40 protein-coding genes are annotated in these 48,786 nt (G+C 39.5%); 35 read left to right on the top strand and 5 right to left on the bottom strand.

Annotated features, from left to right (window positions below; all coding sequences use genetic code 11):
• Nucleotides 1-157 precede the first annotated feature (157 nt).
• The 16 genes from PLH43_RS02775 to htpG all read left to right on the top strand — a co-directional run bounded on the left by PLH43_RS02775 (nt 158) and on the right by htpG (nt 18,556).
• A complete protein-coding gene (locus PLH43_RS02775; RefSeq protein WP_324359845.1) occupies nt 158-1,852 on the top strand; it encodes a cellulase family glycosylhydrolase in 1,695 nt (564 codons plus the stop codon).
• A gap of 81 nt (nt 1,853-1,933) precedes the next feature.
• A complete protein-coding gene (locus PLH43_RS02770) occupies nt 1,934-2,605 on the top strand; it encodes a response regulator transcription factor (protein WP_324359843.1) in 672 nt (223 codons plus the stop codon).
• Nucleotides 2,598-3,614, top strand: coding sequence for a HAMP domain-containing sensor histidine kinase (locus PLH43_RS02765; RefSeq protein ID WP_324359841.1), 1,017 nt, complete (start codon nt 2,598-2,600; stop codon nt 3,612-3,614). Before PLH43_RS02770 ends, PLH43_RS02765 begins: the two co-directional genes overlap by 8 nt.
• A 108-nt stretch (nt 3,615-3,722) precedes the next feature.
• Nucleotides 3,723-4,406, top strand: a complete 684-nt coding sequence (locus tag PLH43_RS02760; RefSeq protein WP_324359839.1) for an ABC transporter ATP-binding protein — start codon at nt 3,723-3,725, stop codon at nt 4,404-4,406.
• Nucleotides 4,403-7,006, top strand: coding sequence for an FtsX-like permease family protein (locus PLH43_RS02755; RefSeq protein WP_324359837.1), 2,604 nt, complete (start codon nt 4,403-4,405; stop codon nt 7,004-7,006). The genes PLH43_RS02760 and PLH43_RS02755 overlap by 4 nt, the downstream gene beginning before the upstream one ends.
• A 201-nt stretch (nt 7,007-7,207) precedes the next feature.
• Nucleotides 7,208-8,401 carry a Xaa-Pro peptidase family protein gene (locus PLH43_RS02750; protein ID WP_324359835.1) on the top strand — a complete coding sequence of 398 codons (1,194 nt, stop codon included), beginning with the start codon at nt 7,208-7,210 and terminating at the stop codon, nt 8,399-8,401.
• A gap of 32 nt (nt 8,402-8,433) precedes the next feature.
• Nucleotides 8,434-9,165, top strand: a complete 732-nt coding sequence (locus PLH43_RS02745) for a SprT family zinc-dependent metalloprotease (RefSeq protein WP_324359833.1) — start codon at nt 8,434-8,436, stop codon at nt 9,163-9,165.
• A 219-nt stretch (nt 9,166-9,384) separates the two neighbouring features.
• Nucleotides 9,385-11,598, top strand: coding sequence for a glycoside hydrolase family 9 protein (locus PLH43_RS02740; protein ID WP_324359832.1), 2,214 nt, complete (start codon nt 9,385-9,387; stop codon nt 11,596-11,598).
• Nucleotides 11,599-11,851: 253 nt separating this feature from the next.
• Nucleotides 11,852-12,031 (top strand): hypothetical protein, encoded by a 180-nt coding sequence (locus PLH43_RS02735; protein ID WP_324359830.1) that lies wholly within the window; start codon nt 11,852-11,854, stop codon nt 12,029-12,031.
• Entirely contained in the window at nt 11,986-12,708 is a 723-nt protein-coding gene (locus tag PLH43_RS02730; RefSeq protein WP_324359828.1) for a serine/threonine-protein phosphatase, read from the top strand. The genes PLH43_RS02735 and PLH43_RS02730 overlap by 46 nt, the downstream gene beginning before the upstream one ends.
• Nucleotides 12,709-12,735: 27 nt before the next feature.
• On the top strand, nt 12,736-13,242 hold the full coding sequence (locus PLH43_RS02725) for a prepilin peptidase (RefSeq protein ID WP_324359826.1): 507 nt from the start codon (nt 12,736-12,738) through the stop codon (nt 13,240-13,242).
• A gap of 44 nt (nt 13,243-13,286) precedes the next feature.
• Complete coding sequence (locus tag PLH43_RS02720; protein WP_324359825.1) at nt 13,287-13,706, top strand: transcriptional repressor; 420 nt, start codon at nt 13,287-13,289, stop codon at nt 13,704-13,706.
• A 164-nt stretch (nt 13,707-13,870) separates the two neighbouring features.
• Entirely contained in the window at nt 13,871-14,839 is a 969-nt protein-coding gene (locus PLH43_RS02715) for a metal ABC transporter substrate-binding protein (protein WP_324359823.1), read from the top strand.
• Between the two features lie 25 nt (nt 14,840-14,864).
• The gene (locus PLH43_RS02710) at nt 14,865-15,644 is read left to right on the top strand and encodes a metal ABC transporter ATP-binding protein (protein ID WP_324359821.1); all 780 of its coding nucleotides are present in this window, start codon (nt 14,865-14,867) and stop codon (nt 15,642-15,644) included.
• Nucleotides 15,645-16,499, top strand: a complete 855-nt coding sequence (locus tag PLH43_RS02705; protein WP_324359819.1) for a metal ABC transporter permease — start codon at nt 15,645-15,647, stop codon at nt 16,497-16,499.
• A 152-nt stretch (nt 16,500-16,651) separates the two neighbouring features.
• The gene (gene htpG / locus PLH43_RS02700) at nt 16,652-18,556 is read left to right on the top strand and encodes a molecular chaperone HtpG (RefSeq protein ID WP_324359817.1); all 1,905 of its coding nucleotides are present in this window, start codon (nt 16,652-16,654) and stop codon (nt 18,554-18,556) included.
• A 90-nt stretch (nt 18,557-18,646) separates the two neighbouring features.
• Here htpG and PLH43_RS02695 read toward each other — a convergent pair whose 3' ends face one another.
• The 3 genes from PLH43_RS02695 to PLH43_RS02685 form a co-directional block, all read right to left on the bottom strand.
• A complete protein-coding gene (locus PLH43_RS02695) occupies nt 18,647-20,305 on the bottom strand; it encodes an AMP-binding protein (protein ID WP_324359847.1) in 1,659 nt (552 codons plus the stop codon).
• A 20-nt stretch (nt 20,306-20,325) separates the two neighbouring features.
• Nucleotides 20,326-20,877 carry an XRE family transcriptional regulator gene (locus PLH43_RS02690; protein WP_324359814.1) on the bottom strand — a complete coding sequence of 184 codons (552 nt, stop codon included), beginning with the start codon at nt 20,875-20,877 and terminating at the stop codon, nt 20,326-20,328.
• Between the two features lie 168 nt (nt 20,878-21,045).
• Entirely contained in the window at nt 21,046-21,927 is an 882-nt protein-coding gene (locus tag PLH43_RS02685; protein ID WP_324359812.1) for a LysR family transcriptional regulator, read from the bottom strand.
• Between the two features lie 116 nt (nt 21,928-22,043).
• Between PLH43_RS02685 and PLH43_RS02680 the strand changes: the two genes are divergently transcribed.
• A complete protein-coding gene (locus tag PLH43_RS02680; protein ID WP_324359810.1) occupies nt 22,044-25,823 on the top strand; it encodes a phosphoribosylformylglycinamidine synthase in 3,780 nt (1,259 codons plus the stop codon).
• A gap of 260 nt (nt 25,824-26,083) precedes the next feature.
• Nucleotides 26,084-27,328, top strand: a complete 1,245-nt coding sequence (locus tag PLH43_RS02675; RefSeq protein WP_324359808.1) for a peptidylprolyl isomerase — start codon at nt 26,084-26,086, stop codon at nt 27,326-27,328.
• Between the two features lie 54 nt (nt 27,329-27,382).
• Here the strand turns inward: PLH43_RS02675 and asnB are convergent, their stop codons facing one another.
• The gene (gene asnB, locus PLH43_RS02670) at nt 27,383-29,224 is read right to left on the bottom strand and encodes an asparagine synthase (glutamine-hydrolyzing) (RefSeq protein WP_324359806.1); all 1,842 of its coding nucleotides are present in this window, start codon (nt 29,222-29,224) and stop codon (nt 27,383-27,385) included.
• A 235-nt stretch (nt 29,225-29,459) separates the two neighbouring features.
• On the opposite strand from asnB, the gene PLH43_RS02665 reads away from it, so the two are divergent.
• From PLH43_RS02665 to PLH43_RS02655, 3 genes are all read left to right on the top strand, one after another.
• Entirely contained in the window at nt 29,460-30,230 is a 771-nt protein-coding gene (locus PLH43_RS02665) for a polysaccharide deacetylase family protein (RefSeq protein WP_324359804.1), read from the top strand.
• 109 nt (nt 30,231-30,339) lie between these two features.
• A complete protein-coding gene (locus PLH43_RS02660) occupies nt 30,340-30,990 on the top strand; it encodes a Mur ligase family protein (RefSeq protein WP_324359802.1) in 651 nt (216 codons plus the stop codon).
• A gap of 353 nt (nt 30,991-31,343) precedes the next feature.
• Complete coding sequence (locus PLH43_RS02655) at nt 31,344-32,060, top strand: single-stranded DNA-binding protein (protein WP_324359800.1); 717 nt, start codon at nt 31,344-31,346, stop codon at nt 32,058-32,060.
• Between the two features lie 123 nt (nt 32,061-32,183).
• On the opposite strand, the gene PLH43_RS02650 is transcribed toward PLH43_RS02655, so the two are convergent.
• Complete coding sequence (locus PLH43_RS02650; protein WP_324359798.1) at nt 32,184-33,959, bottom strand: FAD-dependent oxidoreductase; 1,776 nt, start codon at nt 33,957-33,959, stop codon at nt 32,184-32,186.
• Between the two features lie 362 nt (nt 33,960-34,321).
• Between PLH43_RS02650 and PLH43_RS02645 the strand changes: the two genes are divergently transcribed.
• From PLH43_RS02645 to pknB, 14 genes are all read left to right on the top strand, one after another.
• Nucleotides 34,322-35,368 (top strand): FAD:protein FMN transferase, encoded by a 1,047-nt coding sequence (locus tag PLH43_RS02645; RefSeq protein WP_324359796.1) that lies wholly within the window; start codon nt 34,322-34,324, stop codon nt 35,366-35,368.
• Nucleotides 35,352-35,732, top strand: coding sequence for a NusG domain II-containing protein (locus tag PLH43_RS02640; RefSeq protein ID WP_324359794.1), 381 nt, complete (start codon nt 35,352-35,354; stop codon nt 35,730-35,732). The genes PLH43_RS02645 and PLH43_RS02640 overlap by 17 nt, the downstream gene beginning before the upstream one ends.
• Nucleotides 35,733-35,773: 41 nt before the next feature.
• On the top strand, nt 35,774-36,286 hold the full coding sequence (locus tag PLH43_RS02635) for a Gx transporter family protein (RefSeq protein ID WP_324359792.1): 513 nt from the start codon (nt 35,774-35,776) through the stop codon (nt 36,284-36,286).
• Between the two features lie 29 nt (nt 36,287-36,315).
• Nucleotides 36,316-37,272 (top strand): polyprenyl synthetase family protein, encoded by a 957-nt coding sequence (locus PLH43_RS02630; RefSeq protein WP_324359790.1) that lies wholly within the window; start codon nt 36,316-36,318, stop codon nt 37,270-37,272.
• A 76-nt stretch (nt 37,273-37,348) separates the two neighbouring features.
• A complete protein-coding gene (locus tag PLH43_RS02625) occupies nt 37,349-37,768 on the top strand; it encodes a hypothetical protein (protein ID WP_324359788.1) in 420 nt (139 codons plus the stop codon).
• Between the two features lie 221 nt (nt 37,769-37,989).
• Nucleotides 37,990-40,437 carry a primosomal protein N' gene (priA, locus tag PLH43_RS02620; RefSeq protein WP_324359786.1) on the top strand — a complete coding sequence of 816 codons (2,448 nt, stop codon included), beginning with the start codon at nt 37,990-37,992 and terminating at the stop codon, nt 40,435-40,437.
• A gap of 45 nt (nt 40,438-40,482) precedes the next feature.
• On the top strand, nt 40,483-40,980 hold the full coding sequence (def, locus tag PLH43_RS02615; RefSeq protein WP_324359784.1) for a peptide deformylase: 498 nt from the start codon (nt 40,483-40,485) through the stop codon (nt 40,978-40,980).
• A 46-nt stretch (nt 40,981-41,026) separates the two neighbouring features.
• Nucleotides 41,027-41,962 carry a methionyl-tRNA formyltransferase gene (fmt, locus tag PLH43_RS02610; protein ID WP_324359782.1) on the top strand — a complete coding sequence of 312 codons (936 nt, stop codon included), beginning with the start codon at nt 41,027-41,029 and terminating at the stop codon, nt 41,960-41,962.
• Nucleotides 41,943-42,701, top strand: a complete 759-nt coding sequence (locus PLH43_RS02605; RefSeq protein WP_324359780.1) for a DUF116 domain-containing protein — start codon at nt 41,943-41,945, stop codon at nt 42,699-42,701. Before fmt ends, PLH43_RS02605 begins: the two co-directional genes overlap by 20 nt.
• A gap of 17 nt (nt 42,702-42,718) precedes the next feature.
• Nucleotides 42,719-43,402: a zinc metallopeptidase gene (locus PLH43_RS02600; RefSeq protein ID WP_324359778.1), complete on the top strand. Its 684-nt coding sequence runs from the start codon at nt 42,719-42,721 to the stop codon at nt 43,400-43,402.
• 5 nt (nt 43,403-43,407) lie between these two features.
• Nucleotides 43,408-44,769 carry a 16S rRNA (cytosine(967)-C(5))-methyltransferase RsmB gene (gene rsmB, locus PLH43_RS02595; protein ID WP_324359777.1) on the top strand — a complete coding sequence of 454 codons (1,362 nt, stop codon included), beginning with the start codon at nt 43,408-43,410 and terminating at the stop codon, nt 44,767-44,769.
• Nucleotide 44,770: 1 nt separating this feature from the next.
• Entirely contained in the window at nt 44,771-45,820 is a 1,050-nt protein-coding gene (rlmN, locus tag PLH43_RS02590) for a 23S rRNA (adenine(2503)-C(2))-methyltransferase RlmN (RefSeq protein WP_324359775.1), read from the top strand.
• Nucleotides 45,821-45,883: 63 nt separating this feature from the next.
• Nucleotides 45,884-46,621 (top strand): Stp1/IreP family PP2C-type Ser/Thr phosphatase, encoded by a 738-nt coding sequence (locus PLH43_RS02585; RefSeq protein WP_324359773.1) that lies wholly within the window; start codon nt 45,884-45,886, stop codon nt 46,619-46,621.
• Nucleotides 46,622-46,688: 67 nt separating this feature from the next.
• Nucleotides 46,689-48,782, top strand: coding sequence for a Stk1 family PASTA domain-containing Ser/Thr kinase (gene pknB / locus PLH43_RS02580; protein ID WP_324359771.1), 2,094 nt, complete (start codon nt 46,689-46,691; stop codon nt 48,780-48,782).
• The last annotated feature ends 4 nt before the right edge of the window (nt 48,783-48,786 follow it).

The following is a 48,786-nucleotide window of genomic DNA, read 5'->3' as shown; positions in this document are numbered from 1 at the left end:
AATCTAAGAATGAGTGAGAAAATGAAAGAAAAGCGAAGATTTATTAAGGAGGTGACCGGTTTTATTTCTTTATTGAAAAGATACTGGCTCAATATCTTAATTTAAATTTATCATTTTTATTTTAAATTTATCAGTTTTATTGTAGGAGGAAAAGGTAATGAAAAGATTTGTTGTGTTATCAATTGCATTAATAATGATATCAACATTATTAATGGTGCCCGGCGTTAAGTCATCTGCAGAAGTGTCATACGTTGATTTGGCGGAACCGGATGACGACTGGTTGCATGTAGAGGGCACAAATATAGTTGACAAGTACGGCAATAAAGTTTGGATAACTGGAGCCAACTGGTTTGGATTTAATTGTAGAGAGAGAATGCTTTTGGATTCATACCATAGTGATATTATTGCAGATATTGAGATGGTTGCGGATAAGGGTATAAATGTAGTTAGAATGCCGATTGCAACAGATTTGCTCTATGCATGGAGTCAGGGCATATATCCGCCTTCAACCGATACAAGCTACAACAATCCTGCATTGGCGGGTTTAAACAGCTATGAATTGTTTAATTTTATGCTGGAAAACTTCAAAAGAGTCGGAATCAAAGTTATACTTGATGTTCACAGTGCTGAGACGGACAACCAGGGACATAATTATCCTCTTTGGTACAAGGGTACTATAACGGAGGAAATATTCAAAAAAGCCTGGGTATGGGTGGCTGAGCGTTACAAAAATGATGATACGATAATAGGCTTTGACCTTAAAAATGAGCCCCATACCAATACCGGTACTATGAAAATGAAGTCCGAAAGTGCCATATGGGATGATTCGAATCATCCGAACAACTGGAAAAGAGTAGCTCAGGAAACTGCCTTGGCAATTTTGGATGTACATCCGAATGTATTGATATTTGTTGAAGGTGTGGAGATGTATCCCAAAGACGGTATATGGGATGATGAAGCCTTCGACACAAGCCCTTGGACAGGAAAAAATGACTACTACGGCAACTGGTGGGGCGGTAATTTAAGAGGTGTAAAGGATTATCCGATTAATCTTGGAAAATACCAGTCCCAGCTTGTTTACTCGCCTCATGATTACGGTCCGTTGGTTTATGAGCAGGAATGGTTTAAAGGTCCTTTTGTTACCGCCGATGATAAAGAGGCAAAAAGAATTCTGTATGAAGAATGCTGGAGAGACAACTGGGCATTTATAATGGAAGATGGAATATCTCCATTATTGCTTGGCGAATGGGGAGGTCTGACCGAAGGCGGCGATAAACTTCTTGACCTCAACTTAAAGTATCTGAGGTCCATTAGGGATTATATATTGGAGAACAAATTCAAATTGCATCATACCTTCTGGTGCATAAACATTGACTCGGCAGACACCGGCGGACTCTTTACCCGTGATGAAGGAACACCGTTCCCGGGTGGAAGAGACCTTAAGTGGAATGACAACAAGTATGACAATTACTTGTATCCTGTTTTGTGGAAAACCGATGACGGTAAGTTTATAGGTTTGGACCACAAGATTCCTCTTGGCAAAAACGGTATTTCAATTAGCCAGCTTTCGGACAATCCGACAATAAAACCTACTTCAAATCCTCCTGTCACAACTACTCCAACAGCGTCATCTCCGACACCGACGGATGATATAGTGTATGGAGACGTGAACAGTGACGGAAAAGTTAACTCAAGTGATGTGGCATTGTTAAGGAGATATTTGATAGGCTCGGTTAAAGACATTAACGAGCAAGCGGCAGATGTAAACTTAAGCGGAAATGTAAACTCAACAGATTTAACAATTCTCAGAAGATATATTTTGCGTAGCATAAATAAGCTTCCGTATAAATAGGACAGTATCGGACAAAAAACAAGTAGGATATTCAAGGACTTTGGCTGCCGGCTAAGGTCCTTGACTTTTAAGGGTGAAGACATGACAAAGATATTGATTGTTGAAGATGATAAAAACATTGTAAGCAATTTAACCGAATACTTGCGCGATGAAGGCTTTGATATTGATTCTGCCGGCGGACAGAATGAGGCAATTTGCAAGATGGGTGCAAACAAATATGATCTGATTCTTGTGGACATATCCCTAGAGGATGGCAATGGCTTTGCAGTATGTGCTGCAGCACGGGAAAACGACGATATTCCCGTTATCTTTTTATCGGCTTCGGATGATGAGTACAGCATTGTTACCGGCCTGGACATAGGGGCCGATGATTATATTGTAAAGCCTTTTCGCCCAAGGGAGCTTTTGTCCCGAATCCGAAAAGCCTTAAGATTGAGGGGCAAAACAGGTAATGTAATAGAGCTTGATAATGTTCGTGTTGACACAGTCCGGGGGATTGTAACCAAAAACGGATCGGAAATTTTCCTTTCTGCCCTTGAGTATCGCCTCCTTCTTGTTTTTTTAAATAATAAGGGGGCTGTTCTGTCCAGAAACAGACTTCTGGAAGAAATCTGGAATATTGCCGGTGAATATGTGAACGATAATACCCTGACGGTATATATAAAGCGTTTGAGGGAAAAAATAGAAGATGATCCGCAAAATCCAACCTTTATAAAGACTGTTCGGGGACTGGGATATAAGGTTGGTGATTAGAGTGCATTTTCTAAGAAATCCTGAAATTAAAAAAGGCCTTCTGATTTTTATTGGTTTATCGGTGCTGTCAACAGGCGTAAGTTTTTTATTTGATAAAAGTTTGGGTTTTTTTGCTTTGGGTCTTTGTATAGTGTTTACTTTGACCCATTTTATTTTGACATATCAAAGATACCTGAAAATTGCGCATTTTACCCATGAGATTGACAGGGTTCTTCATGGGGCGGAGTCCATAAACTTCAGCAAGTTTTCGGAAGGAGAGCTTGCAATTTTGGAAAGCGAAATATCAAAGCTCACCATAAGGCTTCGTGAACAGGCTGAAGCTTTAAAAAAGGATAAAGCTTTTCTTGCCGATTCCATTGCCGATATTTCACATCAAATCAGGACACCGCTTACGTCAATCAATATACTGGTTTCGCTGCTGTCAAAGCCAAAGCTTTCCGATGAACGAAGGATAGAAATAGCCAAGGAACTGGAGCTGATGCTTGTGAGGATAGATTGGCTCATTACGGCACTTCTTAAAATGTCCAGAATTGATGCGGGAGTGGTCAGCTTTCAGCAAAAAAAGGTGTCGGTGTCAGAGCTTGTAAAGCGCGCCATAGAGCCGATAGCCATACCTATGGAGCTTAGAGGGCAGCAGATTGATATTTTGATGGAGGGTGGCGAAACCTTTATTGGGGATTTGTCATGGTCCGTTGAAGCTATAGGGAACATTTTGAAAAACTGTATGGAACATACTCCTGACGGCGGGAGGATAGTGGTAAAAGCGTGTGAAAATGCTGTTTATACCGAAATTGAAATTACGGACAATGGACCTGGTATAGACAAGGAAGATTTGCCGCATCTTTTTGAAAGATTTTATAAAGGAAAGAATTCCAGTAAACAGAGTATTGGTATAGGACTTGCCTTGGCCCGAATGATAATAACAAGTCAAAACGGTATAATTAAGGCACAAAACAGCCGTGACGGCGGTGCAAGATTTACGGTGAGGTTTTATAAGGGAGTTGTGTGATGCTTTTTTGTTTTAAGTGACGTTTTTGTTATTTTGAAGTCACCTTCCTGTCACATTGACAGCCTATAATTAAAGCATAAACTAAATTTTTAGGAGATTGATGGAGCTATGGAAATATTGAGGGTTGAAAATTTGACAAAAACCTATGGCACCGGAGAAAACATGGTCAGGGCTTTGGACGGTGTCACATTCTCGGTTGAAAAGGGAGAATTTATTGCAATTATCGGACCGTCCGGTTCGGGCAAGTCAACACTTTTGCACATTTTGGGCGGGGTGGACAAGCCTACGAGCGGCAAAGTTTTTATGGACGGCAAGGATGTTTATGCTCAAAATGACGAGCAGCTTGCAATTTTCCGCCGCCGGCAGGTAGGGCTTATATATCAGTTTTATAACCTTATTCCTGTGCTAAACGTAGTAGAGAATATTACACTTCCGGTACTTATGGACGGAAGGAAAGTGAACAACGAGCGGTTGGAAGAACTGATTAGTACCTTGAATCTAAAGGGAAGGGAGAATCATTTGCCCAATCAGCTGTCCGGAGGACAGCAGCAGCGTGTATCCATTGGCAGGGCATTGATAAATGCTCCTTCGGTGGTGCTTGCGGACGAACCTACAGGAAACTTAGATTCGAAAAACAGCCAGGAAATTGTGGAACTTTTAAAGCTCTCCAATAAAAAATACAATCAAACCTTGATTGTCATAACCCATGATGAAAATATTGCATTGCAGGCAAACCGGATTATTGCCATTGAGGACGGAAAGATTATTCGTGATGAGGTGATACGTAAATGAACATTTTTTACAAGCTGACGCTAAAAATACTTGGCAAAAATAAAGTAAGAACCCTTGTCACAATCATTGGAATTATTCTGTCCGCATCAATGATTACGGCTGTTACCAGCTGTATATCAAGCCTTCAGGACTTTTTGGTGGATATGGTTATTGCGCAGGATGGAGACTGGCATGGCGCAGTATTTGATGTGAGTAGAGAACAGATTAATGACTTGCTGGAAGATAAAGAAGTCAAATCGTTAGTATGGCTCCAAAAAATTGGGTATGCAATGCTGGAGGGCTCTCAGAACGAATATAAGCCATATTTGCTTGTGGGAGCGATGGGAAGAGGATTTAAGGAGTCAATGCCTGTTTATTTGACAGAAGGAAGAATGCCGGAGAGCGGGTCAGAGATTATCCTGCCGAAGCATGTGGAAACCAACGGCGGAGTGAAATTTAAAATTGGAGATACTCTGGTCCTTTCTATTGGAGACAGGATTTCCGACGGTTTTAAGCTCAACCAGAACAATGCCTTTTTGCACGAGAAAGACGGCGGTGATACAGAAGAATTAATAATCAGGGAGCAGCGTACTTTCACTGTAGTAGGTTTTTATGAGCGCCCGGGATTTGAGCCCTATATTGCACCAGGATATACTGCTTTGACAATAGAAAGTGGCTCGGGTGTTGGTGATTATGATTATGATGCCTATATAAAATTAAAGAAAATGGGAAATATTACAGGCTTTCTGGATGAGAGATTTCAAGGCCATGCGCGAAGAATCAACGATGATCTTTTAGAGTTTAGCGGAGTTATAAATAACGGATCCTTTAGGTCAGTGCTATACGGGCTTGCAGGGATATTAATTGCTCTTATAATGTTCGGTTCCATTCTTCTTATATACAATGCTTTTTCCATATCAGTAAGTGAACGTACCAAGCAGTTTGGGCTTTTGGCATCTATCGGTGCAACCAGGCGTCAGATGCTTAAAAGTGTATTGTTTGAGGCTTGCTTCTTAAGTCTTATAGGTATACCATTCGGACTGTTGGCTGGAGTTTTGGGAATAGGGATAACGCTAAAGTTGACAGAAGATTTGTTTGTGTCTTTTTTAAACGTGGGTTACGGTGTTGTGCTTGACCTTGATGTGTCATTGGCAGCTGTTGTTGTTGCTGTGGTGGTTGGCTTTGTTACTGTGTTGATTTCCGCATATCTTCCTGCAAGACGCGCGTTAAAAATATCGCCCATTGATGCCATCAGGCAGACAAACGACATTAAAATTAAAGCCAAAAAGGTCAAAACCTCAAAGCTTACCTATAAGCTCTTTGGATTTGAAGGTATGATTGCAAGCAAGAATTTCAAACGCAACAGGAAAAAGTACCGTACCACAGTGGTTTCGCTTTTTATGAGTGTTGTGCTGTTTATATCGGCAAGCAGCTTCTGTGCATATCTTACCGAAGCTTCCCATTCGGTTGTTGACGATTCCGGATATGATATAATATATACCTTTACAACGGACATGAGAGAAAAATACTCTTTGGATGAATTGTACGAGGAACTTGCGAAAGTAAGTGGTGTTATTGATAGCAGCTATGGATATACAAATTACGGCGTTAATGAATATGCACGAATATCAACTGAATCATTAAACAGGGAGTATGTGGATTTTTGCAACAAAATATTCGGAGAAAACCATATAGACATGGACTCGGGATATTACGTTATTCCTATCGTGATATCCTTTATTGACGACGCAACATATGAAGAGTACCTTAAGCAAAATTCCATTGTCAGTGAAACGAATAGTAATCCCGATATGCCGGGAGCTGTTTTGGTGGACTTTGTAAAAATTTATGCTGAAGGGAAATTTTATACTTTCAATGTGTTTGACAAAAAAGCAGAGGATATTAGGATAGAAAAGTTGGAAGACAGAGAGGCTGTAAATGGCGAAAAGCTTAATATCATTGCTGTTACCGACAATACACCCCTGGGGGTATACCGTAATTCATCCAATATTTTGACTTTAATATATCCCTTTAGCGCAATTTCCGAAGTATCAGGAGAAGAAAAAAGTGATGTAGATGTTGTGATGTATTTTAAGGCAAAAGACCATAGGGCGGTTTTTGACAGAATATACCGTGTTTTGGATGAGAAAAAACTTCCGACAGTCAACTTGTTTGATTATGCAGAAGTAAAAGAGTCAAGCCGGGCATTGGTTACTGTCGTCAATGTCTTTTCCTACGGATTTATCGTTTTAATATCCCTGATAGCCCTGGCCAATGTGTTTAACACCATTTCGACGAATTTTTCGCTTCGCCGCCGCGAGTTTGCAATGTTAAAGTCCATTGGCATGACAGAAAAGGGATTTAACAAGATGATGAATTATGAGTGCCTTCTGTATGGAATAAAAGGGCTCATGTACGGTATTCCCGTATCCATCGGCGTAACTTACCTTATTTATCGAAGTATTATCGAGGGATGGGAAACAAAATTCTTTATTCCGTGGTACAGTATCGTGATTACTGTTGGAAGTGTATTTATAGTGGTGTTTTCAACAATGCTGTATTCCATGAGCAAAATAAAGAAGGATAATCCCATTGATGCCCTGAGAAACGAAAATTTATAGAAGCATTTAGTGCGATGGATATTAAATACGCCTTATTTTTCGAATTTTTCCGGCAACTTAAAGTCCAGTCTTGAAAAAGGCTGGATTTTTTTTATCTTTTGAATCGTCAAATATAGCATATATTATAGTTGTTGTGATATAATCCTTATGAATTTTATTGTCAAGAAAATACTTATTATTAGCTTGAATTGGGGGTTGTTTATGATAAAGCAGGTACCTTTACAAGAGCTTAATATGCGTATGGAACGGTTCCGTACGATGATGAGTCAATATAATCCCGAATGGGAAATGGCAGTGATATTCAGTAAAATTAATATGTATTATTTTACTGGAACAATGCAGGAGGGTATGCTTTTAATTCCCCGGGATGATGAAGCGGTATTGTGGGTTCGCAGAAGTTTTGAAAGAGCGGAGGACGAATCGCTGTTTCCTTTAATTAGGCCTATGAACAGCTATAGGGATGCAGTGGGCTGTTACAAAAATTTGCCGGATGCAATTTATCTTGAAACAGAGTTTGTTCCCCTTGCGATGTTTCAGAGGTTTCAAAAATATTTTCCCTTTAAGAACTTTAAGCCTTTGGATATGATAATTGCTAAATTAAGATCGGTAAAAAGTAATTATGAATTGGAAATGATCAAGAGAGCCGGAGAAGTCCACAGGATAGTGCTGGAGGAACGGGTACCGGAAATTCTTGAAGAAGGAATGAGTGAGGCTGAGCTTGCAACAAGGCTTTTTTCAGTAATGGTTGAGGAAGGGCACCAAGGGATATCCCGTTTTTCAATGCTTGATACCGAAATGGTCATAGGGCATATCTGTTTTGGAGAAAGCTCCATTTATCCGACATACTTCAACGGCCCGGGAGGATGCTACGGACTTAGCCCTGCGGCACCGCTTTTGGGAAGCCGTGAACGCAAGCTCAAAAAGGGTGATCTGGTATTTATTGATATGGGCTGTGGGGTCGATGGTTATCATACCGACAAGACCATGACATATATGTTTGGCTCTCCGCTTACCGAAGAGGCTGTTGAGGAGCATAAAAAGTGTGTCGACATTCAGAATAAAATTGCATCAATGCTAAAGCCCGGTGCAATACCTGCGTGTATTTACAAGGATATAATGGACAGTCTTGATGCAAAGTTTCAAGAAAACTTCATGGGTTTTGGAAGGCGAAAGGTAAAGTTTTTAGGTCACGGAATCGGATTGCAGGTGGATGAAATGCCTGTTATTGCCGAGGGCTTTAATGAACCGCTGAAGGAGGGCATGGTACTGGCTTTAGAGCCGAAGAAAGGTATTGAAAACATTGGAATGGTGGGAATTGAAAATACTTTTATAGTGACTGCAGAAGGTGGAAAATGCATAACAGGAGAAAGCCCGGGATTGATACCGGTGTATTAACCGGATATTGTTAATGAACAAGAGGGAGAATTATGGAGAAAAGTCAAAGTATATCCGATGGAATAAACCGTGTTTCATATACTCTTACCCGAAGCCGTAGGAAGACTGTGGGGATAAGGGTGACTGAAAATGGTGAGGTGAAGGTGTCTGCTCCTTTGAATATTTCAGACAAGCAACTAAAAGATATAATGTTGAAAAAGATGTCATGGATTGTAAAAAAGCAGGAGGAGCTAAAAAAACTATATAAAGAATCTTGTATTGACAAAAAGTTTGTGGACGGAGACACTTTTTTATATCTTGGAAAGGAATACACTTTAAAGATTGTGAAAGGTGTGCTGCCTGAAAGGGTTACTTTTGAGGGAAGTCATATTGTTGTTGCGATAGATGAGAGAAAGATTTCTAGTAATGAAGCCGAATGCGTAAGAAGTGTTTTGAAAAAGTTTTATGTTAATAAATTTATTGAAATTTCAAAGGAACGGATAGATTTTTTTGCACCTCAAATAGGTGTCTGTCCCCGGAAGGTTACCGTCAGAGATCAAAAGACACGGTGGGGAAGCTGCAGCATCAAGGGAAATATCAGTCTTAATTGGAGACTGATTATGGCTCCGATGGAAGTTGTAGATTATGTTATTGTGCATGAGCTCTGTCATATGAAAGAAATGAACCATTCAAAGAATTACTGGAATCTTGTAAAATCCATAATTCCTGACTTTGACTTGAGCCGCAAGTGGCTGAAAGCGAACGGGCATCGTTTGGCAATATAGTTTTTGGGTGATAATGAAGTAAATTAAGCAAATATTCGCATATATGCTTTGAAATTCTAACGTGTGAATGATAAAATAGAAATATAAGATGTATTTTTCAATTTAGTGCAAATCAATATATTTATCGAAGTAATACCGTTTTAGCATCTGTCTTTCCAATACCTACTCAAAATAAAAATTAAATTTTAAATATTTAAATAAAACAAGGGGGAGATTTAATTGAAGAAAATTATCGCATTTTTACTGACATTTGCGGTGCTGCTTGCCGTAGCAATTCCGCAGGGTATGATTACCTTTGCAGCGGATTTCAATTACGGTGAAGCACTACAAAAAGCAATTATGTTTTATGAGTTCCAGCGTTCGGGAAAACTTCCCGAAAACACGAGAAACAACTGGCGTGGAGACTCAGCTCTTAATGACGGCGCAGACAATGGCTTAGACCTTACTGGCGGTTGGTATGATGCCGGTGACCATGTAAAGTTCAACCTTCCGATGGCCTATGCTGTTACCATGCTGGCGTGGAGCGTTTATGAGTCTAGGGATGCATATGTGAAGAGCGGCCAGCTTCCTTACATACTGGACAATATTAAATGGGCTACCGACTACTTTATTAAATGCCATCCAAGTCCGAATGTGTATTATTATCAGGTGGGAGACGGTGCAATAGACCATTCCTGGTGGGGACCTGCCGAAGTAATGCAGATGCAAAGACCGTCCTTCAAAGTGGATTTGTCAAATCCGGGTTCAACTGTTGTTGCTGAGACAGCAGCAGCTATGGCTGCATCATCAATAGTTTTCAAGCCCACTGATCCCCAATATGCAGCCACACTTTTAAAGCATGCGAAAGAGCTCTTTGATTTTGCCGATACTACAAGAAGTGATAAAGGATATAAGGCGGCAGAAGGATACTACTCATCCCACAGCGGTTTTTATGACGAACTCACTTGGGCAAGTATATGGCTGTATCTGGCAACAGGCGATGAGGCTTATATTCAGAAAGCAGAATCTTACGAACCTCATTGGGAAAGAGAAAGAGGTACAACATTTATAACTTATTCCTGGGCTCATTGCTGGGATAACAAGTTGTACGGTTCATTGCTTTTATTGGCAAGAATTACAGGCAATTCTTACTACAAGCAATGTATTGAAAACCACCTTGACTATTGGACTGTAGGCTTTAACGGAAGCAAAATTCAATATACTCCGAAAGGTCTTGCATATCTTGACAGGTGGGGTTCACTGAGGTATGCAACTACTGAGGCGTTCCTCGCCAGTGTGTATGCAGACTGGTCCGGAAGTGACCCGGCAAAGGCTGCTATATACAAGGAATTTGCCAAAAAACAGGTGGATTATGCATTGGGAAGTACAGGAAGAAGCTTTGTGGTGGGCTTTGGAAAAAATCCGCCGAGGAATCCTCATCACAGGACAGCACATAGCTCATGGAGTGCATTGATGACTGAACCGGATGAATGCAGACATATTCTGGTGGGTGCATTGGTTGGCGGACCAAGCAGTGGAGATGAATATGTGGACAGACTGGATGATTTTCAGTGCAATGAGGTAGCCAATGACTATAATGCAGGTTTTGTAGGCGCTCTTGCAAAAATGTATGAAAAGTATGGCGGAGAACCGATTCCGAATTTTGTTGCATTTGAAACACCGGGAGAAGAATTTTATGTTGAAGCTGCGGTAAATGCTGCAGGACCCGGTTTTGTAAATATCAAGACTTCAATAATCAACAAGTCAGGTTGGCCGGCAAGAGGCTCCGACAAGTTGTCTGCCAAGTATTTTGTTGATATTTCCGAATCAGTTGAGAAGGGCATTACTCTAGATCAAATTACCGTGGGCTCGACTACCAATGGCGGAGCTAAGGTTTCACAGCTTCTTCCATGGGATCCCGATAATCATATTTACTATGTAAACATAGACTTTACCGGTATAAATATATTCCCCGGAGGAATAAACGATTATAAGAGGGATGTATATTTCACAATTACAGCACCGTATGGAGAGGGCAACTGGGATAATACCAACGACTTCTCCTTCCAGGGAATCGAGCAGGGCTTTACAAGCAAAAAGACTGAATACATACCGCTTTATGACGGTAATGTGAGAGTTTGGGGTAAAGTGCCGCCCGGAGGCTCGGAGCCTGAACCGACACCGACTGCAACTATCAAGCCTACTCCGTCTCCAACATCTGCACCTGAAGTAATGCTCGGGGATGTGAACTTGGACGGAAAAGTAACTTCTACGGATTATACCTACTTAAAGAGATATGTGGTAAAGAGTATAGTAATATCAGATCCCGAAAAGCAGGCAAAGTTTATGGTGGCAGCGGATTTAAACGGCGACGGAAAGGTAAACTCCACGGATTTGACTATTCTCAACAGGTACATATTGAAAATTATTAAAGAATTTCCGGTTCAAAAATAGCTTGATTTGATATTGAATGAAAATTGTAAAGCTGCTGCGAAGGTATTATTTTGCAGCAGCTTTTATTTGGCCTCTTGGAATGAAATGAAAGAGGCAAAAGCGAAGGGACTCGATGTTCCGAGCTTTTAATATTTATTACCAATATTGCCAAACCACATATATTATTGTTAAAATAAAATAGTAGAACAAGGTAATGTATGGCCCCTATAAAAGGTGTGTCAAACTGTATAAAGAGGAACGATACGGGGGAATTATGCTAAAAAGAAGCTTTGCAATTGGAGCTCTAACTGACATAGGAAACGTTAAGAAGACCAATGAGGATAATATTCTTGTAAAAGTTGGAGATGAAAAAAACGGGAGTTTGGTCTTTTCTTGGTGGCCGACGGAATGGGAGGACTTGCTGCGGGAGATGTGGCAAGCAGTATTATTGTAAATGAATTCAGCTTGTGGTGGGAGCAGCAGCTGCCCAACATTTTTCAACTGGATGAACAGGATGTTTTGACCGCTTTAAGCTATGAGCTTGACAGGCTTATACGGGATATAAACCAAAAAATTATTTCTTTTGGATTGTCAATCAATGCCAAGGTTGGTTCTACTCTGACCATGCTTTTTATCTATCAAGACAAATACATTATAAAGCATGTGGGAGACAGCAGAATATATAGAATTAACAGTTCCATAACCAAGCTTACAGAAGACCATTCATGGGTTGCCCAGCAGGTAAGAGAAAGAAAAATGAAGGAAGAGGAAGCAAAAAATCATCCGAAGAGGAACATACTTACCAGGTGCCTTGGGGTTGTGGAAGATGTGAAGATATTTGATGCCTTTGGTGATATTGCGTCCGATGACGGTTTTTTAGTTTGCAGTGACGGATTTCACAACTATCTTGATGAAGATGAAATATATAATTCCTTGTCTTCTTGCCAAAAAGAAGATGCTGACATTCAAAAGACCCTAGGAAGTCTTCTGGAGAAAGTGAAACTCAGAGGTGCTGCGGACAATATTTCGGCTGTTGCGGTATGTCAGCATTTATATAGAGATTACAGTGACAGTATACTAAGTATTAAAGGAATAATTAACAGGATAACGGGTAATTTTATTGGGTGGTGAGGTACAATAGTAATAAGATGGATTGAAATGGCAGTTCTTGTACTGGCTGCTCTGATAAGTGACATTCGTCACTACAAGATAAAAAACAGACTAACTTTTTCTTTTATGCTCATCGGGCTTGCAACCAATCTGATTTTGGAAGGAATATCGGGACTTATTAAATCTTTACTTGGTATTGCTGTTCCCTTTTTATTGTTATTTGTATTATATGCCTTAAGGATGCTGGGGGCTGGAGATATTAAGCTCTTTAGTGCAATTGGAGCTGTTTTGGGCTTTAAAGCGGCCCTTTGGATAATGGCCTATTCCTTTCTGGCAGGAGGCGTAATTGCCTTAATCATTGTTATTGTCAATCGCAACGGGAAAGAAAGGTTGTTTAATATATTTAATTACTTGAAAAATGTATTTCTTACATTCAATATACAACCGTATACGAATTTTGAGGACAAGGGGAGCAAAGCGGTTTTTAGGATGGCATATGCAATATCATGCGGGGTTATAATATTCTTTGTTGAAGTAATGCTTGGTATGAAGTAGAATAGATAATAAGTATATTATTTTGTGTTAAGGATGAATATTTTATGGGAAAAACAACGGATGATATATTGGCTAAAATAGGATGCAAAAACACAAAATCAAGAAAAGCAGTTGTTGAGATTCTTCAAAGCGCAGAGAATCCCCTTTCTGCTGAAGATATATTTTTTGCTGTAAAAAAACAGGGCTCGTCTGTCAACCTGTCTACTGTTTACAGAACCCTTGACCTTATGGAAAGCAAGTCTCTTGTAAACAAAATTGTCATGGGAGACGGCAAAGCAAGGTATGAGCTTACAGTGGACGGTCATCGCCATCATCTGGTGTGTACAAATTGTCATAAATCGGTGCCGATAGATTTTTGTCCTTTGGAAAAGATGGAAAAGGATATCGGTATGCGAAATGATTTTGACATAACCGGTCATAAGCTTGAAATCTACGGAATCTGTCCCAAATGCAAAAAAGAATAGTTCAAATAGAAGTGCTTGACTGGGCTAAAGCACCCGATATATAATCATATTAAATGCAAATGATTTGCATTTGAAATAATATGCTTAAAATATAGTTTGTATGGATATAATTAACTGTAAGCAAATCGGCTATGACAAGACTAATGCGGGAGGACGCTTTTTTTATGAGAAGAAGGATAAAATGGGTTGCTTTGATGATTTTATGTCTGGCATTTCTTATTACAGGCTGCTTTGACAGTTCAAATGTAAAAACCCGTGGGGACAATGACAAAATCAATGTGTATGCCAGTTTCTATACCATGTATGATTTTGCAAAGAAAATTGGCGGCGACAGGATTAACCTTACCAATATTATGCCGGCAGGGACGGAGCCCCATCATTGGGAACCGTCACCGAAGGATATTCTAGAGATTGGAAAGGCCGATGTTTTTGTGTATAATGGGGCAGGTATGGAGCCATGGGTGGAAAAGGTGCTTGGTTCTATAAATAATAAAAGTCTTCTGGTGGTTGAAACGTCAAAAAATATTGAGCTCATTTCAGGAAGCCACTATCATGATGAAGATCATGACGGAGAAGATGAGGATAAAGAAGGTCATAGTCATGAGGATACTGAGTACGATCCTCATGTGTGGTTAAGCCCTAAAAATGCAAAGAAGCAAATGGAAGCAATAAAGGATGCTTTTGTAAAGGCGGACCCTGAAAACAGTGAGTATTATGAAAAGAACTTCAAAGACAACGCTGAAAAGCTTGACATTCTTGATAAGGAATTTAGAGAAGAATTGTCAAAGTGCTCAAAAAAGGATATTGTGGTGGGACATCTGGCGTATGGATATTTATGTGAAGAATACGGGCTTAAGCAGAATGCCATAGAAGGGCTTAGCGCGGAGTCTGAGCCGACACCGGCCAGAATGGCTGAAATAGTTAAGTTTATAAAGAAAAAGGATATTAAGGTGATATTTTCGGAGAAGCTGTTGAGTCAAAAGGTACCGAATGCTATTGCCAGTGAGACTGGAGCCAAAGTAGAATTTTTAAATCCCCTTGGAGGACTTAGCCAAGAGGAGATTGATGCAGGGAAAGAATATTTTTCTGTAATGAGGGAAAATTTAGAGGCCTTAAAGAAAGCTCTTGAATAAATGCCTGATTAGAGGTTGATTTTTTATGGAAAAAGTTATTGAAGTAAACAATTTAAGCTTTGGATATGGGCAAAGGCTCATATTGGAGAATATGAGTTTTTCGGTGGAAAAAGGTGATTTTGTTGGAGTTATCGGTCCCAACGGTTCAGGAAAAAGCACCCTTGTTAAGCTGCTTTTAAAACAGATAAAGCCCATTAAAGGTGAAATCAAGCTTTTAGGACAGAATATCGAAAGGTTTAATCAGTGGAACAAGATAGGTTATGTTGCGCAAAAGGCAAGTTCCTTTAATACTAGCTTCCCGGCAACGGTGGAAGAGGTGGTAAGTGCGAATTTATTTCCCAAAATCGGACTTTTCAGAAGAATTAAAGATAAGGACAGGGAGCTTGTTTATGAAGCGCTTAAAACTGTCGGAATGGAAGACTATAAAGACCGGCTGATTGGCAATTTGTCGGGAGGACAGCAGCAAAGGGTGTTTATAGCCAGGGTTCTTGTGTCGGAGCCGGATTTGATTTTTCTAGATGAGCCTACTGTGGGAATAGATTCGGAATCCGAAGGAGCTTTGTACTGCCTTTTGGGCAGGCTGAACCAGGAAAGGGGAATGACAATAGTGATGGTCAGTCATGATATAGGGGCTATCACTGTTCATGCCAATAAAATTGCGTACGTGGGCAACAAAGGTCTCATAATGAACGAAAACACCGAAGATTTTGCGAAAAAAAGGCTAAAAGAGATATATGGATATGATGTAAACCTTCATGCCAATAAGCATTGTTGCACAAACTGTTGGAAGAAAGGAGCCATATAAATGTCCGGTATTTTTGGTGAAGACTTTATTTTAAACCTTGGATTTATGCAAAGGGCATATTTTATAGGAATACTTATAGCCATAATGGCACCTGCTATAGGTGTGATAATAGTTTTACGAAGACAGTCCATGATAGGAGATTCCCTTTCCCATACTTCTCTTGCAGGGGTGGCTTTTGGTTTGATTGCCGGCATAAATCCCATAGTGGGTGCAACTTTGTTTTCAATAACTGCAGCGCTGGGAATAGAGAAGATCAGGAGAGCTTTTCCAAAATATGCCGAGATTTCGATAGCAGTCATTATGTCTACTGGAATCGGACTTGCAGGAGTTTTGTCCGGTTATGTAAAAAGCGGCTTTTCCTTGTCTTCCTATTTGTTTGGGAGCATTATAGCAATATCAGATTTTGAGCTTATCATTATAGCGGTTTTGAGTACTGTGGTAATAGTAACTTTTGCAGCTCTATTCAAGGAGTTGTTTTTTATAACCTTTGATGAGGAAGCGGCAAGGCTTGCCGGAGTACCGGTCAAAATAATTAACTTTATTTTTGCTGTTCTTACAGCAGTGACAGTTGCAGTGTCTTCAAGAATAGTTGGGACTTTGGTTATATCCTCACTTCTGGTTCTTCCGCCTGCTTCAGCCATGCAAATAGCAAAAAGCTTCAAGCAGACAATAGTTTATTCTTTGCTGTACGGTATTTTTTCCATAGTTACCGGACTTACTCTTTCTTTTTACCTGGACATGGTTCCCGGAGGTACAATAGTACTGATAAGCGCGATTTGTCTTGTACTTACCCTTGTTTATAAAAACTTGGTTAAAGGATTGATTGTAAAAAAGACATTAACCAAGGCAAATTAAGCATCTAGTCTTATCTTTCAGATATTTGATTCTTTTTGTTAGCACTCACCTTAAATGAGTGCTAAATTTGTCTTGACAAATTTTGAGCAGTGACTGTAATATATTTATTAGTACGAAATTACTCGGCAATCATATTATCAGGAGGGACTGCAATGAATCGTGAAAGTGGAACTATATCCATTAATACGGAAAATATTTTTCCTATTATAAAGAAATGGTTGTATTCTGAAAAGGATATTTTCATTCGTGAATTGGTTTCCAACGGCAGTGATGCCATAAGCAAGCTAAAAAAGCTGGTATCGATAGGGGAAGCGGAAGTTGACAGCAATGAAAAATACTACATAAAGGTTGTTGTTGACAAAGAGAAAAAGACTCTTAAGATAATTGACAACGGTATTGGAATGACAGAGGAAGAGGTAAAAAAATATATCAATCAGATAGCCTTTTCCGGAATTAAAGATTTTGTTGAAAAGTACAAGGACAAGACTGACGAAGCCCAGATTATCGGTCATTTCGGTCTGGGATTCTATTCCGCTTTTATGGTTTCAAGCAAGGTCCAAATTGACACTTTGTCCTATCAAAAGGATGCCAAAGCTGTAAGATGGATAAGTACAAGCGGCATTGAGTATGAGATGGAGGACTCTGACAGGACTGAAAGAGGAACTACCATAACCCTTTATATTGCTGAGGACAGCGAAGAGTTCTTAGAGCCGTACAAGGTAAGGGAGACCCTTGTGAAATATTTCTCATTCCTTCCTTATGAGTTGTATTTCGAAGATGCAAACGCTGCAAAGGAAGATAAAAAGGAAGACGGAGAAAATGAGGAAGAGAAGGCGGAAGAACCAACGCCAATAAATGATACAAGTCCGCTTTGGCTAAAGAACCCAAAGGATTGCACAGAGCAGGAATACAAAGATTTTTACAGGAAGGTGTTCTTTGATTTTAATGATCCTTTGTTCTGGATACACCTTAATATGGATTATCCGTTTAATTTGAAGGGAATTCTTTATTTCCCGAAGCTCAGAAACGAGATTGACAATTTTGAAGGAAAGATTAAGCTTTTCTGCAACCAGGTTTTTGTTGCTGATAATATCAAGGAAGTTATTCCTGAATTTTTGATGCTTCTTAAAGGTACGATTGACTGTCCCGACCTTCCTCTCAACGTATCAAGAAGTTTTTTGCAAAATGACGGTTATGTGAATAAGATTTCCACCCATATTACAAAAAAGGTGGCAGACAAGCTTACTTCAATATTTGAGAATGAGAGGGAGAATTACAACAAGTACTGGGATGATATCAACCCATTTGTTAAATTCGGCTGCATAAAGGAAAACAAGTTCTATGAGAGGGTAAAGGATATAATTATCTTCAAGACCACAGGGGGAGAGTATATAACACTCAAAGATTATCTTGAACGCAATAAGGATAAGCATGAAAACAAAGTATTTTATGTAACCGATGAAAAGCAGCAGGCACAGTATATTAAGATGTTTAAGGACAATGACATGGAAGCTGTAATGATGAATACAGTGATAGATAATCACTTCATACAGCTCTTGGAGATGAATCAAAGCGGTGTAAAGTTTTTGCGCATAGATTCCGACTTGAGTGAAAGCATGAAAGACAAAGAAACCGGTGCTGACGAAAACTCACAAAAAGAGATTTCTGAGGCTCTTGAAAAGCTGTTTAAAGAAAGTCTCAATAACGATAAGCTTAAAATACAGGTTGAGGCTTTGAAATCTTCGACACTTCCGGGAATGATTCTTTTGAGTGAACAGGCAAGAAGGATACAGGAAATGAGCAGGATGTATGGCGGATTTAATTTTGGCGGAATGTATGGGGAAGAAGAAACCCTTGTTTTAAACAGCAACAGCAGCCTGATCAAATCTCTTCTGGGCCTTAAAGACAAAGAAGACAAAAAAGAAGATGTAAAGCTTATATGTGAGCACATTTATGACCTTGCAAAAATGAGCCACAAGCAGCTCGAACCGGACGATATGACAAGATTTATTGAAAGAAGCAATTCATTACTTTCAAAACTTGCTTCAGGGCAATAATAAACATTATGAAAAATGTCCTTCGGATTATGAAAGATTCCGAAGGACATTTTTTAAATATTATTATTTGATATTTATATTACGTATTTATTATTTGGACTGATCCTTTGCTCTGATTTCCACTCTTCTGATTTTTCCGCTTATGGTTTTTGGAAGCTCATCAACAAACTCAATAATTCTAGGATACTTGTAAGGAGCAGTTACTTTCTTAACATGATCCTGAAGCTCTTTTACAAGTTCATCACCGGGGGTATAATTCTTAGCAAGGACAACTGTTGCTTTAACTATCTGACCCCTGATAGGATCCGGTACAGCTGTTATTGCACATTCCAAAACTGCGGGATGCTCTAAAAGAGCGCTTTCTACTTCAAAAGGCCCAATTCTGTATCCGGAACTCTTTATAACGTCGTCAGCCCTGCCGACAAACCAGTAATAGCCGTCCTCATCACGCCAAGCCATATCACCGGTGTAGTAGATATCATCATGCCAAACCTTATTTGTAAGCTCTTTGTCTCTGTAATATCCGCCAAACATTCCTACAGGTTTGATTTTGTCTGTTCTTATAACTACCTGACCCTCTTCACCGACTTCACAGGAGTTTCCGTTTTCGTCAAGAAGGTCTATTACATAACCTGCAGAAGGTTTGCCCATAGAGCCCGGCTTCGGTTCCGTCCATGGGAATGTACCCAAGGTTACGGTAAGCTCTGTCTGGCCATATCCTTCCATAAGCCTGATACCTGTTGCTTTATAGAATTGGTTGTATACTTCGGGGTTTAATGGCTCTCCAGCAACTGTACAATATTTCAATTTGCTGAAATCGTATTTGCTCAAATCCTCTTTTATAAAGAATCTGTAAATTGTAGGAGGTGCGCAGAAGGTGGTAACACCATACTTGCATATTACCTCGAGAAGCTCTTTCGGAACAAATTTATCATAATCGTATACAAAAACAGCACTTCCGGCAAGCCATTGGCCGTAGATTTTGCCCCATACGGCTTTTGCCCATCCTGTATCTGCAACGGTAAGGTGTAGTCCTCCGTCAATTACATTTTGCCAGTATTTGGCGGTAATAATATGGCCCAAAGGATAGGTGAAATCATGGCTAACCATTTTTGGCATTCCGGTGGTTCCGGATGTAAAATATAGAAGCATGATACTGTCATTGGTCGGTGCATCTTCACCTGTAGGTCTTTCAAAATTAGGTGATTCGCTTTCGATTTCTTTGTTGAAGTTGTACCAGCCTTCTTTTTCTTTGCCGATAAGAGCCTTTGCCACAACTGTAGGCGATTGCTCCAATGACTCTTCAACATGTTGTATTACTTCATCTTCAGCTACACAAACGATCATTTTAATATCAGCTGCATTGTTTCTGTAAACTATGTCTTTTGTGGTGAGAAGATGGGTGGCCGGTATACAGATGGCACCTAGCTTATGTAAAGCAAGGATGGCAAACCAGAACTCATAACGCCTTTTTAATATCAGCATTACGGGGTCGCCCTTTTTTATTCCTACTCTCTTAAAGAAATTTGCAGTCTTGTCGCTGTACTCTTTTAATTGACCGAAAGTAAACGTTGCTTCGGCACCTTTCTCATCACACCAGACTATTGCAACTTTTTCCGGTGTTTTAGATGCGATTTCATCAACAACATCATAAGCGAAGTTGAAGTTTTCAGGAATGTTTAATTTAAAATTTTCAATAAAATCTTCATACGAGTCAAAATTAACTTTAGACAGGTATTTCTCTAACAACATTTTACATAAAACCTCCATTATAAAATTATGGCCAGGAATCTGGCAGGCTTGCCATTCATAGCCTTCATACCGTGTTTTGCGCTTGAGTCAAAGAATAGGGAATCCCCTTCATTGAGTATAATTTCATGACCGTTGATAATTACTTTCAAAACTCCCTCAATAACATAGTTGAATTCTTGACCCGGGTGGGAATTGTAGTTTATCTCGGCATTGGAATCGGGTTCAACGGTTACAAGGAATGGTTCTATTTTTTTGTTTACGAAATTGTATGCAAGGCTCTGATACTTGTAGTCTTTTCTTCTTTCCACACTTACGCCCTTGTCTTTTCTGACAACAGAGTATGTATGGAGCTTTGGAGCCTCGCCGGTAAGGATTTCGGAAAGCTCAACATCAAATTTGCTGGCAATTTTGAACAACAGGCTGACAGGTATATCCACGTTTCCGCTTTCGTATTCCGAGTAGGTTTCGCTGTCAATGCCCAATTCTCTTGCCAATGTTTCAACGGAGATACCGGAGATTTCTCTTAGCTCCTTTATTCTTTTACTAATTTGCTTAATTTGTTCAGACATGGAACCATCCTTTCTATGTTTATTTTAATAAACTAATCAAAAACGATAATAATACTTATAATATCGTAACACACGATAAGTAAAGATGTAAAGGGAATGAGGACAAGTATGTTAAAGTTTTTTATAAAAATTTATAAGAAAAATTTATTATTGAATTTTACGGGGCAGTTATTTGTGCAGCAAATTGATAAACTCAGAAGAAGCCCTGGAAAGGGGAACATTTTTCATCGTGATGATTCCCAGTTTTCTAGGCGTAACGCTCTCTTTTAGCTTAACTTCAAAAAGGGTTCCTTTTTGAAGCTCATCGGCAACGCTTTCTTTTAGGACCAAAGCGATACCCAGCCCAATTTTTGCAAACTCTACAAGAAGGTCAATGCTTTCTAATTCTATTTCCGGCAAAATGCCAATTCCTTTGGAAGAAAGATAAGAATCGAAATTCCTTCTTGTTGAAGTACCCCGGTCAAGCATAAGGAGGGGATAGGAGGCAAGGGTTTTTATGTCGGTTACTTTATTTTTAAGCTCTATGTACCTGTCGGAGGCCACGAATATATCTTGTACCGTCAAAAAATCTTCTTGGTGTAATTTGTTGTCCTGCACGGGAAGAGTCACGATACCGAAATCAATCAATCCCTTTTTTAATATGTCCTGAATTTGTGACGAGGTTCTGTTTATAACTTGTATTTTAACGCTGGGGTAGTTTTTTATAAATTTTTCTATGTAGGGAATGAGAAAATATTTGCAGACGGTGTCGCTTACTCCGATTCTTATTTCGCCGCTTTCAAGGTTCTGAGTTTGATATATTTTGTGTTCGGCTGTTTTTATAAAATTGTAAGCCTGCTCAATATGTTTAAACAGTATTTCTCCTTCCACAGTAAGCTTTATTTCACGGTTTTTTCGAAAAAAAAGCTTGGAGCCCAGCTTTTCTTCAAGGCTTTTTATGGACTGGCTTACCGCAGACTGGGAGACGTGAAGCATATCGGCCGCAACAGAAAAGCTTTGTGCTTTTGCAGTATGATAAAAAATTTTATACAATTCAAAATTTATATCCATAAGCACCTCTAATACAACTTATTAATATTATTAATTTTACTTATTTATTTTATCATATTATAATGTATTTGTATCCGTAAAAATGTCGAAAAAATTAATTTGAAAGAGGTACTGGTATGGTTAAGATTGTAAGAAGAGTTTTTGTTGAAAAGAAAAAGGGGTTTGATTTGGAAGCCCAAAGAATGTACAGGGATTTGAAGGAGAACTTGAGAATCGGCGGACTTTCCGGTGTTAGGATAATAAACAGGTATGATGTTGAGGGAATATCCGACGAAGAGTATGAAAGTGCGAAAAGGACTATATTTTCCGAACCGCCGGTGGAAGAGGTTTTCGATGAAACCATAACTATAGATGAGAAAGACAAAATAGTTGCTATAGAGTATTTGCCCGGGCAATATGACCAAAGGGCGGATTCTGCATCCCAATGTATTCAGATACTGACCCATGGGGAAAGACCTGAAGTCAAGGTAGCAAAGCTTGTTGTGCTTCAAGGGGATGTGTCGGCTAAAGAATATGAAAAAGTAAAGAATTATCTGATAAATCCTGTGGAATCCCAGGAAGCATCCTTGATAAAGCCAGAAACTTTGGATGTGGAAGTGAATGTCCCTGAAGATGTAAAGGTTTTAGATGGATTTATAGAAATGAATCGCGACCAACTTAAAGATTTCGCAGACAGCATGGGTTTTGCAATGTCTTTGGAAGATTTGGAATTTTGTCAGAAGTATTTCAGGGACGATGAAAAGAGAAACCCTACCGTTACCGAAATAAGGGTTATTGACACCTATTGGTCAGACCACTGCCGTCATACCACGTTTCTTACAAACATTGAAAATGTGGATATTGAAGAAGGCAGATTTACAGCTCCCATAAAGGATGCCTATGAAAAATATCTTGAATCGAGAAAGCTTGTTTATGGCGATAAAGAAAAGGATATCTGCCTTATGGACATCGCAGTGATGGGCATGAAGGAGCTAAAGAAAAAAGGAATGTTAAAAGACCTTGATGAGTCTGAAGAGATAAATGCATGCAGTATAGTAGTTGATGTGGATGTAAACGGAGAAAAAGAAGAGTGGCTTGTGATGTTCAAAAACGAAACTCACAATCATCCTACAGAAATAGAGCCTTTTGGAGGAGCTGCCACTTGTCTTGGAGGTGCCATAAGAGACCCGTTGTCGGGAAGGTCTTATGTGTACCAGGCCATGCGTGTAACGGGAAGCGGCGACCCGCGTACCGCTATAGAAGACACATTACCCGGCAAGCTTCCTCAAAGAAAGATAACAACAGAGGCTGCCCAGGGTTACAGTTCCTACGGAAACCAGATAGGTCTTGCCACCGGACAAGTTGCAGAAATCTATGATGAAGACTTTGTGACAAAGAGAATGGAAATAGGTGCGGTAATAGGTGCTGCTCCGAGAAAGAATGTAAAAAGAGAAAAGCCCAAGGCAGGAGATGTAATCATACTTCTTGGCGGAAGGACAGGCCGTGACGGCTGCGGAGGAGCTACCGGTTCTTCAAAAGAGCATACGGAAGAATCTTTGCTTGCCTGTGGAGCTGAAGTTCAAAAGGGTAATCCCTTAACAGAAAGAAAAATTCAAAGGTTGTTTAGAAAGCCCGAGGTCAGCACCATGATTAAGAAGTGCAATGACTTTGGAGCGGGAGGAGTATCCGTTGCCATAGGTGAGCTTGCGGAAGGGCTTAGAATTAATCTCGATGCAGTGCCTAAAAAGTATGAAGGGCTTGACGGTACTGAGCTTGCCATTTCAGAATCTCAGGAAAGAATGGCAGTAGTGGTGGCAAAAGAGAATGTGGATGCCTTTATCAAAGCTTCAAGAGAAGAAAACCTTGAGGCTACGCCTGTTGCAGAAGTGACAGATGACAGAAGGCTTGTAATGTACTGGAGAGACAAGGCTATTGTAAATATTAAAAGGGATTTTCTTGACACAAACGGAGTAAAACAGTATTCCAATGTTTCGGTTACCGCTCCTTCGGAGGAAGGATACTATTTTGACAGCATTCCCAAGGAAGCTGAGGATTACTCAAAGAATATTTACGATGCGTGGGTTCGAAACCTGCAGAGACTAAATGTGTGCAGCCAAAAAGGGCTTGTGGAGAGATTCGACAGCACTATCGGTGCCGGAACAGTGCTGATGCCTTTTGGCGGAAAGCTTCAGCTGACCCCTGCAGAAGGAATGGCGGCAAAGATTCCGGTGTTGGACGGGGATACAAATACCGGTACACTTATGACATTTGGATACAATCCATCCATTGCAAAGTGGAGTCCGTTCCACGGGGCGATGTTTGCTGTGATAGAATCTGTGGCTAAAATTGTTGCCATGGGAGGCAATCACAAAAAAATCAGATTAACTTTGCAAGAGTATTTTGAGAAGCTGGGAAGCGACCCCAAAAAGTGGGGCAAGCCCTTTAGTGCATTGCTTGGTGCATATTATACCCAGACAAAGATGGGCATACCTGCCATCGGAGGAAAGGACAGTATGTCCGGAACCTTTAAGGATATGAACGTACCTCCGACTTTGGTTTCCTTTGCTGTTGCAACAATGGATGTGAATTATACAGTGTCTTCCGAATTTAAAAGAGCAGGAAGCAAAGTAGTTTTGGTTCCTCTGAAAATTGATGAGAAGGGATTGCCGGATTTTGCCCAGCTGGATAAAAATTATACAACAATACATGAAATGATTATGAACAGAAAAGTGCTTGCGGCCCACACTGTAAGAAGCGGTGGAATTTCCGAAGCGATAAGCAAAATGTGCTTTGGAAACATGATAGGATTTAAGTTTGAGGCATCAATAGATGCAAGAAGGCTTTTTGAGCCGCTTTACGGGTCTATTGTGCTTGAAATGGATGAAAGCAGCAATTTGGACGAATTGTTAAAAGGCATAGAATATGAAGTTTTGGGGTCTACCCAGGAGAAAAAATCAATTGAATTTGGAGATGTAAGCCTTGATATAGAGGAGCTTTGCCAAAAATGGCAGGAACCTTTGGAGAAGGTTTTCCCAATAAATGCAGAGTCTGTAAACGGTGCTCCGAAGCAGTATAAATTTGAAAAGAGAAACAGTATAAAGCCGTCCGTTTCGGTGGCAAGGCCAAGAATATTCATGCCGATATTCCCGGGAACCAACTGTGAATATGATACTGCCAAAGCTTTTGAAAGGGCTGGCGGTGTGGTGGACATGCTCGTTATTAAAAATCTTACTTCCACCGAGATAGAAGAGTCTATAGGGGAGATGGCAAAGAGAATTGACAACTCCCAGATTGTGATGATACCGGGAGGATTCAGCGGCGGTGATGAGCCCGACGGTTCAGGAAAGTTTATAGCCACGGCATTTAGAAACCCAAGAGTAAAAGAAGCAGTTATGAGGCTTCTTAAGCAAAGAGACGGACTTATGCTGGGTATATGCAACGGTTTCCAGGCTCTTATAAAGCTTGGACTTGTGCCGTATGGTGAAATCAGAGACCTTAATGAAGACAGTCCCACTCTTACCTTTAATACAATAGGCCGCCACGTTTCGTGCATGGTAAGGACAAAAATAACATCAACCCTCTCTCCGTGGTTTAACAATGTAAATGTTGGTGATGTTCATACCATAGCTGTATCCCATGGAGAAGGAAGATTTGTGGCAAATAAAGAAGTGCTTGAGATGATGGAAAAGAATGGCCAGATAGCAACCCAGTATGTTGACCCGGACAATAATGCAACCTATGACATAAGGTTTAACCCAAATGGCTCTTTCGAGGCTATTGAGGGTATAACAAGTCCTGACGGAAGAGTTTTGGGTAAAATGGGGCATTCCGAGAGAATAGGAAGCAATGTTGCAAAAAATGTACCGGGAGATAAGGACCAGAAGCTGTTTGAAGCCGGTGTAAACTACTTTAAGTAAGATTTCCCTAAAAAAGCTGAAAAATTTTTATGTAGTATTTTAAAAATATATGTTATAATCAAAAGGCATAGATAGAGAGAGGGTTTTTCAGACTTTTATAAGGGGTGAGGTAATGAACTGAATAAAATAATTGGGAAATATCTTCCGGCAAAAAAGTTTACAATTTTGACACAATTGGGTCAAAATTAAGCGCTAAAATAATTTTGATTTAAGTAGAAATTTGTGGGTTGTTAAAAATTTAAGAAAAAGGATGAATTAATATGAAAAAAGCAAAAAGTATAATATTAGTTGTGAGTATAGTGGTAGTGCTGATTGCGGGTTTGTCGGCGGCGACATATTTTTTGTTAAAACCCATGTTTCAAAAAGACGGTGGTTCCAATTCTGATTACTCTATCAGTACTTCACCGCTGACGAAAGAAGAAGCAAATAAAGTAATAGCTGAAGTAAATGGAGAAAAGATTTTGTACAAAGAATTTTATTTCTTGTACAGCCAGCAAGCTGCATATTATGGTCTTACAGATGAGGATTCCCTCAGTGACGATATGAAGGAAATGTTAAAGACTATAAAAAACGAAATATTGACTCAGTTGATTCAGCAGGAGATTGCAAAGCAAAAGGCAAAAGAGGCAGGATATACGGTAACGGATGAAAAGCTTGCTGAAGCCAAAGAGTCGTTTGATAAAATGATTGAAGACATTGCGGAGCAATTAAAGATGGCGAATCCATCCGAAGCAGAGACAACAGATTTTGTTAAACAAGCTAAAGACTATGTGAACAGTGAACTTGATGCCATGAAGATTTCAATGGATGAATATATTGAGCAAACTGCCGAATATATGCTTGTTACAGAATTTATGGAATCTATAACAAAGGATATTGACGTGACCGATGAAGAAATCCGAAAATATTATGACGAACAGTTAAAGGTTCAAAAAGATAATCCCGACGAAGCTGCGTATGCAAGTATCCAATTGATTCAGCCGGCAAGTTCAAGGGTAAAACATATATTGATTGGTTTGTCCGATGAAGTAAAGAACAAATACAACAGTTTGAAGTATGAAGAAGGAAAGACAGAAGAAGCTGAGGCGTATCTTAATGAAAAGCTTGAGGAAATCAAGCCGAAGGCACAAGATGTATTAAACAAAGCTAAAAACGGTGAAGACTTTGAAGCTCTTATAAAAGAATTCGGCGAAGACCCGGGAATGGAATCGGAAGAATACAAGGACGGATACACAGTTTCAAAAAACAGCGGATTTATAGAAAGTTTTGAAGAAGCTTCTTTAGCTCTCGGAGAAGGTGAAATATCGGATCTTGTTCCGGGTCCTTACGGATATCATATTATAAAAGTGTATGAGAAGACTCAGGAGAAGCCATATACTTTAGAAGAGAAGAAGTCGGAAATAAAGGAAATGTTGCAAAGCGATAAGAAGTCAACATTCATGGATGAAAAGATGAAAGAATGGGAAAATGCTTCCACGATAGTAAGGCATGACGATTTGCTGTAATTTTAAAATAGAAAATCCTGGCGGTTTGGACTGCCAGGATTTTTTATTTGGCAATTATATAATCGATATTCGGTTTTCCTGCATCCAGAAATCAATCTGGATAAGGTAGGCAAGCATTTGAGGCTGTGCCATCAACTGACCGAACCAAGGATTTGAATTGTCTGAGCTTCCTTCTGCCATAGCTCTTACCTCTTTAACATTAATTAGCTGATGAAGAGGAGAACTTATATCGTTTAATATTTCCAGTATCCACTTGCTGACCGCTTTTTTGTATGAAGGATTATGAGTTTTGGGATATGGGCTTTTCTTTCTCTCGATTATATAATCGGGAACAATACATTTTAAAGCCTGCCTTAAAAGACCCTTTTCTCTTCCATTGTACATTTTTAAATCCCATGGAATATTCCATACATACTGTACCAGCCTGTGGTCGCAGAAGGGAACCCTTACTTCAAGGCCTGATGCCATACTCATGCGGTCTTTTCTGTCAAGAAGGGTGGACATAAACCAGTTGATGTTAAGATAGAATATTTCTCTTCTTCTATTTTCAATCCTGTCTTCTCCTTTTAGCAGCGGAACCTCGCTTAAAGTTTCCCTGTAGCGTCTTTCGATATATTCTTCAGGCTTTATCAAATTCAAAAGCTCCTTTGACAATATCTTTGTCCTTTCGTGTACCGACAGGGACCATGGAAACGTATCGGCAAAGAGCATATGTTCATTGTGAAACCACGGATATCCGCCGAATATTTCGTCGGCACATTCACCGGACAGAGCCACCACCGCACTTTTTTTCACTTCACGGCAGAAAAGAAACAGGGATGAATCAATGTCTGCCATTCCCGGCAAGTCTCTTGCCTTTACTGCATCAATTAAGGCATCTGCCAGCTGTGGCGTATCGAATTTTATATAATGGTGGCATGTATTAAAGCTTTCACTCATTTTCTTTATCCAGGGTTCATCCGAATTTGGCTGAAACATGCTGGGTTTAAAGTAGATATCATTGTCTACATAATCAATAGAGAAAGTATGAAGCTGTCCTTTGCCCTGAGTTTCAAAAGCTCTTGCTGCCACAGCAGTAATGGTACTTGAATCAAGTCCGCCCGACAAAAAGGTGCAGACCGGAACATCTGCCACGAGCTGTCTCGTGATGGCGTCTAACACCAAGTCTCTGACTTTGGAAATGGTAGCTTTTTCTCCGTCGGTATGGGGGTAGCTTTCCAACGACCAGTATTTTTGGATGTGTATTCCATTGATATCAAAGAGCATGGAATGAGCCGGCTTAAGCTCATAAACATCCTTGAATACACCGTGCCCTGGCGTTCGGGCGGGACCTAGTGCAAAGATTTCTGCCAGACCTTCAGCATCCAATTTGGGTTCTACAAGGGGATTTGCCAACAGTGCCTTTAACTCAGAGCCAAATATCAAGGAATCTCCTCTTTGGGCGTAGAACAGCGGTTTTACACCAAATCTGTCCCTGCCCAAAAAAAGACTTTTTTTACCTTCATCCCAAATTCCAAAAGCATATATTCCATTCAGATATTCGACGCATTTTGTGCCCCATTCAATGTAAGAAACCAGTAGAACCTCTGTGTCCGAGCTGGTGAAAAATTCGTGGCCTTTAGACTTTAGCTCGTCACGCAAATCCGCAGTATTATAAAGCTCTCCGTTGTATGTAATAACATACCTGTTTTCGCCTTGATTTCGAACCATGGGTTGAACTCCGCCTTCAGGGTCCACGACTATCAGACGCTTGTGGGCAATAAGCGCATTGGGAGAAATCCAGCTTCCCGATGCATCGGGGCCACGAGGCGTCAACCTTTCAATCATTGAATTTAATACTTTTTCTTGCTCGGTCAAGTCTGCTTTTAGATTTATCCAACCTGCAATACCGCACATATAAATATCAACTCCTAGCATTAGATAAAAACAAAAAGGTGCCCCATAAGCTTTCGGCACCTTTGCCGGACTTGAAATTAAGAAGTCCTTCATACAAGTAATATATGCCAAGAGGGCTTGTCTTGTTACCATTTAAATGATATGAAAATAAATTTATTTACCTTTTTATATGTCATATATTTTTGACAGTGAAAATATGTATAATGCAGGATTATAGAGATTGGAAGTATGAAAAATGAAGTTTTATGTTGTGAAAGTAAATAGTGTGCTAAAGCTTGGTTTCTTGGCAATCATAATATTGGCTGTTGCAGTCTTTGCTTATTTTTCGGCGGAAGATGTTGCTTCTGTATTTCAGCAAAAAAGAGAAATTCCCATTTATTCTGTGGATTATCCTGAAAAAAAGGTTGCCCTGACCTTTGACTGTGCCTGGGGAAGTGAGGATATACCGGATATTCTCAACACCTTGAGGGAGCACGATGTAAAAGCAACCTTTTTTATTATCGGGGTTTGGGCTGAGAAAAATCCTGATGCGGTAAAAATGATTGCGGATGACGGACACGATGTGGCGAATCATTCCTATTCCCATTACAAAATGTCCAGCCTGAAAAATTCGGCAATAAAAACTGAAATATTAAAGTGTGATAGTGTTTTAAAGAAGATTACGGGAAAAGATGTGGACTTGTTCCGACCGCCCTATGGGGATTACAACAATGACGTTGTCCGAACTGCCAGAGAATTGAACCACTATACAATACAATGGGATGTGGATTCTTTGGACTGGCGGCCGGGAATCACAGCCGACGAAATAAAAAATCGGGTGCTTAAAAATGTAAGCAACGGTTCAATTATACTGTTCCACAATGATACCAAACATACGGCTAAAATACTTCCGGAAATAATAATTTCACTCAAAGAAAAGGGATATGGCTTTATTCCCGTTTCCCAAATGATTATGAGGGAAAATTACGAAATTGACTATAGGGGCAGGCAAATAAAAAAACAGTAATGTAAGTTTTTGTTAGAGTTTTCAGTGTGATTTTTATCCTTTTACATAAAATTAAGAAAAAAGTACATTATAAAATTACAGTTATCAAAAGAAATGGGGTTTGAACCGGGTGCTGATAACAGCAATAGTTGGTCAAAACGACAAGGAGAAAACTGCGAATATTATTAATTCCATATTACACAATTCAAAAAAGCGAATCAGTATAGTTGACTCAAAGAACCTGTCCGGCTTGGATGAAAAACGGATAAAAGGTTATTTGGCTGAGCTTGAGCGAAATAAAACCGATATTCTTATACTAAAGCTTGATTTATCGGAAGTTTCTAAGGAAATTTATGACTATTTGAGATTTGATATTATTGTTTTTACCGATAAAGCCGATGAAATAAATGGTGAAATGGAACAAAATTATATGGATTTGATGAAAAAGGCTTTTTCGCTGTTGAAAGAAAAAGGGATAGCAATAGTAAATGCCGATGATAATGAGCTGAACAAGTTTTTCAAAGACATTAAACATTATATTGTGACTTACGGTTTTAATCTCAAGGCCAGCATGACCACATCAAGCATAGGAGACCTTGTTGCCAAGGACAATATGCTGTGTTGCCTGCAAAGAAGAATATATACAAAAAACGGAACGGTAATTGAGCCGCAGGAGTTTAAAGTCAGGACAGACCTTGAGAGTGTTGACCCAAGCAATGTTTTGGCTGCGGCAACTTTTGTTTTGGTAAACGGCTTTGATATAAATCAGATGAAAAATTAATGCAAGTCATAGAAAAATACTTTCAAGCATTTTCAAGTTGGTCGATATATAATATAATAATGAATACGAATGGTTTTTTGGATGTTACAGGCAAGTTTACAAGTAGTTTTTTGACTTATTTAGGAATGCAAAGAGTGGATGCATCCACGCCGGATTCCTTTCTTTGGGAATACTTAAATTGATTTTTATTTCAGTATATTTATATAAAATTTTTAGCTTCTTTCAGGAAATACCTACAAATTTAGCTAATGTATGAATAAATTAATTCTAAAAAGCATCAGAGGTGAATAACATTACATTAGATAAATTATTGGATATACGTAAGAAGCCTAAGAGAGGAGTGTGGGGGTCGGATGGTCGGAAACATCATTGAGAACAACATAGTGACCATTTCCGGTAAAATAGTATCAGAAGCGGTATTTAGTCATGAGGTTTACGGTGAGGGATTTTATTGTTTTACATTGGAAGTTCCAAGGCTCAGCGATAGTTATGACAGGATTAATGTTACAGTGTCGGAACGCCTGATTTCAAAGCAAGATTTGGAAATAGGCAAATTCATAGAGGTGGAAGGACAGTTTCGTTCCTATAACAATTATAATAATCCTGAAGGAAGCAAGCTAATACTGACTGTATTTGCCAGAGAAATCAGTTTCTTGGAGGACGATAAGAAGATCAAGAATCCGAATCAGATTTTTCTGAATGGTTTTATATGTAAAAAACCCATATACAGAACAACTCCTTTTGGAAGGGAAATTACGGATATATTGCTGGCTGTCAACAGACCATATAACAAATCGGATTACATACCCTGTATTTGCTGGGGAAGGAATGCCAGGTACTCAGCCGGACTTGATGTCGGTCAAAACATAAAGATATGGGGAAGGATACAAAGCCGTGAATATCAGAAGAAGCTGGATACGGGAGAAACTATAACAAAAGTGGCATTTGAGGTTTCTGTTTCTAAAATGGAAGTATGTACAAAAGAAGATATGGGAGAGAATCAGGAAGAGATTCAAGAAATACAGGAAATACAAGAAGTACAGGATGTACAGGAAGAGGGCGGAAATTGATCGGTTTATTTAGACTAATGTTTTTTAACTCTAATTTACAAAGAAACGTAATGGCATAAAAAAAGGTGATCTGAGATTTTACAGGTCACCTTTTCTGATATCGTTTTTTTGATTTTTTAGAGCCTATTCAAAGAGAAAGAGCTTTATTCTGCGGTTTCTTACGAAGAATCTCCATTGCCTCATGAGATACGGAATCAGGTAATAGTCCACTCCAAAGGCCCTTCCGGCACCGGCAAGCATGCAAATTGCAGCCGGGATATACCACCAAGAGGTTTCATATAATCCTGTTGACAGCAAGAAGTTGATATTAAGTGCCAATGAACCCAGACCGGCTATAAATGTAAATGTACCTGTTATGAATGCAATACCCAGACCTATTTCGGTAAGCACTATAAGCCATTGGAAAAAAAGCGCATTGGGAATTACAAGCTTTTCTGCTATAAAGGCATACCACGATGGGGTATGGGATGAAATAATTCTAAATACTTTTTCTCCGGTTTCGGTTATAGAAGCACTGGTCTGACCGTCAACAGCCATGCCGGCAAGCATCGGGGGGTTGAGCCATCCTTCTTTTAGCTTGTTTAGCCCCTCCATAAGCCAGGAATACCCTAAAAAGAGCCTTAGGGGAACAAGCCAGAAAGTTGGTGTGGTGACGGAGTAATGTTTTTCCAGAAGGAATTTTTCCTGTTTCTTTTTGACAAATTCGTGCTTGATGTATCTGAATACAAGTTCAAAACCGCCGATTCCAAAAAGATAGTGTGCGTTTACCATGTATTTCATCAATATTGCAAAAAGCCTTGGAAGACTTATTCCCATTATCTCCGCAACGGCAAAGAAGCTTCCCACGGAGACCATGACACCATGAAGTTTGGGCTTTATTTCTTGCCTTTCCTTGCCCCTGATATCATTAAGAATATTTAACGCAGCGCCTTCTCCGGTCTGCAGTGCAGACTCAACCAGTGCCGGGAGCGTGTGCCCGTTGTACTCGAAGCAGGAAGCATCTCCTACAGCGTATACGTTCTTGTATTGGGTTGTTGCGTATTTATCCACCCTTACCTTGCATGCTTTTCCTTTTTCAACAGAAACATTTTCGGAAAGACAGCAAGCCTTTATGCCGGCGGTCCAGATAAGGGTTTTTGTAGGTATTTTCCGTCCGTCCTTAAGCTCTAGGCTGTCTTCATTGAGCTTGCTTATTGCACTGTTTACAAGCACATCGACTTTCAAGGTGTTTGTGAGATACTTCATAACCTTGTTTATATTTTTATCCTTTAAATTGTTTAAAATCTTTGGCAAGGCTTCAATCAGCTTTAAGTCAACCTCAGATCTTTCTATTTTGTATTCTCTGCACAAGGATTTGACCCACTGAGCAATTTCACCGATAGTTTCAACACCGGTAAATCCGCCGCCGCCTACTACAAAGGTAAGAAGAGACTTTCTTTCCTTTGAATCGGCGGTACGGGATGCTTTGTCAAAGCAGTCTTTTATATGCTCCCTTATTGCAATGGCATCTTTAAAGGACCACAAGGGAAAGGCGTGCTCTTTCATACCAGGAATACCGTAATAGTTCGGTTCACTTCCGGCTGCAAAAATAAGATAATCGTATTCGTATTCATTGCTGTCGGATATGAGCTTGTTATTTTCAAAATCGATGTTTTTAATTTCATCTTTAATAATTTTTACATCGGTATACGCAAAAATGTTTTTCAATGGCACTATAACGCCATCTTCGCTTATTCTGTTTCCGGCAACTTCATGGAGTTCCGTCAGAAGAGTGTGGTAAGAGTTTTTGTCAATGATAGTTATCTCTATATCGTCATTTTTACGCTTCTTTTTATGGAGCGTCAAAGCAGCTTGAACTCCTGCATATCCGGCTCCCAATATCAATACTTTTCGAGCCATCCGAATCCTCCTCGCATAAAAAATAGTCTTAAGTACCGGCTTTTAGATTATACCTTGTTTTATGTTCGCTTATTAATAGTTTTAACAAATTGCTATAGATTAAATAAGCTGGGAACAAACATAACTGCTTATATGTTGTATAATACATATATTATATACCACGGTTTTTTATATATAACACAAATTATACTTGTATTAGTAATTTTTATTTAATGGATGTGCTTTCATAATTGACATATCTTTTTTCGGTATAATATAATTTTAACTTGAATGATAGTTTTATAAAACCTGGGGTATAAATATATTAATGATAATAATGCTTTATATTATATGGAGCATTGTTTGTTTAAATTGGTGATGATATGACAAAAAAGTTTTCGATAATTATTTTATGTTTAGCTTTGTGCATGGGTGTTTTACTTTCATCATGCCGCCTTAATTCTTCGAATTTGTATGAAACTCATGAATTCTTGATGGGAACCGTCATCATACAAAAAATATATCATAAAGATGCCGATAAAATTGCAAAAGAGGTAAATGACAGAATAGCCGGGATTGAATCGGCCATGACGATAAACAAGTCCGGGGGAGAAATAAACCTTTTAAATGATGCAGCAGGGAAAGAGTATGTAAAACTTGGCGAGGATACCCTGTATGTGCTCAATAAAGCCAAACAGTACGGTGAAATCAGCAATGGCGCCTTTGATGTTACCATAGGTCCTTTGGTGAAGTCCTGGGGCGTATTTACAGATAATCCTAAGGTGCCGTCGAAAAGTGAAATTGATGAGCTTTTGAAGCTGGTAAATTATAAGGATATAAATATTGACTTTGAAAATTCAACGGCCATGCTGTCAAAAAAAGGCCAGATTGTGGACCTTGGCGGAATTGCAAAGGGGTTTGCAGGGGATGCGGCGATTGAAATATACAAAAAATACGGGGTTGAGTCTGCGTTAATAAGCCTTGGAGGCAATATCTTAACGTTGGGCGGTAAACCCGATGGGACTCCATGGTCTGTGGGCATAAGAAATCCCAGAGGTGCTGACGGTTCGTATATCGGTATTGTCAGCGTGAAAGACAAGGCTGTGGTAAGTTCCGGAGATTATGAGAGGTTTTTTGAGAAGGACGGTGTGAGATACCACCATATTTTAGATCCGAAAACCGGCTATCCTGCCAATACAGGACTTATTGGAACTACCATCGTTTCAGACTATTCAATAGATGCGGATGCTCTGTCCACAACAGTTTTTGTGTTGGGGCTTGAGGAAGGTATGAAGCTTGTTGAAAGTCTTGAAGGGGTCGAGGCGGTTTTCATTACAGAGGACAAGAAAATATATGTAACGGATGGATTAAAGGATACTTTTACATTTAAGGATGAGAGCAAGGAATTTGAATATGTTGAAAAAAGGTGATTTATTTATTTTTGGGTTTGTCATAATATTAATAGCTGTATCTTTTTTTGGTGTTTCCCTTTATAAAAATTCAGGGAAAAATACCAATAAAATAGCAGTTATTATAAAAGACAACCAAGAGATACAGAGAATTGAAATAGATGCTGTAAATGAGCCTATGGAAATTATGATTTCAGGGGAATATAACGATATAATACTTGTGGAAAAAGGACGAATAAGATTTAAGGAAGCCGATTGCCCGGACAAAGTATGCGTAAATACCGGATGGCTTACGGAAAAAGGGGATATGGCGGTGTGCCTTCCCAACAAGACTATGATAAAGATTGAGGGGCAATCGAGTGATGTAGATATAGTTACGTATTAGAAAGTTTCGAAAACAGTATACAAGGTTATGGGGTAATAAAAGTGAATAATGTAAAAAAGACTATTTTGCTTGGGTTGTTTGTTTCTCAAGCTTTGATTTTATCAATAGTTGAATCTTGGATACCCGTTCCTGCTCCTGTACCGGGAGTAAAGCTTGGGCTTGCCAATATAATAACTGTTATAACTATTATATTTTTTGGATTTAGGGAAGCTCTAGCTGTGGTATTTGTGAGGTGTGTTCTTTCCTCTATATTTGGCGGAGGGGGATGGATGCTCTTTCTGTTCAGCGTAACGGGAGGAATTCTTAGCGCTGCTGTGATGTCGCTTCTCTATAAATCGGGACGTGATAAATTCAGTATTACGGGAATAAGCATTGCAGGTGCAATTTCCCATAATATCGGTCAGATACTTGTAGCAGCTTTTTTTATGAAGGATTTGGCGGTTGCCGTGGTTTTGCCGGTGCTTTTGATATCAGGCTGTATAATGGGCTTTTTTGTCGGACTTGTAAGCAGTTTTTTGGAAGGTGCGTTGAGAAAAACAAGGATATTTGATTAATATTTTCTTTGAAGAAGGGATATGAGAAAATGACATCGTCACATTATCCTGAAATTGAAAAGGAACTCGTCTTACTGGAGGAATTTATACGAAAGAACGTAAGGTCCAGAAACCGGCTTTTAAATGAAGCTGTAAGAAGTATTGTTCAATCGGGAGGAAAGAGACTGAGACCTGCCTTTGTTATCCTTGCTTCCCAATTTGGAAAATATAATAGTAAAAAGGTTATTCCTGCAGCTGCCGCGATTGAAATCCTTCATACCGCAACGCTGATTCATGATGATGTTGTGGACAGAACGAAGATTAGAAGAGGACAGGTTACTATATCTGAAGAATTTGGCGTGGATATGGCTGTATATGTGGGAGACTATTTATATACAAAAGCTGTTTTACTTTTGGCCGGAAATGTTCCAGAAAAAAGGCTTGCAATTCTTGCAAAAGGTATAAAAGCAATATGTGAAGGTGAAGTTGATCAGTTTGAGCACAAATATTCCATTGATACGTCAGTAATTACCTATTTGAAGAGAATAGGCAGAAAGACGGCTGTGCTTTTCGGTTCGGCATGTGCCCTGGGGGCTGATATTGCAAAATGTCCAGAAAAGATTTCAAGAAGCCTTGTCAAGTTTGGACTTTACTATGGAATGGCCTTTCAAATAAAGGATGATATCAACAACTACACAAAATCCCGATATGAGGAAGGTAAGCCAGTGGGCAACGACATATTGGAAGGAGTAATAACCCTGCCTGTAATATTGGGTCTTAGGTTAAATCCTAAATTAAGGGAACCCCTTCGGAATTTTTTGGATAAAAGAGGAAATGTCCAAGAGGAAGAAGCAGCCCATGTGGTGGAATTGATAAAAGAATCAGGTGGGATTGAAGAATCAAGGGTGCTTCTTAATAAATATATTGAAAGAGCGTTAAAAGAACTTCAGAATCTTCCGGATAACGAATATAAAAAGGCTTTTGAAAGGATAATCAAGGATTTGTGATGTAAAATGGGCTTGAAAACATATAGAATTTATATTATTGTATAATTAGAAGGTAAAAAAAATATAGGAAGGATAGATGCTGATGATTAAAGTGGTTTGTGGTAAAAAGGGTGTCGGAAAGACAAGGGCCCTTGTAGACTCTGCAAACAGTTTCGTGTCAACAGCTTTTGGCGACGCAGTTTTTATTGACGGAAGCAGCCAGTTAATGTACGACCTGAATCACAAAGTTAGGTTTATTAACGTATCCGAGTTTCCGATCGACATCAGCAGTTCCTGTACATTTCTCGGTTTTATCTGCGGTATTATTTCGAGCAATTTTGATGTAAAATGTGTATACATCGATGACCTGATACGTATTGTCAGGAAGTTGCCGAATGAATTGAAAGATTTGTTCGAAGGTTTCAACGAGCTTTCAGAAAAATTTAATGTTGATTTTTATCTTTCCGTTGAAGGCGATCCCGATTCCATGCCGGAGTTTATAAAGGAGTGTTATTAGAGGCAGGAAAAGGGATTTTGTTTTGCGCGGATAAAGCCAAATTTAATGTTTGTATTACATAGGCCGGGGATAATTAAAAGTATCCTTGGCTTTTTGTTTGGCTTCTTTAAGTGAAATGAAATTATTATGTGTTATAATACTTTATAGTATTGTTTGATTACAAATGGTGTTCAATGTATAATAGGATGATGGACCAAAAAAACTTATTAAAGGGTGCTGGAATGAACAATATTGCTTCAGTTGCTATTAGTAATACAACAAGAAAATTTGACAAGGATTATCATTATATAATTCCTGATAAATATATTGGCAGTATAAAACCTGGCATGAGGGTGATTGTGCCTTTCGGAAAGTCAAACCGGCTGGTGGAGGGCTATGTCCTGGATGTGCTAAACAGCCCCGACGTTTCTTCTTTGAAGGAGATAAGCAGAGTTGTAGACGAAAAACCGGTTTTGAAGGAAAATATGATAAAGCTGGCTTACTGGATGAAAAAACAGTATATTTGCACCTATTCCGACACCATAAAATGTATGCTGCCGCCGGGAATAGGAGTAAGCAGTACAAAAATTGTCAAGCTTATGAATAGTGAAGGTAACTTTAAAGAAAGCATTAAAAAGATAATTGATGTTCTGGCTAATAACGGCGGTGAAATGGAGTATGAAGAATTAAAAAACGAGGTTAATACCAAAACCTTTGCAAAATATATTAACAGCCTTAGAGAACAAGGATGTATAGAGGTGTGTGAAGAGTTTACCTCCAAAGTGAGGGAAAAACGCATCCGGGTGGTGTACCTTGCAAAGCCTTGGGAAGAAGTGGTTTACGATATCGATAGCAACAAGATTAAAAACATTAAGCATATAAGAATACTTGAATTGCTTGTTGAAAATGAGTACATTCCGGTGGGGGATATCGTGCGCTTTGTGGGTGCGTCAGCCAAAGTTTTGGATACTTTGAAAAAGAACGGGTATTTGGAGTTTGGAGATATTGAAGTTACAAGGGACCCTGTAGCCAACATGACCTATGAAAAAACCCTTCCGATGAAGCCTACGGATGAGCAACGGGTTGTAATAGACAGAGTAAAAAACATGCTGGATTTACGAGAGTTTAAAGAAGTTTTGCTGCATGGAATTACGGGGAGCGGAAAAACCGAGGTTTACCTTCAATTGATAGGACACTGCATCAATATGGGAAAGCAGGCTATTGTATTGGTTCCCGAAATATCACTGACTCCTCAGATGGTAAACAGGTTTAAAGGAAGATTTGGCGAAGATGTGGCGGTAATGCACAGCCGCTTGTCCTTGGGTGAAAGATATGACCAGTGGAGGCTTGTAAGAGACGGCAAGACCAAGGTTGTGGTGGGAGCAAGGTCGGCTGTATTTGCCCCTTTTGACAATCTTGGCCTGGTGATTATAGATGAGGAGCATGAAAGCTCCTACAAATCGGAAATTGTGCCCAAATACCATGCTGCTGAAATTGCAAGACAGAGATGTATTATTGAAAATGCGGTATTGCTGTACGGTTCGGCAACACCTTCGGTGGAGACTTATTACAGGGCAAAGACAGGGGAAATTGAGCTTTTGGAGATGACCAAAAGGGCCAACAATATGCTCCTTCCGGAAGTTAGAATTATTGATATGAGGGATGAACTAAATGCCGGCAACAGGTCTGTGTTTAGCCGGTGCCTTCAAGATGAAATCGGAAAAAACATTGCCAACGGGCAGCAGACCATTGTTTTTTTGAACAGAAGGGGTTATGCCACATTTATACTTTGCAGGAACTGTGGCTATGTTTTAAAATGTCCTTATTGCGATGTTTCGCTGACATACCATTCCCATGAGGAGCGGATCATTTGCCACTACTGCGGGTTTACTGTGAAAAATCCTGAGCGTTGTCCTAAATGCAAAAGCAATCATATCAGGAACTTTGGCACGGGGACCCAGAGGATTGAAGAAGAGGTAAAAAAGCAGTTTGATGGCTGCACGGTAATAAGGATGGATTTGGACACAACTACCGGTAAAAACTCTCACGAGGAGATACTCAGAAAGTTTAGGGATGACAATATAAATGTAATGGTGGGTACTCAGATGATTGCCAAAGGTCATGATTTTCCCAATGTTACACTGGTGGGGGTGCTTGCGGCGGACAGCATTCTAAACACAGGGGACTTTAAGGCGGCGGAGAGGACATTTCAGCTCATTACACAGGTTGCCGGAAGAGCAGGAAGGGGAACGATTCCCGGGAGGGTGATAATCCAGACATACAACACGGACAACTACAGTATTATCTGCGCCTGTGAGCAGGACTATATTTCATTTTACGAGAATGAAATCCTTGTGAGAAAGAAGCTTTTGTATCCTCCTTTTACGAACTTGGCATCGGTGATATTGAGCGGAATAAATGATAAACAGGTATTAAGCAGGGCTGTTTTTGTCAAAAATGAGATTAATAAGCACTTAAAAGATGACGGTTTAAAAACACAAATTTTAGGGCCGCTCAGGGCACCATTGTCTAAAGTAAGAAATAAATATAGATGGAGAATAGTAATAAAATGTGAAGAATCAGATAAACTTATAGATGTATTGACAAAAGTTTCGGACAGTTATTATTCAAATAACGCGAAAAATTCTGTTGCCTTAAGTGTGGATATAAATCCGGTTAATATGTTATAATACATTTATATTTTTGTAGACTAATAAATACATGGGGGAAGGAAAATGGCTGTAAGATTTATCAGAGAAGATGGAGACGAAATCTTAAGAAAGGTATCGAAAAAAGTTGATGTTATTGATGAAAAAATAAAAACCTTGTTGGATGATATGGTGGAAACGATGTATGCTGCTAACGGCGTAGGTCTTGCAGCACCTCAGGTGGGTATTTTAAAGAGAGTGGTTGTAATTGACGTGGGAGACGGATTGATGGAATTAATAAACCCTGAGATAGTATTGCAGGAAGGTGAGCAGATAGATATTGAGGGTTGTCTTAGCATACCCGGAGTTGCGGGAGAGGTAAAAAGACCGGCAAGGGTAGTGGTGGAAGCTTTGAATCGCGAAGGCGAAAAAATAACCGTTGAGGGCAAGGAGCTTCTTGCTGTTGCATTGTGTCATGAAATTGACCATCTTGACGGTATTTTGTTTAAAGACAAGGTTATACGTTTTATTGATGACGATGAAATGGAAAAGAGGAGAGAGGGCAAACGAAAAAATAAAAAATAAGGGATAACGAATAAAAATGGATTTCTAGAAAAAAGAGGTGACAGCTTTGAGAATAGTTTTCATGGGTACTCCGGAATTTGCCGTTCCAAGCCTTGAGATGCTTGTAACGGAAGGATATGAAGTGGCGGCAGTTGTCACCCAGCCTGACAAACCCAAGGGCAGGGGAAAGAAGACAGCTATGCCTCCTGTAAAAGAGTATGCAATAAATAACAATATTGAGGTTTTGCAGCCTTCAAAGGTAAAAACCCCCGAATTTGTGAGCGCTATCCGGGATTTAAAACCCGATTTGCTGGTTACTGCGGCTTACGGTAAAATTCTTCCCCAAGATGTTCTGGACATTCCTCCCTATGGGTGCATAAATGTCCATGGTTCGCTTTTACCGAAATACAGGGGAGCAGCCCCGGTGAATTGGGCTATTATAAACGGAGAGAAGATAACCGGAATTACGACAATGTACACCGATGCAGGCATGGATACAGGGGATATGCTTTTGAAAGCCGAAATAGAGATAACCGACGATATGACGGCGGGTGAGCTGTATGACAAGCTTGCCCGGCTTGGAGCACAGGTGTTGAAGGATACTGTTAAAAAAATTGAGGACGGTACTCTCCAAAGGATTCCCCAGCCTCATGAGCAGGCTACATATGCGCCGATTATGGATAAATCTGTGGGATGTATTGACTGGTCAAAGTCCGCAAGGGCTGTCCACAATCTTGTTAGGGGTACCAATCCGTGGCCGGTGGCGTTTACATATTATAAGGGGCAAAAAATGAAAGTATGGGTGACATCGGTTTTAAATGAAGAGAACCGAAATATTGCACCGGGTACAATCTGCAAAGTAGGAAAAGAAGGTCTTGTTGTTGCTTGCGGTACCGGAATGATTGCGGTAAAAGAAGTTCAATTTGAATCATCAAGGAGAATGACCATAGAGGAATATATCTGCGGACATAAAATGGACGAAGGTGAAATACTTGGACAATAGCTATAGAAAGTTTGCATCTTTGATGGGTACTGTACTGGTTTTATTTGTTTCGGTATTGATTGCTTTCGGCTTGTTGTACAGTTACTCCACAATTAATACATATAATTTTATATTATTGTTTTTAATACTGTTGACAATTGTAATTACACTGTTTTATTTTATATCTTCTATAGCTATTATGTATGTTTACAGGCGAAAAAAAGCAGGAAAACCAATTTTGTATATTGCGCGAATCGGGTTAAAAATGCTTTTTCCCCTGGTTGTTGTTTTGACAGGACTTTTTAGGGGCAATAAAGATACGATAAAAAAGTTTTACATTGATTTTAACAATTTGCTGGTAGATACAATGGGCAAAAAGTACAGACCTGATGAGATAATGATACTTCTTCCCCATTGCTTGCAGTATTCCGAGTGTCAGTATAAAATAACAAATGACATAGGCAACTGCAAAAGATGCGGAAAGTGCTGCATTGGTTTTATAGCCGATATATCGGTCGAGAAAGAGGTTGCGGCTTATGTGGTTACCGGCGGAACTGCCGCAAGAAACATTGTTTCAAAGAAAAGGCCCCAAATTATTGTTTCTGTGGCATGTGAAAGGGATTTGACCAGCGGGATTGCCGATGTTGGGAGTATACCTGTTATTGGAATAATAAATGACAGACCCAACGGTCCGTGTTATAATACAAATGTGGATGTTGATGCTTTAAGGAATAAACTTGAAAATATTATAAAAGAGTAAAAAAAGGAGGCTTTGCCATGTATGGTATTGATCAATATTATATAATTTTTGTTTTACCCGCTCTTCTTCTTTCAATATTTGCACAGTTCAAGGTAAAGAGTACATTTAGCAAATACAGCCGTGTTAGGAATACCAGCGGAATGACGGGAGCGGATATTGCAAGGTTGATTCTTGATAGGAACGGACTTAGCGATGTCAGGGTTGAAAGAATTGCAGGAGAACTCACAGACCATTATGACCCTAAAGCAAAGGTGGTAAGACTTTCACAATCGGTTTACGGCAGTAATTCCGTGGCCGCAATCGGAGTTGCAGCTCACGAAACCGGGCATGCCATTCAGCACAGTGTGCAATACGGCCCATTGGTTTTAAGACATACTTTAGTCCCGGTGGCAAACATAGGTTCATCTTTGGGCTTTCCGCTTGCGATAGCCGGGTTGTTTTTAGGCTTGCCTTTTTTGGTTAATGTGGGAATAATATTTTTCTCTCTTGCAGTGGCATTCTATATAATTACGCTGCCTGTTGAATTTAATGCAAGCAGCAGAGCAATACGCACCATTGAAGATACCGGCGTATTAAACTATGATGAAATTGACCCGGCAAAGAAGGTTTTGTCGGCTGCTGCCTTGACTTATGTCGCTGCTGCCGCTGTTGCAATCGGAAACCTTCTGCGTCTGATTATGCTTACAAAAAGAAGAGATTGACGGATATGAGAATAAAAGTTGACAAACCAAGAGAAACTGCACTTAAAATATTGTATGATATCAATGAAAAGGGAGCATATTCAAACATTTCCCTGAATAAATATTTGAATGGCTTTGAATTTGAGAGTGTTGACAGAGCCTTTATCACTGATATTGTATATGGAACGTTAAAGTGGAAATACACTATTGATTATTTGATTGAGAAGTTTTCGTCAATTAAAATTAAGAAGCTTTCTCCATGGATTCTTAATATTTTAAGAATGGGTATTTATCAGATAATTTACATGGACAGAATACCTGTTTCTGCTGCGTGCAATGAAAGCGTAAAGCTTGCAACAAAGTATGGCCATGCTGCCAGCAGCAAATATGTTAATGCTGTCCTAAGAAATATAGCAAGAAGCAAAGAGAATTTGCCGTATCCCGATAAAAACAAGGATACGGCACACTATCTTTCAATAAAGTATTCTCATCCTCTATGGATGGTAAAGGATTGGCTTTTACGCTTTGGTGAGGAATTTACCGAAGGGCTTTTAAAAGCCAATAATGATGTTGCACGGTTTACCGTCAGAGTAAATGACTTAAAAATATCCAAAGAAGAACTTATTGATATGTTAACGGGCGACGGATTTGAGGTTGAAAACGGGAAGTATCTGGATGAAGCATTGATAATAAAGAATCCTTCGGCGGTTCAAAAGATGGGGGCCTTTGCAAAGGGATATTTTCAGGTACAGGACGAAAGCTCCATGCTTGTGGCAAAGGTTTTGGACCCAAAACCGGGAGAGACTGTACTTGATGTTTGCAGCGCGCCTGGGGGAAAGTCCACCCATATAGCTCAGATTATGAAAAACCGGGGGACTGTGATATCCAGAGACATTCATGAGCATAAAATCAAGCTGATAGAACAGGCGAAAGAAAGATTGGGCCTTGAGATAATCAAAATAGAAGTTTTTGACGCTGCAGTTTTGGATAGCAATTTAGTGGGAAAAATTGATAGAGTTTTAGTGGATGCTCCGTGTACCGGTTTTGGTATAATAAGAAGGAAACCGGATATAAAATGGTCGAGAAATCTGGAAGACAAGGCTGAGATTGTGAGCCTTCAGGAAAAAATACTTTCTACAGCGTCAGAATATGTAAAAGATGGTGGTGTGCTTGTGTACAGCACCTGTACCATAGAACCGGAAGAGAATGAAAAAGCGGTGGAAAAGTTTGTGAGTGGAAATAAAGACTTTTATTTGGAGGATATAACAGACCTACTTCCGGAAAGCTTAAGAAAAGAAAGCGCTAGCAAAGGATACATTCAGCTATATCCTAATATAGACGGCATTGACGGATTTTTTATTGCAAGAATGAGAAAAAGGAGCAGGTAAAATGGACACAAAGGTAGACCTTCTCAGCATGACGATAGAGGAACTTGAGAATATGATGGTTCAAATGGGTCAGCAAAAGTTTCGGGCAAAGCAGATTTTTCAGTGGACCAATAAAGGAATTAAAGACATTGATGCTATGACAAATCTCTCAAAGGATTTGAGGGACCAGTTAAAGGAAAGGGCATATATAAACAGTTTTGAGATTATAAAAAAGTTTGTTTCTAGCATTGACGGCACAATCAAATATCTGTTCAGATTAAACGACGGCAATATTATCGAAAGCGTGCTTATGAAATATGTGCATGGCCATAGTGCCTGTATTTCTTCCCAGGTAGGCTGCAAAATGGGATGCAAATTTTGTGCCTCTACAGGTGCCGGATTTGTCAGAAACCTCACACCGGGAGAGATGCTTGACCAGATTTTGACTATACAGAATGATACAAACAACAGAATTGGAAATGTGGTAATAATGGGTATAGGAGAGCCTTTGGACAATTACGATAACATGGTGAAATTCTTAAGGCTCATAAACCACAAGGATGGTGTCAATTTGGGGGCAAGACATATTTCGGTTTCAACCTGTGGACTTGTTCCTGAAATTTTAAGACTTGCAGAAGAAAAAATGCCTGTTACTTTGTCTATTTCACTTCATGCTCCAAACGACGCAATCAGGGAAAAAATTATGCCTGTAAATAAAAGGTATTCTATTGACAAAATTATTGAAGCATGTAAGATATATACTGAGACTACTAATAGAAGAATTACCTTTGAGTATGCCATGATTGACGGAGTGAACGATTCAAAGGAAAATGCGTTGGAGCTTGCAGAAAGGATCCGGGGTATGTTGTGTCATGTCAATCTGATACCGGTAAATACCGTATCGGATACCGGATTTAATAGAAGTTCGAAGGAGAAAATAGCGGCATTCAAGGGAATTCTTGAAAGGTATGGTGTTGAAACAACTGTGAGGCGCGAGCTTGGTAGTGACATAAATGCGGCATGCGGACAGCTTCGAAGAAGCTTGATGGAAGAAGGACAGCCGGTATATTAGTGTTCTGGCACTTAAAGCCATTGTGAACGTTCAACATTTTAAGCTAAACAGGGGAGTGATAGAGTGAGATTTGCAGCGAAAAGCGATAGGGGAATAGTAAGGGAGCTCAATGAGGATAATTACAAGTTGATAACAGGATATGAAGGTGTTCCGGATGTCTTTGTTGTTGCTGACGGAATGGGAGGACACAGTTCAGGAGAGTTGGCCAGCGCTATGGCTGTTGAATTCGCGGAAAAGTACATACTGGAGCATCGGGAACTATTCTCCAAAGAAGAAAGCATACTTTTCACTATAAAAGAACTTATGGAAGAAGCAAATACGGTGATATTCAACACAGCTGCAGAATCACAACTCAACTTCGGAATGGGCACCACCTTTATTACAGCCGCTATACTGAAAGACAAAATGTATGTAGGCCATGTAGGAGACAGCAGGGTATATTTAATTCGGGACGGCAAAATAGAAAAGGTTACGACAGATCATTCATATATTGAGGAATTGATAAAAAACGGTTCGCTAACAAGGGAAGAAGCGCAAAACCATCCTCAGAGAAATGTCATCACCAGAGCTTTAGGCTGTGAGGAAAAAATTCTTATTGACACACTTACCGTTGAAATAAAGGAAAATGATATATTTGTTTTATGCACTGACGGGCTTACAAATATGCTGAAAGAAGATGAAATATTGGACGTAATTATAAAAAATGATGACCCTGAAGCGTCATGCAGTGAGCTTGTGCAATTGGCAAACGAAAAAGGCGGAGAAGACAACATTACGGTTATTGTAATAATAAACAACTAAGGGGAGAATAACAAGACAGGGAGTTAGATGTAAATTGATAATGCTATGAAATGCAGAGGTGCTTAATATGGTTGGTCAAATTTTAGGGAATAGATATGAGTTGATTGAGAAAATCGGTGAGGGCGGAATGGCCTATGTATATAAAGCAAAATGCAGGTTGCTGAACCGGTTTGTGGCAGTTAAGATTTTAAAGCCGGAATTTATCAATGATGAGGAATTTCTCAAGAGATTTAAGATAGAGGCTCAGGCTGCTGCAAGTCTTTCGCATCCGAACATAGTTTCCATATATGATGTAGGGCATGAGAATGACATCCATTATATTGTTATGGAGTATGTAAACGGGCAGACATTGAAAGAATATCTTGATGAGAATGGAGTTCTTTACTGGAAAGACGCAGTAAATGTTGCCATCCAGATATGTCAGGCTATTGAACATGCACATAAAAATCATGTTGTTCACAGAGACATAAAGCCGCACAATATTTTGCTTACAAAGGACGGTATGTTGAAGGTTACTGATTTCGGCATTGCAAGAGCTGTCAGCTCATCCACCATAACCATGGCAGGGAACACAATAGGCTCTGTACATTATTTTTCACCGGAGCAGGCGCGAGGAGGATTTACCGATGAAAAATCAGACATTTACTCTTTGGGAATAGTACTGTACGAACTTTTGACAGGCAGGCTTCCCTTTGACGGAGAGTCCCCTGTGGCTGTTGCGATAAAACATATTCAGGATGAGCCCATGGAGCCTCTAAGTATTAGAGAGGATATACCATTGGGCGTTAACAGTATTGTTATGCGGGCCATTCAGAAGGATCAGGCATTAAGGTATCAATCTGCATCCGAGCTATTGAGGGATTTGCACAGAGTTTTAAGAGAGCCCGATGCCGAGTTTATGAAGGCTAGAAGCACAGAAGACAGTCCCACGGTGAGAATTCCGTCAATTAAGAAAAAGGAACTTGCTCTAGATAGGGACACATCTAAAAAAGCAGGTGATGAAGTCGTGCCAAAGAAGAAAAAAGATAATAAAACCACTGTGTGGGCAGTGGTGACATCAATTTTGGTTATTCTGGTTCTGGGAGCCTTGATGGTAAAGGGCTTAGGACCCGTTGTGTATTCAATGTTCAGCAAACCGGAAGATTTTATTGTTGAGGATTACAGGAATCAGAATTTCTATGAAGTAAAAGGAAAATTGTCCCAGTACCAAATTGAAGCAGTGGAAATAAGAAAGAACCATGATGAAATACCGAAAGATGTAATAATTTCTCAAGATAAAGCTGTCGGCGAAAAAATAAAGCCAGGAGGATTTGCGAAGATTGAATTTGAAGTAAGTAACGGTCCGTTGCTTGTAAAAATACCGGATCTCAGAAGAATGGAATACAGGCAGGCGGAATTAGAACTTATACAGCTAGGACTTAAACCTGAGAAAGTGGATGAGTATAATGATATTGTTTCAAAGGGTGTCGTAATAAGGACAGAACCGGACATAAACGAAGAAGTAAAGCCCGGTACTATTGTAAAAGTTTATAGAAGTTTAGGACCGGAGATAAAATACAGTTTGGTTCCGAACCTGGTGGGTAAGACAAAAAGTGAGGCTTTAAATCTCTTGGTGGGAGCAAATCTTACCATGGGTAAAATATTCCCGGAAGACATGACATATGCCAGAGACAAAATAATCAGGCAGGAACCTAAAGCCGGGACCGAAGTTGAAGAGGGGACTCCTGTAAACATATATCTTGAGGATTATAATCCTGACCAAAAGCACGTTGCTCGTATTATTGAGCTTGACAATCCCGACAATTACGGAGAAAATATAAAGCTTTTGGTAAATATAACAAGATCGGATACCAACAAAGTTGAAACCTTGTACAGTGAAGTAAGGAAAAAAAGTGACTTCCCTATAACCATTTCCATACCGGTACCTAATGGAGGAAGTACTTTGGTAAGGGTTTATCTTGATAACAGAAGCTATATGGAGTTTACAGAAGAGTTTAACAGACGCAGTACGGAAAGCAATACTGATGTAAGCAATAATAGTAATAATGGCAAAAATACTAATAACTCTAATAACTCTAATAACTCTAATAACAACAATGATGCTGAAAATGCGGAAGATCCCGATGAAGAAGGTCAGACAGAATATGCGGAAGAGAATTAAGGAG

Origin of the sequence: Acetivibrio sp. (assembly GCF_035371925.1) — a bacterium.
Classification (GTDB): Bacteria; Bacillota; Clostridia; order Acetivibrionales; family Acetivibrionaceae; genus Hungateiclostridium.
This window is presented reverse-complemented; position numbering and strand designations above follow the sequence as displayed.

What these genes read in the sequence shown, in the direction of transcription:
- priA (WP_324359786.1), top strand. Translation starts at nt 37,990, where the DNA reads ATGAACAATATTGCTTCAGTTGCTATTAGTAATACAACAAGAAAATTT.
- PLH43_RS02745 (WP_324359833.1), top strand. Translation starts at nt 8,434, where the DNA reads ATGGAGAAAAGTCAAAGTATATCCGATGGAATAAACCGTGTTTCATAT.
- PLH43_RS02715 (WP_324359823.1), top strand. Translation starts at nt 13,871, where the DNA reads ATGAGAAGAAGGATAAAATGGGTTGCTTTGATGATTTTATGTCTGGCA.
- def (WP_324359784.1), top strand. Translation starts at nt 40,483, where the DNA reads ATGGCTGTAAGATTTATCAGAGAAGATGGAGACGAAATCTTAAGAAAG.
- PLH43_RS02650 (WP_324359798.1), bottom strand. Translation starts at nt 33,959, where the DNA reads ATGGCTCGAAAAGTATTGATATTGGGAGCCGGATATGCAGGAGTTCAA.
- PLH43_RS02680 (WP_324359810.1), top strand. Translation starts at nt 22,044, where the DNA reads ATGGTTAAGATTGTAAGAAGAGTTTTTGTTGAAAAGAAAAAGGGGTTT.
- PLH43_RS02720 (WP_324359825.1), top strand. Translation starts at nt 13,287, where the DNA reads ATGGGAAAAACAACGGATGATATATTGGCTAAAATAGGATGCAAAAAC.
- PLH43_RS02685 (WP_324359812.1), bottom strand. Translation starts at nt 21,927, where the DNA reads ATGGATATAAATTTTGAATTGTATAAAATTTTTTATCATACTGCAAAA.
- PLH43_RS02730 (WP_324359828.1), top strand. Translation starts at nt 11,986, where the DNA reads ATGGGAGGACTTGCTGCGGGAGATGTGGCAAGCAGTATTATTGTAAAT.
- PLH43_RS02705 (WP_324359819.1), top strand. Translation starts at nt 15,645, where the DNA reads ATGTCCGGTATTTTTGGTGAAGACTTTATTTTAAACCTTGGATTTATG.
- PLH43_RS02630 (WP_324359790.1), top strand. Translation starts at nt 36,316, where the DNA reads ATGACATCGTCACATTATCCTGAAATTGAAAAGGAACTCGTCTTACTG.
- PLH43_RS02675 (WP_324359808.1), top strand. Translation starts at nt 26,084, where the DNA reads ATGAAAAAAGCAAAAAGTATAATATTAGTTGTGAGTATAGTGGTAGTG.
- PLH43_RS02725 (WP_324359826.1), top strand. Translation starts at nt 12,736, where the DNA reads ATGGCAGTTCTTGTACTGGCTGCTCTGATAAGTGACATTCGTCACTAC.
- PLH43_RS02625 (WP_324359788.1), top strand. Translation starts at nt 37,349, where the DNA reads ATGCTGATGATTAAAGTGGTTTGTGGTAAAAAGGGTGTCGGAAAGACA.
- PLH43_RS02710 (WP_324359821.1), top strand. Translation starts at nt 14,865, where the DNA reads ATGGAAAAAGTTATTGAAGTAAACAATTTAAGCTTTGGATATGGGCAA.
- PLH43_RS02770 (WP_324359843.1), top strand. Translation starts at nt 1,934, where the DNA reads ATGACAAAGATATTGATTGTTGAAGATGATAAAAACATTGTAAGCAAT.
- PLH43_RS02655 (WP_324359800.1), top strand. Translation starts at nt 31,344, where the DNA reads ATGGTCGGAAACATCATTGAGAACAACATAGTGACCATTTCCGGTAAA.
- htpG (WP_324359817.1), top strand. Translation starts at nt 16,652, where the DNA reads ATGAATCGTGAAAGTGGAACTATATCCATTAATACGGAAAATATTTTT.
- PLH43_RS02775 (WP_324359845.1), top strand. Translation starts at nt 158, where the DNA reads ATGAAAAGATTTGTTGTGTTATCAATTGCATTAATAATGATATCAACA.
- PLH43_RS02640 (WP_324359794.1), top strand. Translation starts at nt 35,352, where the DNA reads ATGTTGAAAAAAGGTGATTTATTTATTTTTGGGTTTGTCATAATATTA.
- rsmB (WP_324359777.1), top strand. Translation starts at nt 43,408, where the DNA reads ATGAGAATAAAAGTTGACAAACCAAGAGAAACTGCACTTAAAATATTG.
- PLH43_RS02760 (WP_324359839.1), top strand. Translation starts at nt 3,723, where the DNA reads ATGGAAATATTGAGGGTTGAAAATTTGACAAAAACCTATGGCACCGGA.
- PLH43_RS02755 (WP_324359837.1), top strand. Translation starts at nt 4,403, where the DNA reads ATGAACATTTTTTACAAGCTGACGCTAAAAATACTTGGCAAAAATAAA.
- pknB (WP_324359771.1), top strand. Translation starts at nt 46,689, where the DNA reads ATGGTTGGTCAAATTTTAGGGAATAGATATGAGTTGATTGAGAAAATC.
- asnB (WP_324359806.1), bottom strand. Translation starts at nt 29,224, where the DNA reads ATGTGCGGTATTGCAGGTTGGATAAATCTAAAAGCAGACTTGACCGAG.
- PLH43_RS02750 (WP_324359835.1), top strand. Translation starts at nt 7,208, where the DNA reads ATGATAAAGCAGGTACCTTTACAAGAGCTTAATATGCGTATGGAACGG.
- PLH43_RS02665 (WP_324359804.1), top strand. Translation starts at nt 29,460, where the DNA reads ATGAAGTTTTATGTTGTGAAAGTAAATAGTGTGCTAAAGCTTGGTTTC.
- rlmN (WP_324359775.1), top strand. Translation starts at nt 44,771, where the DNA reads ATGGACACAAAGGTAGACCTTCTCAGCATGACGATAGAGGAACTTGAG.
- PLH43_RS02600 (WP_324359778.1), top strand. Translation starts at nt 42,719, where the DNA reads ATGTATGGTATTGATCAATATTATATAATTTTTGTTTTACCCGCTCTT.
- PLH43_RS02690 (WP_324359814.1), bottom strand. Translation starts at nt 20,877, where the DNA reads ATGTCTGAACAAATTAAGCAAATTAGTAAAAGAATAAAGGAGCTAAGA.
- PLH43_RS02645 (WP_324359796.1), top strand. Translation starts at nt 34,322, where the DNA reads ATGACAAAAAAGTTTTCGATAATTATTTTATGTTTAGCTTTGTGCATG.
- PLH43_RS02735 (WP_324359830.1), top strand. Translation starts at nt 11,852, where the DNA reads ATGCTAAAAAGAAGCTTTGCAATTGGAGCTCTAACTGACATAGGAAAC.